The organism is Agrobacterium sp. 22-214-1 (assembly GCF_053522465.1).
Map to the genome: position 1 here is coordinate 115,344 of NZ_JBNWCK010000006.1, position 57,671 is coordinate 173,014.

The following is a 57,671-nucleotide window of genomic DNA, read 5'->3' on the forward strand; positions in this document are numbered from 1 at the left end:
CTGCTGCATCCGCAGGATTGCTTTTTTGACGAGGGGATCGTTGGCCTTGCGTGCGCTCTGCTGGCCGGGTTGAGGCTTTTCGCCACTCAGCGCGCTGTCGATCATCATGATGTTGAGGCTTTTGATGGCGGCGGACTGGCCGACATGACGCTCGACGAGGAAGGCTGCCAGATGCGCGGCGCCGTGGCCGCCGGAACAGGTCAGCCGGTCGCGGTCGATGACGAAAATCTGGTCGGAGATCATCTGGACGGTATCGAAACGGTCGAGAAAGTCCTGGCGGTGGAACCAGCTCACGCAGCAGCGATAACCGTCGAGCAGGCCGGCCTCGTGCAGGATGAAAACGCCGGTGCACAGCCCGACGATGGGAACGCCCGCCGCCGCCCGCTCTTTCAGGAAGCGCAGCGCCTCCTGCGGCAGGGCGCTGTGATCGCTGATCAAGCCGCCGACAACGACGATATAGTCGTAGTGCCCGGCGTCCATCAGCCGCGTATCCGGCTGCACCTTCACGCCGCAGCTCGACTGCACGCTGCTCATGGTTGCCGAGAGCACCGACCATTCGCACAGGATAGGCCGTGAACGGTCCGCCTCATCGGCCGCAAGACGCAGCACATCGACGAAATTCGCGAAGGCCGACAGCGTGAAGCGGTCGGCAAGCAGGAAGGCGACGCTGAGGCGTTTTCTGGCGCGGTGTGAGGTCATGACGCAAATATTCATGCAAACAGACGCGATTGTCCAGCCGGCGCGCGGTAAATGCTCCTAGCTTTTGCGACACGAGATTTTCCAACCATCGGGTCCGCTCATGACGCGTTTTAATGCCTTCAATCTTTTGCGGAATGCCCTGACCGGCCACAAGAACTGGGACGAGCAATGGCCCGACAGTCAGCCGAAAGCCGAATATGACGTGGTCATCGTCGGCGCCGGCGGCCATGGTCTGGGCGCTGCCTATTATCTGGCCAGCCAGCACGGCATCACCAATGTCGCCGTCATCGACAAGGGCTGGCTGGGCGGCGGCAATACCGGCCGCAACACCACGATCATCCGCTCGAACTATCTCTATGACGAGAGCGCCCGTCTTTACGATCACGCCGTCGATCTGTGGGAGAACTTGAGCCAGGAGCTGAATTACAACGTCATGTATTCAAGGCGCGGCGTGCTGATGCTGGCGCATAACGTCCATGACGTGCAGAGCTTCAAGCGCCATATCCATTCCAACCGTTTGAACGGCGTCGATAATCGCTGGCTCACCCCGGAAGAGTGCAAGGACTATTGCCCGCCGCTCAGCATTGCGCCGAATGCCCGCTATCCGGTCATGGGCGGCGCGCTTCAGGAACGGGCCGGCACGGCCCGCCATGATGCTGTCGCCTGGGGTTATGCGCGCGGTGCCGCCGCCCGCGGCGTCGATATCATCCAGAACTGCCCGGTCACGGCCATTCGCCGCAATGCCGACGGCTCCGTCGCGGGCGTCGAGACGGCGAGGGGCTTCATCAAGGCGAAGAAGGTCGCGGTTTCGGCCGCCGGCCACACCTCGGTCGTCATGGATACGGCCGGCGTTCGCCTGCCGCTGGAAAGCTATCCGTTGCAGGCGCTGGTGTCGGAGCCGATCAAGCCGATCTTCCCCTGCGTGGTCATGTCGAACGCGGTTCACGCCTATATCAGCCAGTCCGACAAAGGCGAACTGGTCATCGGTTCGGGTACGGACCAATATACGTCCTATTCGCAGCGCGGCGGCCTGCCGCTGATCGAGCATACGATCGCGGCCATCGTCGAAATCTTCCCGATCTTCAACCGCATGCGGATGCTGCGTAAATGGGGCGGCATCGTCGATGTGACGCCGGATCGCTCGGCCATTCTCGGCAAGACGCCGGTTGCCGGCCTTTACGTCAATTGCGGCTGGGGTACGGGCGGTTTCAAGGCAACGCCCGGCGCTGCGCATACCTTCGCCTGGACCATCGCCAAAAACGAACCGCACCCGATCAACGCGCCGTTCACGCTGGAACGTTTCCGTTCCGGCCGTCTGATCGACGAGGCCGCCGCCGCAGCCGTGGCGCACTGAGGATAGAACCATGCTGCTGATCCGCTGCCCCTATTGCAACGAAACACTGCCGGAAGCCGAATTCACCTATGCCGGGCAGGCCCATATTACCCGCGCGGCCGATCCCTCGTCGCAGACCGATGAACAATGGGAAGAATTCCTGTTCATCCGCGAAAACGTGAAAGGTCCGCATTTCGAGCGCTGGCGACACCTGCATGGTTGCGGGCGCTTCTTCAACGCCGTGCGTGATACGGTGAGCGATCGTTTCCTCACGACCTATCGGGCGGGCGAGCCGCGTCCTGAACTTTCTTCCCTGACCCGTGCACCAGCCAGTTCCGAGGTGTCGAAATGAACTCCTATCGCGTTTCCGGCCGTGGCCGTGTGGATGCCGCCCGCTCCGTGAGCTTCACCTTCGACGGCAAGACCTATCGCGGTGTGAAGGGCGATACGGTTGCCTCCGCGCTTCTCGCCAATGGCGTGCATCTGATGGGCCGCTCGTTCAAATACCACCGCCCGCGCGGCCCGGTGGCGGCGGGTTCCGAGGAGCCGAATGCGCTGATCGGCACCCGCCGCAGCGCCGGACGTTTCGAGCCGAACACCCGCGCCACGGTGCAGGAAATCTGGAACGGGCTGGAAACCACCTCGCAGAACAAATATCCGAGCCTGAAATTCGATATCGGCGCGGTCAACGACATGGCCTATATGCTGTTTTCGGCGGGCTTCTATTACAAGACCTTCATGTGGCCGAAGAGCTTCTGGAACAAGGTCTACGAGCCTTTCATCCGCGCGGCTGCGGGTCTCGGCGTTTCGCCGACGGAGGAGGACCCCGACACTTATGCCTCGCGCAACCTGCATTGCGATGTGCTGATCGTCGGCGCCGGTCCTGCCGGTCTCGCGGCAGCGCGCGCAGCGGCGGTCGATGGTCTGAAGGTCGTGCTGGTTGATGAAAATGCCGAAGCCGGTGGCACGCTGCTGTCGGAGCCGCAGGCGAAGATCGACGGCAAGCCCGCATGGAACTGGCTGGCGGATGAGCTGAAGGCGCTGAAGGAGCACGGCGTCAGGGTCATGACCCGCACGACGGCGATTGCCTATTACCACCAGAACATGATCGGCCTCTGCGAAAAGCTGACCGACCATCTGGAAACCGTGCCGAAGGATACGCCGCGCGAGCGCCTGTGGCGCGTTCGGGCGCGCCAGGTGGTGCTGGCGCAGGGCGCGCTGGAAAAGCCGCTGGTCTTCCACGGCAACGACCGGCCGGGCGTGATGCTGGCGGGCGCTGCCCAGACCTATCTCAACCGTTACGGCGTCAAGGTCGGCAACCGGCCGGTGGTGGTGACGAGCCATGACAGCGCCTGGTATGCGGCCTTCGATCTTCACGGCGCGGGCGCGCGCGTTCAGGCCATTGTCGATACCCGCGCCAAGGTGCGCGAGGAACTGGTGAACGAAGCGCGCGCGCTCGGCATTCCGGTCAAGCTGTCGCATACGGTCACGGCGACCTCGGGCCGCCTGCGGGTCAAGTCCGTCCGGGTCAATGCGGTCAATGGCGCGTCGGTCGGTGCGGGACAGGAGATTGCCTGCGACGCCGTGCTGATGTCGGGCGGCTGGACGCCGTCGCTGCATCTCTTTTCGCATACGCAGGGCAAGATCGCCTGGGACGACGAGCGGACTACGTTCCTTCCTGCCCTCACTAACGAGGATTGCGTGATTGCCGGGGCCGGGCGAGGGCTGTGGGGCATCGAGGCCGCGTTGAAGGACGGTGCGGAACGGGGTCGCGAAGTCGCCGCCGCACTCGGCAAGGCCGCCAATAGTTCCAGCCATGCGGTGGAACATGACCGTACCGGCAGCGGCGTCTCGCACACGGAACTGCCGAGCGACCGCGATGCCGGCAAGGCCAAGGCCTTCGTGGATTACCAGAACGATGTGACCGCCAAGGATCTGAGGCTCGCCGTGCGTGAGGGCATGCGCTCCATCGAGCATGTCAAGCGCTACACCACCAACGGCATGGCGACCGATCAGGGCAAGATGTCCAACATCAACGGTCTCAACATCGCGGCAGAAGCGCTGGGCAAGCGCCAGCCGCAGGTGGGGCTGACCACCTTCCGTCCGCCCTATACGCCAACGACCTTCGGAGCGTTTGCGGGTTATCACCGCGGCGCGCATTTCGAAGTGACGCGCAAGACACAGATCGACGGTTGGGCTGAGGAGCATGGCGCGGTTTATGAGCCGGTTGGGCAATGGCGTCGCGCCTGGTATTTCCCGAAACCGGGCGAAGACATGGATGCGGCGGTCGGGCGTGAATGCCGGGCGGTGCGTCAGAGCGTGGGTATTTTCGATGCCTCGACGCTCGGCAAGATCGAAGTGGTCGGTCCCGATGCGGTCGAGTTCATGAACCGCATGTATACCAATCCCTGGACGAAACTCGCTGCCAGCCGCTGCCGTTATGGCCTGCTGCTCGGCGATGACGGCTTCATTCGCGACGATGGCGTTATCGGCCGCATGACCGAGGACCGTTTCCATGTCACCACCACGACCGGCGGCGCCGCCCGCGTGCTGAACATGATGGAGGATTACCTCCAGACCGAATGGCCCGATCTCAATGTCTGGCTGACCTCGACCACCGAACAGTGGTCGACCATTGCGCTGAACGGCCCGAACGCGGCAAAGCTGCTTACGCCGCTGGTGGAAGGTGTCGAACTGACGGAAGAGGCTTTCCCGCATATGTCCTGCGTGGAATGCACCGTGGCCGGCATGCCGGCGCGGCTATTCCGGGTGTCGTTTACCGGCGAAATCGGCTTCGAGGTCAATGTGCCGGCGCCGCTCGGCCGCAAGCTCTGGGAAATCCTGTGGGAGGCCGGCCAGCAATATGGCATCACGCCTTACGGCACGGAAACCATGCATGTGTTGCGCGCCGAAAAGGGTTACATCATCGTCGGCCAGGACACGGACGGCACGGTTACGCCCTATGATGCGGCGATGGGCTGGGCCGTTGGCAAGAACAAGCCGGATTTCGTCGGCAAGCGCGGCCTTGCCCGCCCCGATCTCGTCGCCAAGGGCCGCCGTCACCTCGTCGGTCTTCTGACGGAGGACCGCTCGAAGCTGGAAGAGGGGGCGCAGATCGTCTTCGATCCGAAACAGCCGATCCCGATGAAAATGGTGGGTCACGTCACCTCCTCCTATCACTCGGATGCCGCAGGCCAGCCGATTGCGCTGGCGCTGGTTGAGGGCGGCCATGAGCGGATGGGCGAGACCGTTTATATTCCCATGCTGGACCGCACCATTGCCGCGAAAATCACCGGGATGGTCTTTGTCGATCCCGAAAATACCCGCCTGAAGATTTGACTAGCGCATATCCGGCGAACACAAGTTCGCCAGATATGCTATAACTCTTTGTTTTTGCGCATTTTCCGGACGCAAAGGCGAATTCGCCTTTACTGGAAATGCTCTAGGAGATGACAATGAACATGCGCGTTTCCTCCCCCGTTCCCGGCACGCTGGCCGAGAGCAAAGCAGCCCGGGTCAGCATTCTGGCCGCGCAGGCGCGGCTGTCGCTGCGCATGCGCGGCGATCTCGCCCCGCTCAACGCCGCCCTTGGCCTTACTCTGCCGGACCGGATCGGCCTCCGCGCCGCATCAGGCGACATCGAAGTCCTGCGCCTCGGTCCCGATGAATGGACCATTCTTACGGCGATAGGTGCGGTCGACGGGCTGATCGCGGCCTGCGCAGGTGTTTACGCCAGCCATCCGCATAGTCTCGTCGATATTTCCGGACGAGAAGTGACGCTCCTGATCGAAGGCCCGCAGGCCGCCGAATTGCTGACGCTGGGCTGCGCCCGCGACATTGACACGATTGCCGTTGGCGAGGGACGCCGGACGATTTTCGACGGCGTCAGCGTGGTGCTCTGGCGCGATGCGGAAAACCGTTTTCGCATGGATATCTGGAACAGTTTCGTATCGCATCTTGGCCATCTGCTTGAAACCGGCTGCAAGGAACTTGCGGCGGACATCGCCTGATCTCGAAGGAGGAAACAATGCTCAACCGACTGTCGCATAATACCGTTTCGGACACGGTGATCGCCGACGCCATCGCCGAGGAACTCGATCGCCAGAAGACGCAGATCGAGCTGATCGCTTCGGAAAACATCGTTTCCGCCGATGTTCTGGCGGCGCAAGGCTCGGTGCTGACCAACAAATATGCCGAGGGCTATCCCGGCAAGCGTTATTACGGCGGCTGCGAATTCGTCGATAAGGTCGAGGCGGTCGCCATCGACCGGCTGAAGCAGCTCTTCGGTGCGGAATTCGCCAATGTGCAGCCGCATTCCGGCGCGCAGGCCAATCAGGCGGTGTTTCTGGCGCTGCTTCAGCCCGGCGACCGGATCATGGGGCTTTCGCTGGCCCATGGCGGCCACCTGACGCACGGTTCGCCGGTCACCATGTCGGGCAAATGGTTCGATGTCGTCTCCTATGAGGTCGACGCCGAAACCCATCTGATCGATATGGAGAAGGTGCGGGCACGGGCGCTGGAGACGAAACCGAAGCTGATCGTGGCGGGCGCATCGGCCTATCCGCGTCAGATCGATTTCGCCGGCTTCCGCAGAATAGCCGACGAAGTCGGCGCTTATCTGATGGTCGATATGGCCCACTATGCCGGGCTGATCGCCGGTGGCAAATATCCGAACCCCGTGCCGCACGCCCATGTCGTCACCTCCACCACCCACAAGACCCTTCGCGGTCCGCGCGGCGGCGTGATCCTCACCAACGATGCCGATCTCGCCAAAAAGCTCAATTCGGCGGTCTTCCCCGGCAATCAGGGCGGTCCGCTGATGCACGTCATCGCCGCCAAGGCCGTGGCTTTCGGTGAGGCGCTGCGCCCGGACTTCGCGGATTACGCCGGTCAGGTCATCGCCAATGCGCAAGCCTTGGCCAAAGTGCTGACGAAGGGCGGTCTGGGGATCGTCTCGGGCGGAACCGACAGCCATATGGTGCTGGTCGATCTGCGCCCGAAAGGCGTGACCGGCAAGATCGCTGAAATCGCGCTGGAGCGGGCGGGGCTCACCTGCAACAAGAACGCCATTCCCAACGATCCGGAAAAGCCCTTCGTCACCTCGGGTATCCGGCTCGGCAGCTCCGCCGGCACCACACGCGGCTTTGGCGTCGCCGAATTCGAACAGATCGGTGCGCTGATCCTGCGTGTCATCGATGCGCTGGCGGCGAATGCCGAGGGTGACGCCGCAATCGAGGCCGACGTGCGGGCGCAGGTCGCAGCGCTTTGCGACGCCTTCCCAATCTACGGTTCGTAAATGTTTCTGTCGGTCTTCGATATATTCAAGATCGGCATCGGCCCATCGTCCTCTCATACGATGGGACCCATGGTCGCGGCCGCCCGGTTTCTTGACGATCTGCGCGGCGGCGACAAGTTCCCGGGGGCCGGAGACCTGTTCGGCCTGCGGGCGAGCCTGCATGGCTCACTCGCCTTCACCGGCAAGGGCCACGCGACGGATCGCGCGGTCATTCTCGGCCTGTGCGGGCTGAAGCCCGACACGCTCGATCCCGACCGGGTGGAGGAGATCGAGGCGGAAGTGCGCAGGACCGGCCTCGTCGAGCCCGAGGGGCTGCCGGCGCTGCGGTTCGATCCGGACAGGGATCTGGTCTTCGACTATGGCCCGCCGCTTCCCGGCCATGCCAACGGGCTGGTCCTCATTGCCTGCGACCGTCAGGGCAACACCTATCACCGGGAGGTCTATTATTCGATTGGCGGCGGCTTCGTCGTCACCGAAACGGAGCTTCAAAGGTCGGCCGGGGGATTGAGCGCCGGCAAGCAGCAGCCGGTGCCCTATCCTTTCAGCTCGGCGGCGGAAATGCTGCGCATGGGCCGCGCATCGGGCAAGACCATCGCTCAGATGAAGCGGGCGAATGAAGAGGTTGTTTACGGGCCGGAACTGGATGCGAGGCTGGACCGCGTCTGGGAGGTGATGGAAAGCTGCATCGAGCGGGGCCTGACGCAGGAGGGAATCCTGCCCGGCGGGCTGAAAGTGAAGCGCCGGGCGAAGGCTATCCATGCGCAATTGCAATCCGAGCGCGGGCTGAACCTCACCCAGCCGCATCAGGCCAATGACTGGATGAGCGTTTACGCCATGGCGGTGAATGAGGAAAACGCCGCCGGCGGGCGCGTCGTCACCTCTCCCACCAATGGTGCTGCGGGCGTGGTGCCGGCGGTGGCGCGCTATTATCTCGACCATTGCGTCGGTGCGCACCGCGAAGGCATCCGCGACCTTCTGTTGGTGGCGGCGGCAATCGGCGGTCTCATCAAACACAATGCCTCGATTTCGGGGGCGGAAGTCGGCTGCCAGGGCGAGGTGGGTTCGGCGGCGGCCATGGCGGCGGCCGGGCTTTGCGCGGTTCTGGGCGGCAGCAACGCGCAGGTGGAAAACGCCGCTGAAATCGCACTGGAGCATCATCTCGGCATGACCTGCGATCCGGCGGCCGGGCTCGTTCAGGTTCCCTGCATCGAACGCAATGCGCTGGGCGCCATCAAGGCCGTCTCGGCGGCCAGCCTTTCGCTGCGTGGCGACGGCACCCATTTCATGCCGCTCGACAATTGCATCACCGTGATGCGCGAGACCGGCCGCGACATGCATGTGAAATACAAAGAAACCTCGCAGGGCGGCATCGCCGTCAACCTGCCGGAGTGCTGATCCATCAAGGGGGAGCAGGATTTGACCACCTATATCATGAAAGTCGCTTGCCCGGCGCGCAGCGGCATCGTCGCCGCCGTATCCGGTTATCTCGCCCGGTCCGGCTGCAACATCAACGACAGTTCGCAATTCACCGACCAGGAGACGGGCCGTTTCTTCATGCGGTTGAGCTTCGTTTCCGAACAGGGATCGGGACGCGATGCACTGCTTGACGGCTTCGGTCCCGTCGCGGCCGATTTCGATATGGATTATGATATTCATGACCTTTCGCGAAAGACGAAGGTCGTCATCATGGTCTCGCGCTTCGGTCATTGCCTGAACGATCTGCTCTATCGTTCCCGCATCGGTGCGCTGCCGGTCGAGATCGTCGCCGTGATCTCCAATCATCTGGATTATCAGAAGCAGGTGGTGAACGAGGATATTCCCTTCCATCACATCCGCGTCACGCCGGAAACGAAGCCCGAGGCGGAAGCCGCGATCCTGCAGGTGGTGCAGGATACCGGAGCGGAGCTCGTGGTGCTGGCGCGCTACATGCAGGTCCTGTCGGACCGGCTGTGTCAGGAAATGTCAGGCCGCATCATCAACATCCACCATTCTTTCCTACCGTCTTTCAAGGGCGCCAATCCCTACAAACAGGCCTATGAGCGCGGCGTGCGGCTGATCGGCGCGACCGCCCATTACGTCACCGCCGATCTCGATGAAGGGCCGATCATCGAGCAGGATACGATCCGCGTGACCCATGCCCAGAGCGCGATGGATTATGTCAGCCTCGGGCGGGATGTGGAAAGCCAGGTTCTTGCGCGGGCCATCCACGCCCATATTCATCACCGGGTCTTCCTGAACGGAAACAGGACGGTCGTCTTTCCCGCGTCTCCCGGAGAACATGTGTCCGAACGCATGGGCTGAATGCGCGTTCTTGCGGAACCGTAATTCGCGTCCTTTCTCAGTGGCTCGTCGTCATGTCGTCCCGCCAGTAACAGGCGTTGAGATAACGTTTCTTGGACAGGACCGACAACTTGTCCCGAAAGTCCTGCCATTGGGAGAACGCATTGGCGAGCCACAGGAAATAATCGCTGGTGGAAGCGGCTGTCTCCATCGCCGCACCGCCAACATGTTCGATGAATTTCGCGGGTGATACCGTCGAGCGCGGTAACCAGTATATTTGCATGCCGGGCGGTGCGACGATGTCATATCGGCAATTCTCGGCCCGAAGGAAAATCTGGCCGTTAACATCCCCGGGCAGGTTCTCGCAGATGCGGGCAATGGCGGGTAAGGCCGTTTCATCCCCGGCCAGCAGATAGTTTTTTGCCGACTTCATTCCCAGTCCGCACGGGCCGGACATGCCGCAAAGCACGCCGGGACGCGCATTCCGGGCAAAGGAACATCCCGGCCCCGCATCCTCATGCAGAACGAAATCGATATCGATAAAGCCGCTATCGGGGTCTATCGCCCGGATCGTGTAATAACGGACAGCGAAGGCATCTGCGTGTTCCGCAGCATTTTTCGTGGCGGGCAGATTGCAGTCGAAGCTCTTGTTCTGCTTTGAGAAATAAAGCCTGACATGGAGGTTTTTCAGCGTATTGAAACGGTGAAGCCCGGTGCCGGTAAAGCGCAGGCGCTGCATGAAGGGGGCGAGGCGCTGGCTGTCGACCACTGTCAGAATCCTGAAACTGTCATCCGCGAATATGGTCATGCGCGCCTTCCGATAAGTACAAGCAAAAACGGCCCGCCAACCACCGTCGCCAGGAGGCCCGCGGGTATCTGAAACGGGAAGATGAGGTTGCGCCCCAGCCAGTCGGCGATGAGCAGGATAAGTCCGCCGATCAGCGCCGCCGCCGGCAATTGCGTGCCGGCGCGCTGGAAACCCGCAAGCCGCGCCAGATGCGGCCCCATCAGGCCGGCGAAACTCAAGGGTCCGACGAGGATCGTCGCGCTTGCGGTGAGAATGGCGGAAAGCGAGTAGAGACCGTTACGGCTCGCCACGACAGAGACGCCGGTATTTCGGGCGATATCTTCGCCAAGCGGCAGCACTTCCAGCCAGCGGCGAATGAAGGGGGTCAAAGCAAGCCCAACAGAAAGCAGGACCGCCGCCATGACGGCTTCACCGGGCGCGACCGCATAGGTGGAGCCGGAAAGCCAGGCGAGAAGCTGACCGAGCCTCGGGTCCTGTGATGTCATCAATACCGCCATGACGAAACCGGAGACGGAACTGAGCGCAATGCCGATCAGCAGCAGCCGGTCGCCGGAAAAACCCGGCTTGCGCGACAGGGTCAGCATCAGCAGCAAAACCGTCAGCGAACCCGCCGCACCCGCGAGGATTTGCGCGCCACGGGTGGGGGCGGCAAGGGTGAGAAGAACCAGAATGACGCCGAGCATCGCCCCTGACGAGACACCCAGCACCTCCGGCGATGCCATGGTATTGCCGGTGACACGTTGCAGAATGGCGCCGGCGAGTGCGAGCATGGCCCCGCCGCTGAAGGCGGCAAGCGCCCTCGGCCAGCGCCAGCCGAGACCATGCAGATCGTAAAGTCCCGATAAAAACCAGCCCTCCGTGTTTTTCCCGACGGCGAGTGCGACGCCGGCGGCGACGCAGAGAATGGCGATGAGACCGAGCAAAGCCGGAATGGGCGAGGCAAGGCGCGCTGCCGCCGGCTGCGCGCCCGGCTGCGGCGGGGCCGGCATCTTCAGCCGCTGGATCAGCGCGAACATCAGCGGCGCACCGAGAAGAGCGGTGACGGCGGCGGTCGGGAACAATCGATAGGTGACGGGAAAAAACAGGACGATCTGGTCGGTCAAGGTCAGCAGCAACGCGCCAAGTGCTGCCGAATAACCGAGCTGCGCCGCCATTCGCCTTGCGCCGCAGGCGCGCGCGAGCGCGGGGGCGGCAAGGCCGATAAAGCTGATGATGCCGACGGAGGCGGTGACCACCGCCGTCAAGGCCGCCGCTACCACCAGCGTCAGCAGGCGGTAGGCGGCAAGCGACAGGCCGAGGCTTTTTGCATTGGCGTCCTCAAGCGTCATGATCGTCAGGGGGCGAAGAAGCAGCGCAACTGCAAGGACGAGCACGGCGAGACGGGGGGCCAGAAAGGAGACAGCGCTCCAGTCCTGCTGATTGAGATATCCAGCACCCCATAAAAAGATGCTGACGAGAAAATCATGGTTGAACAGCACCAAAACGGCGCTCGCAGCACCGCAATAGAGGCTGACGATCATGCCCGCCAGCGTCACCGTCACGGGCGACAGGCCCTTGCGCCAGGAGAGTGCAAGGATCGCCAGAAGCGACAGCGCCGCGCCCGCAAAGGCGATCCATTCCTGTGCGCCCATCCATTGCGGGAACCAGAGCGTGGCAATGGCAAGCAGCAGATAGGAACCGGCCGAAATGCCGAGCGTCGCCGGCTCGGCAAGCGGATTGCGCAGAATGTTTTGCAGGATCGCCCCGACAAGGCCGAGCGTCGCGCCGGTCATCAGCGCCACCACGATCCTCGGCAGCAAGGTATTGTGCAGCAGCACCTGTGCCGTCATGTCGGGATCGGGAAAAAACAGGGCTGCAAGCGGCGTCCCATCGGGCATGCGCAGGAACAGGTTGAAGCCGGCAAGGCCCGTGCAGACGATGGCGAGCGATGTGACGACGATCGCGGATATGTTCGCCGTCCTCTTCATGGCGATGCCTCACCGGCAAGGGCTGCGGAAACGAGGCGGGCGAAACGTTTTGCCGGCGGCAATCCGCCGTAAAACAGCACGTCCCTGATACGCACCAACCGGTTTTCGCGAATGAAGGGCAGGCTTTTGATGACCGGCGCGTTGAGAAGCGTATCCAGCTTCTCGCTGCTGGTATCGCCGATGCACAGAAGCCGCGCCTGCGGATGGCGGGAAAGCTGGTCGGCCGTCACTGTCGTATGACCGTATTGCGAGGTGTAACCATCCCAGGCGTTCTCGATGCCGAATTGATCGAGAACATTCTGGAAAAGGCTGTTCCTGCCGAAAACCAGCAGTCGCCTGCCATCTATGACCGTCGCCAACAGCAGAGGCCGTCCGTCATAGGCGGAGAGCCGTGCGCGTGCCTGCTGCATCTCCGCGTCGAAACTTTCCTGAAACGCGCCAAACCGGCCGGGATCGCCGATCCGCGCGGCGAGCGCGATGAGAGCGTTCCTGCCACTGATTAAATGGTTCTCGCCCGCAGTGACGCCGGAATCGAAAAGGTGGGTGGGGGCGATGGCGGCAAGCCGGCCGGCAGCCATGGTGAAATCGTCGCTGTGCAGGATGAGGCTTGGCCGAAGATAGTCCACAAGTTCCAGATTGGGCTCGGACCGCAATCCAAGCTCGGCGACCGAGGGCGACAGCGCCGGTTCGACGACGAGACTGCCATAACGTTCCAGTTCCGGCATGGCTGCGGGCTGCACGCCAAGCGCCAGCAGGTTCTGCCCGCTCACCCAGTCCATGGCGACGATGCCGCCGGAACGGGCGGCCGATGACGGTCGGTTTGTAAGGAAAAAAGCACCTGTCCCGCAAAGCAGCGCTCTGCGGGACAGGGAACTGCGCAGCATCATCAGAATTTCGCCTGAACCGAGAAGGAGACGGTTCTCGGGGCTCCGAGATAATAGCTGTTCTGCCAGTAGTTCTCATCGGTGATGTTGCTGACATTCAGCCGGAATGTCAGCGGATTGCCGAAGTTTTCGGTGGTGTAACGCAATCCGAGATCGGCGGTGACATAGGAGGAAAGGCGGTCGTTGTTTTCGGATGTCGCCCATTGTTTGCCGGTGTAATAGAGGCCGCCGGTCAGGAAGAGACCTTCGACGGTGGGAACCTCATATTCGGCATAGACCTTGGCCAGAACATTGGCGACGTTCATGGGGCGCTTGCCGTCATAGGTTCCACCTTCAACCTTGGCGTCGAGGAATGTCACGCCGCCGAGAATGGTAAGGTCATCCGTCACCTTGCCGGTCGCCGTGAACTCGATGCCGCGATGGCGCTGGCGGCCGTCCTGCGTGTAGACATTGGCATCCGTCGTCAGTTCGTAGGCCTTGGAGATGTCGAACAGCGCCGCCGTCAGCAGCATGTCGCCGACATCGCCCTTGATGCCGATTTCCTTCTGCTTGCTGACCATGGGGGCGAGAATCTGCCCGCTATTTGCGGCCGTGTCCGGCGCGACGCCGCCCTGCTCGAGGCCTTCGATATAGCTGCCGTAGAGCGTCACCGCCTCCACCGGCTTGAACAGCAGCGAGGCTGAGGGCGAGAGCCTTGCTTCATCGTAATCCGGTGCGGAGCGGGCGCCGCTGCTGTCCAGCGACTGGCTCTGGATCATGCTGTAATTGGCGCCGACGAGGGCCGACCATTGTTCGTCGAATTCGATCTGGTCGCCGACGACGAAGTTATGATTGCGCACATAGCCGGACTTGTAGAGCGTGCCGGTGTTTGGCGGGAAAGTCGGCTCGGCAATATGCCGTGGAGAAGACAGGGGGAAAGACGGCTGCCAGCCGGTATTGGGGTTGTAAGTCGTACCCCAGTCCTTGCCCTGATACATGTAATAGCCGGCGGTCAGCTTGTGGGAGACCGCGCCGGTGTCGAAGGAGACGTCCGCGAAAATATTCGCAGCGTCGAAGACGTTTTTTGTCCTGCCGGAGCGAATTGCGATCTGGGAATATTCCTCCGCGGACTGGACAAGATTCATCGTATGATCCTGAACCGGCCGGTCGATATATTCCCGCATATATCCGCCGCGCAGGGTAATGGCGTCGTTCACATCGTAGGTGAGCTTGGCCGAGTATCGTTTTTTCTCGATTTCGTCGTGAATCCAGGGCTGGCTCCAGTTCCTGCTGGCGTCGGGCGCATCGCCATGCAGCACACCGTCTGCGAAAGCCCAGTAAGAGTTGGCGGCGTCCAGCTTGTATTTGCTGTAGGACGCATTGAGTTCGAGCTTCAGACGGTCGGTAATGTTCCAGTCGAAAGCGCCGCTTGCCAGAAAGCGGTCGACATTCTGGTCGTCGATGGCCGTGTCTCCCGCCGAACGGACGATATTGAGGCGATAACCCATGTCGCCCTCCGGATCGATGCGGCCGCCGAAATCGCCATGGACGAAGGCCTGCGCGCCGCCGTAATTGCCGACCGTCACGCTGTTCAAACGTTCCTGCGTCGGGCGCTTGTAGACATAGTTGATCATGCCGGCCGGCGAGGCCGCGCCATAGAGAAAGCCCGAAAGGCCGGAAAGAACCTCGGTGCGTTCCTTGTCTTCCAGCACCGTCGCGTGGCTGTAGGAGCGGCGGAAGCCGTCTTCGGCGGTGTCATAGGTGGTGAAGCCGCGAATATTGGCCATCGGCGCCCAGCCGGACATCTGCGGCGTCTGGCTGCGGATGGTCGGCAGGACGCGGTAGATGTCTTCCGGGGATTGCGCCTGGATATTCTGGATCAGCTCCCTCGGCGCGACGGTGACGGAAAACGGCGTATCGCGAATGGCTGTCTGTCCGAGCAGGCCGAGAGAGGACAGGGTTTCCGTGCGGTAGCCATCCTGCGCCAGCCCGTCCTGCTGCAATACGGATGCGCCACGCGTGCCCTGAACCGTAATGGGTGCGAGAAGGGTGGAGTTTCCGGCTGCCGCAGCACTTGCCGCGCTGACCGGCGCGGCGATGACGACGGAGGTGGCGTCGGTGAAGGAATAAACGAGGCCGGTGCCGCGCAGAAGCTCCACGATAGCCTGCTCGCGGGTTGTCGCGCGGCTGACGCCCTGCGAAAGTTTTCCGCGTGCAATCGAGGCATCGTAGGAAATCTGCGTTCCCGACAGTTTTCCGAAGGTTGCCAGCGATTTGTTCAGCGGGCCGGCCGGAACCGAATAAACCGCCTGCGCAAAGGCCGGCTGTGCCGCGATGCCGGCGGCGAGCGCCGTGGTCGTCGCCAGAAAGGCGAAAAACAGCGCGCCACGACCCTTACGACCCCTGTTTGTACCCTTATGAGCCGATGAGAACTCATTCCCCATGTGAAAGCCACTCCATTAAATCTGTCCCCGGAGACCGGCCGGCCTATGCTGGCGACGGGTTCTCTGAGGACAATACGAATGGCGTTCGAAAATTTTCCTCTTTTTCTCAAGTTTTCTTAGATGGAGGAAATAACGGTCAAAAACGGCGTGACGGCCCGCACCTTTCCGCCGAATGGCCGCACCACCGCATCGAGCGCGCGGATGGGGTCGGCAAGATCGAAGACGCCGCTGACGACGTTGTTTTTCAGGGCAGGGGTGGCGATGACCACCTTGCCTTTTTGCCAGCGGGCGATGCGATTGACCACCGCCGCGACCGTCTCCTTCTCGGCAATGAGCATGCCCGTGCGCCATGCCGCGATTTCCGAAGCCTCCCTGACGCCGCGATCCATACGGCGCGATGCCTGGTCGTAGGTCAGCCAGTCGCCTGCCGCCAGTTTCTCTCCCTCGGGAGAAGGCAGATCGGGCGATGTGGCCAGAACTAGCCCATGATCGACGGAGACGGAGATGGAGAGATCGTCGCCTGAAACGTCGAAAGCAGTCCCGAGCGCCGTGGCGGTCAACGGTCCGTAGGCGACGGAGAAGGGGCGCGAGGCATCGGGTATGACATCGAAATAGGCCATGCCGGCGAGGAGGTTTACCCGTCTTGCCCGCTCACCGAAATCGATGGCGATTGCGCTGTCCGGTCCAAGCGTGACCATGCTGCCGTCCTCGAGGAGAATTTCTCTGATCTCGGCCGTCGAGGTCAGGTAGTCGGCGCGGGCGCGTAACGTCACATAGGGTGCCAGCACCGAACCGCCTGCCGCCGCACCGAGACAGAGCACGCCTCCGACAAGCAGAAGACGCCGGTTGGGGTCGAAGCCCTTTTGCGAGGAACGGGCCTCCTCGGCCAGAATCTGGCCGGTCATGCCGTGGATTGCGGCGACCTTCGCCCAGGCGGCGGCATGGGCCGGTCCGCGCTCGATCCACGCGCGTGCCGTTTCAATGGCGACGGGATTGCCGGGATCGTTCTGCAGGCGAATGGCAATATCCGCAGCTTCACGAAACAGGCGCCGTTCTTCCGACACTTCGTTCATAGGGAGCCTTTCAGGATTGCCGGAGACCGGACAATGTCACAGCCTTTGATATATACGAATGAGAGGCCGCATATTTCCGAATGAAAGAAGTTTAATGCGCAGGCTGGCGATTAAACGGCGATATCTAGGGCAAGACGACGGTTCCCGTCCTCTACAGACCGTTCAGGCGATCCTCTATGTGTTCATAGGCGTCGCGGATCAAAACCCAGGTGCGGGTGGTGGACATTCCGAGCTTCTGCGCAACTTCGCTGATCGTCAGGCCGCCCATCCGGTGCAGCTGGAAGGCTTCGCGCACCCGCCGCGGCAGTTCCGAAAGCGCCTGTTCCACCAGTTGCAGCCGCTGGCGGTCATAGACGATGGTTTCGGCCGATGGCGACGGATCGATGATGGCATCGAAGGCATTTTGCGGCAGGTCGACACGGCGGAGACTGCGTTCGCGGCGATAATGATCGATGCTGAGATTGCGCGCCACCGTATAGAGATAGGATTTGGGATTGTGGGAAGCGGCACTTGCCGGCGGCGGTGAGGCAAGCACCTTCAAAAACGCATCCTGCGCCAGATCGGATGCCGTTTCAGGATCGATGCCCCTGCTGCGCAGGGACCTGACAATGCCCTTCGCATATAGCCGGAACAATTCCTGCAGATCCCAACTCAAGAGCCTTGCCTTCCGGTAATCGACCCCGTGCCTGCCCGGTGAACGGACGGTCGGCGTGTCGAACGATGCAGCCGTCGGTCGATTATGTGCAATCGGTGCCGAATTCGAGAATATGCGAAGCGACGGCTTCGATAAGCAGGATCGCCCCGCAGGCATGATATCATCGGCCGTTGATGTTGCCGGTATCATGCTTGCGGGGCGACGGTAAAGTAAAACAGTCGCTGTACTATGGATTAGTCTGTGACCTTTCCTCCGTATATATCAATTACCGCGATGAAGGAGGCGGACTACAAGCAAAGGCTGTTATTCGGCGGGTTGCGCCACGGCCTCCATATCCGACCGTCCGCGATCTCCGGAGAGGCTGCGCTGGCCGAGCGCGATGATGGCGACTGTCGAAAGGCTTGCGGCGACGGACACCCAGAAACCGTTATCCGGGCCGAAATTGTCGATCACCCAGCCGGAGACGAAGGCGCCGAGGGCCATGCCGATACCGATGCCGGTCATCACCCATGTCACGCCTTCCGTCAGCATCGATTCCGGCACGCGGCGCTCGATCAGGCCGAATGAGGTGATGAAGATCGGCGAGATTGCAACGCCGCTGAGGAAAACGGCGAAAGCGAGAAGTGCTACCGAGGTGTTGGCCACAAGCAGCGGCAGGGCGGTGAGTGCAAGCACGCTGACGGCGATCAGCAATTGCCGTTGCAGTGGCATTTTGGGGTTGAGCGCGCCGAGAATGAGGCCGACCACGAAGGAGCCGATGGCATAGACGCCGATGACGAGGCTGGCGGCTTCCGGTTGACCAAGCGCCTTGGTGATTGCGACGGCGCTTACCTCGGCCGTTGCGAAAGTGGAGCCGACGAAGATCAACGCAAGCGTGATGATCTGGACCGGGCGCAGGAAGATGGCCGAACGCTGCCGGCGGCCGCTTTCAACCGGCCGCACCTTGGGCTCGGTCGAGCGTTGCAGGAGGAAGGCAAAGGTGCCGAGCGCCAGGAAGGTGGTGCTGATCATCATGCCCGCTTCCGGAAAGAGCGAAACCGCAAGGCCAACGGAAAGCGAGGCGCCGGAGATGTAGACAAGTTCGTCGGCGGCGGATTCGAAGGCGAAGGCGGTGTTCAGCTCCGGCCGGTCGCGGAAGATTTCCGTCCAGCGGGCGCGCATCATGGCGGGAATGCTCGGCATGGCGGCGGCGAGGAAGGCGGAAAGGAACAGCGTCCAGGCGGGCCATCTCTGATTTGTCGCGGTAATCAGCGCCGCAAAGGCGATGACCGAGACGATGGTGGCGGGGATGAGGACCTTGCTCTGCCCCTTGCGGTCCACCAGCCGGGAGATTTGCGGGGAGAGGGCGGCATTGGTCAATGCGAAGGTTGCCGAGACGGCGCCGGCCAGCCAATATTCGCCATGAGTCTGGGAAAGCATGGCGACGATGCCGATCGGGGCCATGGCAATGGGAAGGCGGGCGAAGAAACCGGCGGCGGAAAAGCCTTTTGCGCCTGGAGCCCGGAAAATTTCTCTGTATGGATTAGACATCGGGATGCACCTTGTTCTAAGGGTGTCCACCACATACATACGTGGCGTATGTGAATGAGATAATTGCATACGACGCGTATGTCAACTAATATACGCGTCGTATGTGGAAAATGGAGAAGAAATGCGCAAACCTCGCAGTGAAATGATTGCCGAGACGCGGGCGAAGCTTCTGGCTGCCGGCCGCAAGGCCTTTGGCAGCATCGGTTATGCGGAAGCGTCGATGGACGACTTCACCGCCGAAGCTGGTCTCACCCGTGGCGCGCTCTATCACCATTTCGGCGACAAGAAAGGCCTGTTGCTGGCGGTTGTGGCCGAGATCGATGCGGAGATGACGAAGAGGCTCTGCGACATCTCCTCGAGGGCCGCGACCCGATGGGAGGGTTTTGTCGAGGAGAATGTCGGTTATGTGCGCATGGCTCTCGAACCGGAAATCCAGCGGATCATGTTTCGTGACGGGCCGGCTGTGCTCGGCGATCCGTCGCGCTGGCCCAATGCCAATGGCTGTATCTCGGCTGTCGCCCGAAGCCTGGATGCGCTCCGGGAAGAAGGCACCATCGGCGACATCGATCCGGAGGCATGCGCCCGCTTCATCAATGCGGCGAGCAGCAGCGCCGCCCAATGGATAGCCAATTCCGACGACCCGGAAACGACCTCGAAACGGGCTGTCGATAGTTTCCGGACCTTTCTGGAGGGATTGCGGGTCAGGAAAGACTGACCCGCAGCTGCCGATCTGTTATTCCGGGTCGGCGAGGCGATCATCACGGAAAATGTGTAGAAATATCTGGAATAGACACAGCTCATGCTATCGGTAGCACTTGTTGTGATACCCATGAGGCCAAGGTGATGGTCGGCAAGAAGTCAGACAAAGTCTCCGGAAGCGAGCCATCGGTTGCGACGCAGAAGCTTCTGTCGGGCGGCAATCCTCAGATTGCAAAAGGATATGGCGACACCCCGGTGCAGGCCTATATCGCCGCCATGCCGGGTTGGAAAAGCGCGGTCGGTGGCCGTATCGACCGGCTGATCCAAGGTGTCGTGCCCGGTGTGCGCAAGGCTGTGAAGTGGAATTCGCCCTTTTACGGCATGGAGGACGACATCTGGTTCCTCAGCCTTCACTGCTTCACGAAATATATCAAGGTGACCTTCCTTAACGGTGCATCCTTGCAGCCTTTGCCGCCCGGCACCTCCAAACATCCGAAAGTCCGTTACCTCGATATCCGCGAGGATGCGTTCGATGAAGCGCAGTTCGTGGAGTGGGTGAGGCAGGCAAGCGTGTTGCCCGGCGAAAAAATGTGAGCGAACGGGTTTACCGGTCCCAGAGGCTTTCAAGCACGCGATGATCGCGAAATGGGCGGACGAATCATGCCGGTTTTCCTGCCTCTTAAGGATCGTGTCGCGCCGCGGATGATGAGAAATCGCGGGCTGTCCGATACAGTTTTTCCGGAGTGAAGAAAAACCGGCGGATCTGGCCGATTTCTGTTTACTTTTGCCGGGGTTGCACGCCATCACGCTCACTGAATTCGCTGCCAGACGTATCGCAAACCACGGAGGATGAGATGAAGGCACTGGTGCTGGAAGAAAAAGGCAAGCTCTCGCTCAGGGATTTTGATATTCCGGGTGGAGCAGGATCCGCTGAACTCGGGCCCAGGGATGTGCGCATCCGCACCCACACGGTCGGCATCTGCGGCTCGGACGTCCATTATTACACCCATGGCAAGATCGGTCATTTCGTCGTCAACGCGCCGATGGTGCTGGGCCATGAAGCGTCTGGAACGGTGATCGAAACCGGCGACGAGGTGACGCATCTGAAGGTGGGCGACCGCGTCTGCATGGAGCCCGGCATACCCGATCCCACATCGCGCGCCTCCAAGCTCGGCATCTACAATGTCGACCCGGCTGTCCGCTTCTGGGCGACGCCGCCGATCCATGGCTGCCTGACGCCTGAGGTCATTCATCCCGCCGCCTTCACTTACAAGCTGCCCGACAATGTGTCCTTCGCCGAAGGCGCCATGGTCGAACCCTTCGCCATCGGCATGCAGGCGGCGCTCCGGGCTCGTATCCAGCCGGGCGATATCGCTGTCGTCACCGGGGCAGGTCCGATCGGCATGATGGTGGCGCTGGCAGCACTTGCCGGCGGTTGCGCCAAGGTCATCGTTGCCGACCTCGCCCAGCCGAAGCTCGATATCATCGGTGCCTATGATGGCATCGAAACCGTCAACATCCGCGAACGCAATCTTGCCGAGGCCGTCTCGGCGGCGACCGACGGCTGGGGCTGCGATATCGTCTTCGAATGCTCGGGCGCAGCACCCGCCGTGCTCGGCATGGCGAAGCTGGCGCGGCCGGGCGGCGCGATCGTGCTGGTCGGCATGCCTGTCGATCCGGTTCCGGTCGATATTGTCGGCCTGCAGGCCAAGGAACTGCGGGTTGAAACGGTTTTCCGTTATGCCAATGTTTACGACCGGGCAGTTGCGCTCATCGCCTCCGGCAAGGTCGACCTGAAGCCGCTGATTTCCGCGACAATTCCCTTTGAAGACAGCATTGCCGGTTTCGACCGTGCGGTTGAAGCACGGGAAACGGATGTGAAACTGCAGATCGTGATGCCGCAGTAACGAAAGAAGCCAGCCGCTGATGATTGAGCGGCAAAGACGTTGCGGAAAAGTATGAGTGTAGCCTGCCGGCATCCGGCAGGCTACACGTCAAAATTTCAACGAAAATCGCTTCCGGTTGCGCATTGTTTGAGCGCATCACGCCAAATTGAGCGGAAAAATCGGCCCCATCGCCGCGTTTATGGTCAGCCCTTTCGGGCGACTCTTCAATTTTCGACAAAAAAGAGTCAAAAAAGTATCGGCAATTTCTTCGGCGTGATGTGGATGTACCGCAGCCGCCCGCCATATGCTCCTCATCAACGCCGGGGACGAGCCATAAAGAGGAAATGGCTCCTGTCCGCAAATACGGCGGACGCGACTGATGGGAGGAACCATGATGCAGCCCGATCTGGAACTGGTGCACATCCGCAAGGGCGAATCCTTCGCCGCCTGGCGGCATGGCTATCCGTTCCGCACCGTGCGCTGGCATTATCATCCCGAATACGAAATCCATCTGGTCGTCGCCACGTCAGGCACGTTTTATATCGGTGATTTCGTCGGCCGTTTCGGCCCCGGTCAGCTCATCATGACCGGTCCCAATCTCCCCCAGAACTGGATCAGCGAGATCGAGCCGGACGAAATCGTGCCGACACGCTCTCTCGTGATCCAGTTTCCGGAGGCTTTCATCGAGGATGCCTGCACCTCCATGTCCGAGATGGAGGTGGTGCGTGCGCTGCTGGACCGCAGCCGCCGCGGCATTCTGTTCGACGATGAGACAAGCGATCGCGTTCGTCCGCTGATCCTTCGGCTGATCGAGGCGCAGGGGCTGACGCGTCTGGCGCTTTTCTGGGAAATTCTCGATCTGCTGGTCAACGCGCCGTCTTCCGAGGTGCTGGCGAGCCTGAGCTATGAGCTGGACCTGACCGGCATCGGCGACAGCGGCATCAACCGCGCGCTGTCGCATCTGCGCCAGCATCTGACCGAACAGGTCGAGGAAATCGACCTCGCCGACATGGTGGGCCAGAGCCCGAGCGCGTTTTCCCGCGCCTTCAAGCGCCACACGGGAACGACGCTGGTGCGGTATCGCAATCAGTTACGCATCGATCTTGCCTGCCAGATGCTGCTGGCGGATCAGGAGGTCAAGGTGGCGGAGGTCTGCTACGATGTGGGCTTCTCCAATCTTTCGAATTTCAACCGGCATTTCCTGAAATTGAAGGGAATGTCGCCGTCGAGGTTCCGCACCGTATTCGCAGCCCAGAAGGCAGCGGTCATGGCGGATTAAACCAGCGACACATCGCCGATTTTTTAGAATTCGGGCAGAGGGCTGTCCGGAAACGGGGTCTTGTTGCCCCAACTTTCCTAATGGGAGGAAGAGTGAGATGAAAATGAAATCCAAGTTTCTGATGGCGACAGCCGCAATTGCAATGATGGCCGCTCCGGCGCTGGCGCAGGAAAAGCTGAAGATCGGCATGACCTTCCAGGAGCTGAACAACCCCTATTTCGTGTCGATGCAGGAAGCGCTGAAGGAAGCCGCAGCAAGCATCGGCGCCGACGTTGTCGTGACCGATGCCGGCCACGATGTGGCCAAGCAGATTTCTGACGTCGAAGACATGCTGCAGCAGAAGATCGACATTCTGCTTCTCAACCCGACCGACAGCGCCGGCATCGAAGCCGCCGTTCACGCCGCCAAGGCTGCCGGCGTAATCGTCGTTGCTGTCGACGCCAACGCCAACGGCCCGGTCGACACCTTCGTCGGCTCGAAGAACCGTGACGCGGGTTACAAGTCGTGCAAGCATCTCGGTGACGCGCTCGGCGGCAAGGGTGAAGTCGCCATTCTCGACGGCATTCCGGTCGTGCCGATCCTGCAGCGCGTCGAAGGCTGCAAGGCGGCTCTCGCCGAATTCCCCGAGATCAAGCTGGTCGACACGCAGAACGGCCGTCAGGACCGCTCCGTTGCTCTCGGCGTCGTTGAAAACATGATCCAGTCGCGTCCGAACCTCGCCGGTATCTTCTCGGTGAATGACGGCGGTGCGATGGGCGCTCTGGCTGCGATCCAGGGTTCCGGCAAGGACATCAAGCTGACCTCGGTCGACGGTGCTCCGGAAGCTGTGAAGGCGATTGCCGAGGGTGGCCCTTTCATCGAAACCACCGCGCAGTTCCCGCGTGACCAGGTTCGCGTCGGCCTTGCCATGGCGCTCGCCCAGAAGTGGGGCGCTCGCGTCGTGCCGAAGGAAGTCCCGATCGACGTTATGGTCGTCGACAGCAAGAACGCCGGCGAGTTCAGCTGGTAAGAACTCCTCCCAGGCCCCGTCCCCATCTAGTATGGGGGCGGGGTTAAATCCCGACCATTGAGGAGGGTGAAATGCTGGAACTGAATGGAATAAGAAAAAGCTTTGGCAAGATCGAAGTCCTGCGCGGCGTCGACCTTGAGGCGCGCGCCGGTGAGGTGCATGCGCTTCTGGGCGAAAACGGCGCCGGCAAGTCGACGCTGATGAAAATCCTGTGCGGCATTTTGCAGCCATCCGAGGGAACGATCCGCATCGACGGCACGGATCGCCGCTTCGCCAATTACGATGAGGCGATTGCCGCCGGCGTCGGCATCGTGTTTCAGGAATTCAGCCTGATCCCTTATCTCAATGCCGTTGAAAACATGTTCCTTGCCCGCGAGATCCGCGGGCCGCTGCGCCTTTTGAACAAGGGTGCCATGCGCAAGCGCGCAGCGGAAATCATGGGCCGGCTCGCCGTGGATGTTCCGCTGGACGTGCCGGTGCATCGCCTGTCCGTCGCCCAGCAGCAATTTGTCGAAATCGCCAAGGCGCTGTCGCTTGATGCCCGCATTCTCGTGCTCGACGAGCCGACCGCCACGCTGACGCCTTCCGAGACCGAACATCTGTTCAAGGTCATGCGTGAGTTGCGCCGTCAGGGCGTGGCAATCATCTTCATTTCGCACCACCTCGAAGAAATATTCGAGATCTGCGACCGCATTACCGTTCTGCGCGATGGCGAGTTGATCGGCTCGTGCCTGACCTCGGAGGTCGATAATGATCGGCTGGTGGAGATGATGGTCGGCCGGCGCATCGAAGCCAGCTTCCCGCCCAAGCCGCAACTTGATCCTTCCGCCGCAAAGGTGATCGAAGTGGAAGAGCTGCAATTGAAGAAGGGCGGTCCTGTCTCGCGTTTCGCGCTGCGCAAGGGCGAAATCCTTGGTTTTGCCGGGCTTGTCGGCTCGGGCCGTACGGAAACTGTTCTCGCCATGCTCGGGGCGCATTCAGCCTCGCGTCGCAAGATCAAGCTCGATGGTGTGGAGACGCGTTTTTCCGGCCCCGATGATGCGCTGATGCGCGGCATCGGCCTTTTGCCGGAAAGCCGCAAGGAGGAGGGGCTGATCACCAGCTTCTCCATCCTGCAGAATATTTCGCTCAACAATTATCGCAAATACCGCAAGGCCCACTGGTTCCTCGATCTCAAGAAGGAACTGGAGCATACGACGAAGGCCATGGCGCAGGTGCAGGTGAAGGCGCAAGGGCCTTATGCCCGTGTCGATACCCTGTCCGGCGGCAACCAGCAAAAGATCGTCATTGCCCGCTGGCTCAATCATGACATGCGCGTGCTGATCTTCGATGAGCCGACACGCGGCATCGATGTCGGCGCAAAGGCGGAAATTTATTCGCTGATGCGCGAATTCGCCGCCAAAGGCCATTCGATCATCATGATCTCCTCGGAGCTGCCGGAAGTGATCGGCATGTCCGACAGGGTCTGCGTTTTCCGATCCGGCGGCATCGTCGCCACGGTCGAGGGCGAAGACATCAATTCAGAAACAATAATGACAAACGCCACCACCGGGAGAGTTGAACATGTCGCTTGATGCAAATACCGGCACTGCCGCGAAAACGGGCGGCTTCAGTCTCAGCGCCATGCTGCGTTCGCCGCTTGCCCTGCCTCTGGCGGGCCTGATTGTCGTGTCGATCCTGATGGGGCTTGCGAGCGACAATTTCTTCAGCCTCAACAACATCATGAACGTGCTGCGGCAGGTTTCCGTCGTCGGCATTCTGGCCGTCGGCATGACCTTCGTCATCCTCACCGGCGGCATCGATCTGTCGGTCGGTGCGGTCATGGCGCTTGTCGGCACGCTGTCGGCCGGGCTTATGGTGAATACCGGCCTGTCTCCCGCGGTTGCTTTGCCCGCTGGCCTTTTCATCGGTCTCGGCATCGGCATTTTCAACGGCGCGCTCGTTGCCTGGGGCAAGATGCCGGCGATCATTGTCACGCTCGCCACCATGGGCATGGCGCGTGGCCTCGGCCTCATCTATTCCGGCGGTTATCCGGTCAGCGGCATTCCGAGCTGGATTTCCTGGTTCGGCGTCGGCCGTATCGGTGTCGTTCCGGTACCGGTCGTCATCATGGTGGTGATTTATGCCATCGCCTGGGTGCTGTTGCAGCGCACGGCTTTCGGCCGCCATGTCTATGCGCTCGGTGGAAACGAACTGGCTGCCCGTCTTTCGGGTGTGAAGACGCAGCGCGTCAAGCTTGCCGTCTACGGCATTTCGGGTGTCACCGCAGCGCTTGCGGCCCTCATCCTTACCGGTCGCCTGATGAGCGGTCAGCCGAATGCCGGCGTCGGCTTCGAACTGGATGCCATCGCAGCGGTCGTTCTCGGCGGCACGGCGATTGCCGGCGGCAGGGGCCTCATCCTCGGCACGCTCATCGGTGCGGTGTTGCTCGGTATTCTCAATAACGGCCTCAACCTGATGGGCATCAACCCCTATCTGCAGGATGTCATCAAGGGCGGCATCATTCTGCTGGCCATCTATATCGGGCGCGAATGGCGCTGAGCCGGCCCGGAAACATCTTCATAAACGCAGGAGAATTAAATGTCTGAATCGCTGCAAGGCAAGATCGCGGTCATCACCGGCGCCGCATCCGGCATCGGGCTTGCCACCACCGAAGCGCTGCTGGAGCAGGGCGCAACCGTGGTCATGGTCGACTGGAACGAGAAAGCCTTGAATGATCTGGCCGCCAAGCTCGGCGAGCGCGCCATCCCGCAGGTGACAAACCTTCTGGATGCCGACAGCTGCAACGCCATGATCCCCGAAATCCTCGGGAAGGTCGATCATATCGACATTCTCTATTGCAATGCCGGCACCTATATCGGCGGCGATCTCACCGAGACGACGCCCGAAGCCATCGACAAGATGCTGAACCTCAACGTCAACGCCGTCATGAAGAACGTCCATGCCGTCGTGCCGCATATGTCGGAGCGCAAGACCGGCGATATCGTCGTCACCTGCTCGATTGCCGGCCACTTCCCGACCTATTGGGAGCCGGTCTATTCGGGCTCGAAATGGGCGATCACCAGCTTCGTGCAGGGCATGCGCCGCCAGATGATCCCGCACGGCGTGCGTGTCGCGCAGGTGTCTCCCGGCCCGGTTGTTTCCGCACTTCTGGCGGACTGGCCGGAGGAAAATCTCCGCAAGGCCAAGGAATCGGGCAGCCTCATCGATGCGAGCGAAGTGGCCGATGCCGTTGTCTACATGCTGACGCGCAAGCGGACGGTCACCATCCGCGACATGCTGGTCTTGCCGACCAACTTCGACCGCGTTTAAAAATCTTCGGAGCGGCGGGGCAACCGGAAAAGGTCTCGCCGCTCAACCCTGTTCAAGCACCGGATGATCCGCTCCGAGGAGTATCGCAAATGGCTTCCTATCTGATTGGCGTCGATGTCGGGACCGGTTCGGCGCGCGCCGGTGTCTTCGATGTCGCAGGAAAGCTTCTCGCCACCGCCAAACGCCCGATCGGCATGCATCGCGAGGATGGCGGCATTGCCGAACAATCGAGCGGCGAAGTATGGCAGGCCGTTTGCGACAGCGTTCGGGAAAGCGTTTCCCGCGCCGGCATCGACCCCGCCGAGGTCGCCGGTATCGGTTTCGATGCCACCTGCTCGCTGGTGGTGCGTGGACCGGAAGATGAGACCCTGCCGGTTGGCGCACCCGATCATCCCGAGCGGGATATCATCGTCTGGATGGATCACCGCGCCGTCGAACAGGCGGAGCGCATCAATGCCGGCGAACACGCCGTGCTGAAATATGTCGGCGGCCGTATTTCCCCGGAAATGCAGACGCCGAAACTGCTGTGGCTCAGCGAAAACAGGCCCGACATCTATGCCCGGGCCGAGCACTTCTTCGACCTCACGGATTTTCTGACGTGGAAGGCCTCCGGCGCGCTTGATCGCTCCGCCTGCACGGTGACCTGCAAATGGACTTATCTGGCCCATGAGAACCGTTGGGATGCGGAGTATTTCACCCGCATCGGGCTTGGCGATCTCGCCGAACAGGGTTTTCGCCGCATCGGTCAAAGTGTCGTCCATCCCGGCACGGCGCTGGGTAACGGTTTGACGAAAGACGCGGCAACAGCCATGGGTCTGGTTGCGGGCACTGCGGTTGCGGCAGGTCTGATCGACGCCCATGCCGGCGGCGTCGGCACGGTGGCTGCGGGCGGCAATGCGTCGCGGTGCCTCGGTTACGTTTTCGGCACTTCGTCCTGCACGATGACGACCACCGCTGAACCCGCCTTCGTGCCGGGGGTATGGGGTCCTTATTATTCCGCCATGGTTCCCGGGGCATGGCTCAATGAAGGCGGCCAGTCTGCCGCCGGCGCGGCCATCGATTATCTCGTGCAACTGCACCCGGCCTATGCAGAGGCGAAGGCGCTTGCCGCTAAGGAAGATAAAGCATTGCCGGTATGGCTCGCTGACCGGGCGCTCAATCTTGCCGCATCCGCTTCCGCTGCCGCAAAGATCGCCGAGGATTTTCACGTGGTGCCGGAATTTCTCGGTAACCGCGCGCCCTTTGCCGATCCCCATGCCCGCGCCGTCATCGCCGGTTACGGCATGGAGACGGGCGTGGATTCCCTCGTCGCGCTTTATGTGGCGGGGCTTCTCGGCCTCGGTTACGGGCTTCGCCAGATCCTCGAAACACAGGCCCGCAACGGCGCGCCGGTGGAAACCATCAGCGTCAGCGGCGGGGCGGGTGCGCATCCGCTTGCCCGGCAGCTGCTGGCGGACGCGACGGGGCTTCCCGTGGAGCTGACTGAATGCGAGGAGCCTGTGCTTCTCGGCTCGGCCATGCTGGGTGCGGTTGCCGCAGGAGCCTATCCGGATCTTATCGCCGCGATGCCGGCCATGTCCCGCATCGCCAGCAGTTCCGCACCCGATCCCGCTTTTCAGCGGGTGCACCAGTCCCGTTACGACGCATTTCTGGCGCTGCAAAATGCCGCGCGCGCCATTCGTGCCGCCAGCCATTCCTGAGCGCTGTCAAAAGTTTAGATCATCCGGCCGTCATGGCCGCAAAATAAAGAGGATTCCATGCAGTTTTCCGGAAAATCCGTCATCATCACCGGCGCAGGCAAAGGCATCGGCCGCGCCTGCGCCCGCCTGATGGCCGCGCGCGGTGCGGAAGTGGTGGCGATCAGCCGCACCCAGTCCGATCTCGACAGCCTGAAAAGCGAAATCGGCGGCCGTTCGATCCGCGTCGATCTTGCCGATGTCGCGGCCACCCGCGCCGCCATGAAGGAAGCCGGCCCCTGCGATTTCCTGATCAACAGCGCCGGCATCAACGTGCTCGAAAGCGTGCTGGATATGAGCGATGCGGGTTATGAAGCTGTTCTCGGCATCAATCTGCGCGCGGCTTTGGTTACATGTCAGGAATTTGCCCGCGCCCGCGTGGCGAATGGTGGCGGCGGCGCCATCGTCAACATCACTTCCATCGCTGGTCACCGCGGTTTTCAGGATCACCTCTGCTACGCGGCGTCCAAGGCCGGGCTGGAAGGGGCAACCCGCGTTCTTGCCAAGGAGCTTGGCCCGCACGGTATCCGCGTCAACGCGGTTGCACCGACCATCACCCTCACCGAACTGGCCGCAGAAGCATGGAACGACCCGGCGAAAAGCCAGCCGATGATGGTTCGCCATCCGCTCAACCGGTTCGCCGAAGCGGAAGAAGTGGCTCAGAGCATCGCGCTGCTTCTGTCGGATGACAGCCGCATGATTTCCGGAGCCGTATTGCCGGTCGATGGCGGTTTCCTCGCCGTTTGATCTGCGCGGGGGTCTGATGCGCAAGCACCTGCCCGAAAATAAAGAACGCCCGGCAAACAGCTGGGCGCTCCTCCTAGTGAATGACAATGCTATTAATGACGATGCTCGGGCATTTCTTTCAGCTGGTCCTTGGTCCATGAAGTGACCGCGTGGACATCGCCGTCCTCATCCCGCATGAAATCAAGATCGCTGAGCGGTACTGCGACCGGCTTTGCGCCGATACCAAGAAAGCCGCCGACATCGATGATGGCGGTGCTGCCTGCCCCGACGCCGTGGACATGATCGACCTTGCCGACCTTGTGATCGTCTGCACCATAAACGGTGGCGCCTTCAAGAACGGACGGCGTCAGTTCGGTTTCAACCAGGCGTACGTGATTGGTGTGATCCATTGTTCTTGCTCCTGTCTTGGTTTGCAGAAAACAAACTCCTCGACTGCAAAACCGTTCCATTGAATGTCGCCGGCCGGCGCCAGTCTGTGAGGACCGGTCATTTCTCATCGGTACATTGTTGGGGTTTGCGGCAGGCGGTTCCGAAAAGGTTGCGGAATGGTCACACCTTTTCTCCGGAAGACAAGTTTTCGCTAAATTGCAACCGCTAAAGTTGTTGCGATGACGTGTCTGGATGTTATCTCTGCGTCAGGTTGAATCATCAAGGGGATGAGGGATGAAAAAGTTGGGGGCGGTTTTGCTGGTGGCTCTTTTGAGCGCATGTGCAAAGCCATCTGACGGACCGACCGCAGGCAATATCCGATCTGCGACTTTCCCTCGAACCAACGAAAAAATCCCCGTCATTGAGCTGGCGAATGCGCCGGCGGCCACGGTTTCCGCCGGAGGCCTGCAGAATGCCTCCGGTCCCGGCCTCACAGCACTTCGCAACACCGGTTACAACGCCCAGAGGTTGCGTCGCGGCGACGTGATCGACATCACCGTGCTGGATACGGGCGAAGACGGGCTTTTCTCCCCGACGCAAAGCAAGACGCTCAATCTCGGACGCTTTACGGTGGATCAGAGCGGATCGGTGAATATCCCCTTCGTCGGCAAACAAAGGGTGGTGGATTCGACGCCTGAGGGGCTGCAATCGCAGGTCGTTGCCGGGCTCAAGGGATCGGCCGTGAACCCGCAGGCGGTCGTCACCGTCGTCGACAAGCCGACAAGCGCCGTCATGCTTAGCGGCGCGGTGAAAAACCCCGGAAAAATAACGCTCACAGCCCGTCAGGAGCGGGTGCTCGACGCGCTCAATCAGGCCGGCGGTCCGACTGTCGCTCCGGGCGCTGCCACCGTTACCGTCGTTCGTGGCTCGCACAGGGCCAGTGCGCCGCTTGACCGCGTCATGCGGGAAGACCGCCAGAATATCCGCCTGTCGCCGGACGATCAGATCATGATCGATGGCGATGTGGCGAGCTACACCGCGCTCGGCGCTTTCAAAAGCGCCGGCGAATTCCAGTTCGAAGCCGGAAAACTGACCCTCGCGCAGGCTGTTGGCCGCGCCGGCGGATTGCTGGATGACCGTGCGGACGCGCGCAATGTCTATGTCTTCCGCAACGAGATCATTCAAGTGCCGTCGGCAGCTGCATCGGGCGCGAAAGGCCCGGTCGCGACGGCCACGACCATGCGGCCGGTGATTTATCACGTCAATATGCGCGATGCTTCCAGCATTGCGCTCATGCAGCTCTTCCAGATGCAGAAGGGCGACGTGCTCTATGCCAGCAACGCGCCGCTGGTGGATTCGGCCAAGCTCCTGACCGTGTTCCAGAAGAGCGTGCCGACGGCGGCAGCACCGCTTCCCGGCAGCGGCAACTGACCAATGAGGCGCTACAGAAGCTGTAGCGCTTCCATCGCCGATGGCGGTCGCGACGCGGGTTCGTCCCGGCAACAGGCGTCCGCAAAATCCGTCAGCCTTTGCGTTGTTAGTATCTCATCCGTAGCGCTAAGCCGCCGGGCGAGCCGCCCCACGGAGAATATATCCTGATCCGGCTTTGCGGTTGCGTCCCGCATCCGTTCAGGTGCTGCAAATTCGCGCGAGGCGGCAAAGCTCATGCCTCGGTCCGCGTGTTTTTGGCCGATCTCCAGCGCAATGCCGAAATCGCCAAGCCTGCCCGTTTCGAAATCGCCGTCCTCCAGCAGAATATTGGCTGGCGTTACATCGCAATGGACGTACCCCCGTGCATGTATGGCGCTCAGCCCTTCCAGCAGGCGGCGAAGGATTGTAATCGCCTGCGGCGCGGTAACCGGCGTCTGCGATGCAAGCGACGCCAATGATTGCGAAAACCATGGCTGCAACAGGCCCGGCCGGCCATCGGCCAGTCTCAGCAGCGCCGATGTTTCCACCAGACACGGATGGCGTAGCGTCAGGCCGACCTGCGCCTCCTCGCGTAATCTTTGCAGCAGCGCCGCGTCGTTTCTCAACGCCGGTGGTGTGGTTTTCAGGGCATGAAGGGAGCCGAGATCGCGGTGCCGCACTTGCAGCAGCAGCGTGTTTTCGCTTTCGTAGGCGATCCGTTCAAGGGCAAAACTGTCGGCGATCCAGCCGGGTTTCGCATCGGAAAAATGCGAGATTTGCCGATCCAGCGCATTTCTGACCTGATCGATCAGGTCTTTCTGTTCTTCGGCAGGCCTTTCCCGCGTGCCGTCATGGCGGATGGTTTGCCACAGATCGGAAAAGCGCTCGGCAACCTGCGGGTAGGCAGGCCCATCGCCGGATTGTTTACCCTTGCTCAAGCCGGTTTCCAATCACGATGGCGCTGACATTCTCGCGTGCGTCCTCGATCAATGCTTCCTGGATCAGGGCGCTGGCGCAATCCTTGATCGGGGTGTCGCCGACAATCTCGGCAATGGCCCGCTCCTTCAGGATTTGTACCAGCGGATAGCTGCACAGGAGCAGCCTGTCCTGCGAACCCCAGTCTTCCCCGACGATGTCCGGGCGGAACTGCTGGGAAAGGCCGACACATTGCGAAAGCTGCCTTTTCATGCCGACAACGACGTGATCGCGCGAAAGCTGATGCATGGTTCCGTTTTTCAGGAGATAGGCGCGCGCGTCGCCGGACCACAGGACGCTCAACCTTCGGCCGATAATGGAGGCAATGATGACGCTTGCCATCGGCCTGCCGTCAGCGCCCATGGTTTGCCGGGAAAGAAGCAGGCTGTTGACGGTGCCGAGCTTTCCCCTGATCTGCTGCGCCATCACCTCGGGGCTTTCGGCATCGGGCGTCTCGGCAAGAATATTTGTGGCCAGACGTGCGGCTTCCACGGCGCTGTGCGTGTCGCCCTGTCCATCTGCTATGGCGAAGAGGGCAGGGGTCTGGGAAACGAAGAGCGAATCCGCGTTCAGGGAGAGCCGTGTTCCGGGGTGCGTGGCATAGCTATAGATGACCGGTGACGGCTGTTCCGTTGGCGGTGCGGGCGCGGGCGTCATCACGGGCGGAGTTTTTTGTCTCGAACTTTCCTGCGTCTGTACGGGTGTCGAGCCGTTCTCTTCGCCCTTGCCTGCCATGTCGCTGAAGAGGCGCAGGAAATCGGAAGCTTTCGGTTTGCCGTCGAATTTGAGACCGCGGGCGCGGCGGCTGACGGGATCGATGCGCCACCAGAGGCTGGTCGGTGTGTGGCTGCGCACCATTTCCGGCGCGTCATCCTCTTCCCGTGGTTTCGGCAGGCGCAGTTTTTTAACGGAGGTGTTAAACCGGGACATGTCGAAATCGCCCGTCATGGATGTTTCGGCCAGCGCCTCGGCGGCCATGAACCAGGTGTCGTCGAGATAAAGTGTTCTCGGATGTTTCCGGAAGCTATTGAGCTGGGCAATAATGGCAAGCGGATATTTGCGCCCCACCCGGTCTGCACTGGGCACCAGCACGCCGGCATAGGCGCAGTTTCCCCATATCCCGCTTTCGATGATGAAGCGTATGGGCGGCGATGAGGTGAATATTTCGGGCCATCGGCCCGAAAACAGGTCTGCGCAGGCATGCAGGCCGGATCGCATCCAGTCGTCAAATGTCCCGATCAGCTCCCGTTCAAGCCCGTCGGAGATGAAGTCGCCATGGCTGGGGACCTTGCCGAAGAAACCGATGCGATCACTTTCCGCTGCGGTCTCCGCGGGCCTCGATGCCTGATTGGCCATCAGTCGTTATTGACCGCGGTGCTTTTTGTCGTTGCTTTCATCATAGATCCCCTCCTTAAAAAAACGGTGCGCCGCCCCGCCGCTAAAATTGCGCGGGGCAGGCAAAGCCGGCGATGGCGTCCAGCCTGAACGGGTTGAGAACTGAGCCGAACTGAATATCGAATTCGGCAGCCTGTCCGCCATTCGCAAATCGCACCCGCAGCAGGTCGCCCGACTGGTTTTCGATATCGGCGCCATCGAACAGCCGGAATGGCGACCAGTCGCCGTTTTCGGTTTTCGCCTGCTGCCAGCCGCCCGGCTGGAAAGCGATGCGCGACAGGCTCGCCGTGTTTTCACGCGACGGCCAGGTGATCGATTTCGCCTGAATGGGCCCGTGATAATAAACCACCCGCTCGCCTTCGATTTCCAGCATCACCGCGCTGGAGGCATTGGTGAGCGAAACGGGTTTGACATTGATCGACACCGCCGGCGTCTCGCTGCCATTCGGAAAAAAGGCACGCGAAATCTTGTCGGCATTCTCGAACTGAGCGACGGCGCTGCTTGGAATGCCGGCGGCGCCGAAAGTGCCTTTCCAGCTCCAGGGGTTGGTGGTCTCGTCGACAAAGGCTTCCATTCGCTGTTTGAAGAAGGACTGGAAAACCCCGGTCGGCCCGAAGAGACGGGTGAAATCCGCGATGGCGACATCGCGGGAAGACGACCTGTCGAAAGGATAACGCCCGGTCACGATGGAAGAGCACAGCGATGCCGCATCGGCCGCCCAGAGTTCGGCAATGCGGCTGCGGGCGGATTTGACCGCAAGCGATCCGACATCCGCCGCCACGCCCGCCACCCACACATCGAGGGGCGCCGGCAACTCACGGGCCTGCTGCAACAGATCCTGATTGGCCTTGGTGAGTTGGCTATCTACGTCGAACACCTTGGCGACTTCGTCGGAGGTGGTTGCCGAGCGGGCAAGCTGCTCGTTCAGCATCTTGAAATGCGCGAGCAACTGTTCCGATGGCGAACCTCCGGCCTTGCCGCCATTGGCCTGCTCGCCCGTTGTGGCCGCGCCTTTCGCCGCCAGCATGTCGCGCAGTCTCGCATAGGGATCGGCCGCGTTTACCGTGGCGGCCAGAACGGCTGCGGTCGCGTCGCCTTCAGCGGCGGAGGCGAGGGCGGCGGGGTTTGCTCCGGGGCGCAGATCGGTCGCCTCCGCGATCGATCTCGCAGCCTCCACCACGATATTGCGTTCATTGGCAAGCGCGCGGGTTGTTTCCACGGCGTCGCCAAGGGTCTGGGACGGCTTGACCCGAAGGTCGGCCAGCGTATCGGCCCATTTTTTCTCGAAACGGTCGAAATAGATTTGCAGCGCGGCCTGCGCCACCTGTTCGACCGTTGCGCCACGGAGTGCATCATCGGAACCGCGCACCCATCCTTCGGAAAGTGCGATACGGGCCGCATGGGCGACCTGCGGAATAACGACGCTGCGATATCCCTCCGCCGTGAAAAGACCTTCGATGCCTTCCGCCATCGGCGCTTTGCTGCGCCGCTCGAAGGCGCGCTCTCCCAGCGGGCCGAAGGCCGCGGCGGGTGTCCATTCCATCAGTTCCCGCGCCTGCGGAAGACCGGCGAGAATATCATAGGCGCGCGTGCCGACAGCCTGGTTGCGGATGGTTTCACGGGCAGTTGCGATGAGCCGTGCGTCTAGCTCAATCGGGGCGAGCACGCCGTCTGCCAGCGCTTTCGCATGCTGGTCGAGCGCTTCTCTCGCCGCCGCCCGTCCATCGCCGGGATAGAGGGATGCGAACATCTGCTGTGTCTGCACGGTCAGGAAATCGGGGTCCAGCGCACCCATGCCGCCGAGCATTCCATAGAGCTTCAGCGAATTGAAGGTGCGCGTGACGTCCTTTTCGTCCTTGAGCTGTTTCTGGAGCTGCACGATCATGCGCGGCAGGAACAGGGCGTTGAGCGCGCGCTGATAGGCGTCACGCTGCCGTCCGGCGATCTTGTCTTCCTGATCGAGCCCGAAGCTGACATTCCACACTCTCTCGCGGGCAAAGCCGGAATTGACATCGCGCAGATTGTCGAGCGCCGGAAGGATGCGGAGAAAATCGGCGTCGGAAACATCGCGCACGGGAATGCCCTGAACGAGCTGTTCATAAGCGCCAAGTTTACGATCCGCTTCGGCAAGCGCCTGCGTATTGGCGAAATAGGTGAAAATCCAGCCGGTGAAGACGATGGCGACCGCGGCGGCCGAAACACCATAGGCGATGCGCCGCACCAGCAATTGCCGGCCGGAAAGGCGCTTGTCGCGCATCACCAGCGCGGCTTCGGGGAAGATGACATCCTTGAACAGCCGCGACAGGAAGTAGCTTCGGCGGGTTCTGGCCGCTGCGGGAGCCCTTTCCGTTTCCGGCTGCGTTCCCGAAGCGAGATAAACGCCACGCAAAAGCGGCGCTTCGATGAGCGGAGACCGGGCGCAAAGTTCGGTCAGGGCCTCATGGAGCCGGTCTTTCAACCGCGCAAGTTCGGCGGGGAAACGGAAGATGCGGCCGCGCGTCTCGGCATTCTGCTCCTGCTGCAGGCGCTCGATCAGCATCGCATCGACCCGCTGTTGCAGCAGTTCGAACTCTTCCGTCAGGCGTTGCGGCAGGTTCTCGGCGGTATGGCTCTCATCCAGCTTGAAGGTGGTGCCCCATACCTGCTGGCGGTCGGTCTTGTTGAAACCGTCGAAGAATTCGACGAAACCATGCAGCAGATCGGCCTTGGTCAGCACGATATAGACCGGGACGCGGGCATGCAGATATTCGTCCAGTTCCGAAAGCCTCTGGCGGATGGAGCGCAGTTCCTGCCGTTGTTCCTCGGGATCGCGGGTGAGAAGATCGGGGATGGACAATGTCACCAGCGCGCCGTTGATCGGCTGCAACCGGCGATAGCGTCTCAGAAGGCCGAGGAATCCTTCCCAGCCGGCTTTGGATGAGCCATCGAGGTCGTCCTGTGTGGTGTAGCGGCCGGCGGTGTCGATCAATATCGCCTCATCGGCGAACCACCAGTTGCAGTTGCGTGTGCCGCCAATGCCCTTTACCGCGTTTTCGCCGAGCGCATCGCCAAGCGGAAATTGCAGGCCGGAATTGGTGAGCGCCGTCGTCTTGCCGGAGCCGGGTGCGCCGAAAATCACGTACCAGGGAAGGTCGTAAATATAACCGAAACGCTTTTTCGTGACCCGTCGCAGCAGCGCCAGCGCTTCCTTGAGACGCATCTGGATCTCGCCGACTTCGGCCTGACGGTTGGCCAGGGCTTCGCGCTCGATACTGTCGACGAGTTCCTTGTCCTGCTTGCGGCCGCGATAGATGGTGACGGCGATATAGATCAGCCATACGGCGAGAACGATGCCGATGGCGATGAGCCGGGCTTGCGTCGTTCCCAATGGCTTGAAATCGCCCAGCGCGACCAGATAGCCGTAAAACCAGATGACGATGCAGAGCGCGACCACCCACAATAGCGACAGGAAACGGCGGCCGATGAGAGCGGCATAGCTCTCGACATAGGATCGGATCGTATAAAAATAGCTCAATGGATTCATGGCTGTGCCTCTTGCGGCTGCTGTCCCGAACTGTTCTGGATGGTCGGCGAGAGAATGCCGGCGTCGCTCAGTTTTTCATCGGGATTGGTCAGGACCATGATTTCCGTTCTGCGGTTGATCTGGCGGCCTTCCTCCGTTTTGTTGTCGGCGATCGGGTCGCTGTCGGCACGGCCTTCCGTCAGGATCGCTTCCGGGCCGGTGAATTGTGAAAGAATGTCCCCGACCGCCTTGGCGCGGGCTTCGGAAAGGTGCCAGTTCGATGGAAATTCCACCGTCTTGATCGGCACGGTATCGGTATAGCCGATGACGACGGCGCGGAATTTTTCAGCCGCAAGCGCGCCGCCGATACGCTGGATGAGATCGCGGAACTGCGGGCTGACATCGGCGCTGCCGGTGGAGAACAGGCCCGAATTGTTGATGCGAATGCGCAGCCGCCCGTTTACATCCGCCAGTGTGACTAGCTTCTTTTCGACTTCCGGCTGAAGGAAGGCCATCAGCTTTTCAAGCCGGGAGGGTTGCCGTGGCTCCACCGGCTTCGGCTGTTCCACGACCTTGGGCGTTTCGACCTGCGTCGGTGGCTGGGGCGGGCTTGCGATCAAGACGCTCGGCGTCTCGTTCGGCGGCAAATGGGCGAGCCTCTCGAAAGTGACATCGGATGCGTTGTTGAGCGACAGCGTGAAGAAGAGATAACCAAGCGCGAAGGCAAGCGCCATCAGGGACAGCAGGGTCCACAGCGCGGCCATCGTGCGCAATGGCGTATGACGGGCTTCCACGCCTTTCCAGTGCGGCGAAAGCTCCCGTTCGAAGGTGCCGTATTGGCCGATCAGCGTCTTGTAGAGGCTGTCGCGGATGCGCGAAAGCTCCAGCGCACCCTTTGGCGAAACGCGGGTGCGCCCTTCGAAAGCCAGCGACAGGCACAGATAGATCAGCAGCAGCAAATCCTTGCTGGCGCCGGGCGACTGATGGAAATGGTCGAGAATGTCGAAAACCCGGTCGCCGCCGGTAACATCGTTGTGGAAGGTGGAGACAAGGCCGGAGCGCGCCCAGCCTGCCCGCACGCCCCAGGGTTTGCTCAGAACCACATCATCGACCGTGGCGCAGACGACATAATGCGCCGCCCTTGCCCGCTCGGGGCTGATGCGGGCGGAAGCGAGATCGCGTTCGTAGCGGGTGATCGCCTCAATGCAGGCGCGGCGAAGCTGATCGGGATCCGGCTCCGCATCGCTGAAGCGCAGGAGATGCGCGAGGTTGAGAAGGGGAGCGGCCGATTGCACGAGCGTCGGCACATCGCCGCCGCCGAAATGGAAACCGGAGAGCAGCTGATCGACCGGCATGGCGGCCGCGCTTGCCTTCGCTCGCCCGGCCGGCCCGTCGGTCTCGACAATGTCTTCGAGGATCGCCGCCATGTTGCGGGCGTTCTGGTTGCGTCGGCGGCTTTCCTCGGTGATTTCGACCACCGTCGGCAAATCCTGCCAGGAGGAGGGGTTTTCCTTGCTCATTCGCGTAACGCCCACATTTCCATCTCAAGCCCGGGGAACTCGCCCGCCAGATGCAGGGCAATCGCGCCGGAGGTCTCAAGCTGCTTCCAGAGGGGTGATTGCGTGTCGATCTCGAAATAGACGGTGCCGGACCGATAGGGCAATTGCCGCGGCAGGACCGGCAGGGAGCGCACGGGAATGCCGGGCAGCGCCACATTGACCAGTTCGGAAATCCGCTCCACCGGCCCCACCTTGATCTGTGCCGGCAGGCGGCGGCGAATGTCTTCGGCGGCCATGTCCGCGCGCACGGCAAGCACGAAGCCGGCATCGCGCAGCAGCGTGCGGTCGTGGATGGTGCCGACGCGGACGCCGTGGCGGCGCTCCACCAGTTCGATCGCAACGGCCGCCTGTTCCAGGACCGCTGACAGCGATGTGCGCAGATCGTCGAAAACCGCCCCGAAGGTGGCTTTCAAGTCCTCGTGCCGATAGGGCGGGAAATCCGTCGCGCGTTTTTTGTCCGTGGTGAAGGTTGCAAGCTCGCCGGCAAGCTGGATGCAGTCTTCGTAAAAGCGGATGGGGTGAAAACGCGTGGCGTTGGCGCAGCGATGCGCCAGCAGCGGATCGGCCCGGTTGAGGATTTGCAGCAGGAAATAATCGCCCACTTCCGCCGTTCCCCTGATCGTCGGATCGCCGATGCGTTCGGCAATCGCCTGGGCGCGGTGGCGCACGATCCCCAGAAGCTCCGTCAGCAATTCGTTGAGGCGGGACGCCGCCGCGCAGCTGAGGCTCGGAGGAATGAAATCCGGGTCCAGAATGACCGCACGGTCGGAGCGGACCTCGATGACCCTTGCAAGACCGATGAGATCGTAACCGGAAAGATCGTCGCCGGTTTTCAGGAATTTCAGGCTGAGACGGCCGACATCGATGGGGGCCACGAAATCCGTCTCGATATTGGTGTCGGAGACCTCATAGCTGGAGGCGGTGAAGCGCACATTGTTCGCATCGTTGCGGCCGCTGGCGGACATGTCGGCCTTGCCCGGCTGCCGGGCCGGCAGGGCGAGATAGATAACGGCGTTCTTGACGCTCTCGTCGAGATCGAGCGGCGGCGGCAGGTCGGAATCCTCCGGCGCCTCGAAAGGCGTTCCATCGGGAAGAACGCCGCGCAGGTTCGACAGGGCGAATTGCCCTATCGACAGCGCGCTGCGGTCCACGCCGATTTCGGCGATGCCCCACGGGTAAGGCGAGAGGTTGCGCGTGGTGTTGCGCACCAGCCGTTCGGTCCAGCGGTCGGATTGCTGAAAATGCTGAACGCGAAGAAACATGCCCTCGCTCCAGGCAACACGGTTCTCATGTCTCATCGTGGTTGTTTACCCCCTTTGCATCGGCCGTTATCGCGTCAGGTTCCTGCGTGGGCGCGGCCTCACCGCGCGCTGCCCGCTGCAGGAACTGCCTGACCGGCAATGGACGGCCGTTTTCCTCAAATTGCTTTTTGTAAGTGGACCAGTAGTCGGTCTTCATGATCAGCCCCTGCCAGTCGCGGCGCTCGATTTTGGCACGAAGATCGTTACCGGCATCGACGGAGGCTTCGAGAAGCCTCGGCTCGAGTTTTTGCGTGCAGCCGTGGATAAGGGTTTCAAGAGAGGCGGCGAGCCGCCGCTGCTGGCGGATGAGCGTTTCCACCCGCTCGCTCAGGGAGGCTGACGAACCGTGGCCGGCGCGCTCGCCTTCAATGTCGAGAATGGCCAGACAATCTGCGCTTTCCTGCTCCAGCGCGGTCAGAAGATCGCCGATCTCCTGCGCGGTCGAAGCGTCAGTAGCCGATGCGTTCTCCAGGGTCAGGTCTTCGCCCGTTTCCGGGAAAACGCTGTCGAAATCCTCGTTACCTGAGGCCGAAACCGGACGAGAGATCATCACCGGCGTGTTCAGTGCGTCGGTATGTTCGTGCTCGCTGCTTGCAACCGGCTCCTCGTCCCAGTTATCAGGCAGAACGGCGCCTATTCCGCGCGCCGCGGGCGGTTCGCTCCAGCCGATCTCGACATTTCGGGAAATGGATTTCGCCTTCCGCTTCGCGCCCTCGCGCCATGTTTCGGACCAGTCGTCGGCGGAGGCGGTATTGCCCATCACGCCGCCGGCCGAACGGCCGTTCGGGGCGATGTCGGCAAGGATCGCCGAAATGGTCAGCGGCTCGTCACTCATTCGCAGGGATGCGTCGGGATCGGAAAAATCCAGCTCGGCATCGCCGCTGATGGCGACCTGAAAAACCTGCCCGCCAATGTTGATTTGCGAACCGTCGCGGAGACGCGCGCTTTCGCCTTCCAGCAGCAGGCGGCCATCGACCAGCGTGCCGTTCGCGCTCTGGTCAAGGATCGTAAAACCTTCGCCATCGCGGCTGAGCGTGCAGTGTAGCTTGGAAACGCGCCGCTCATTGTCATCGATCTGCCAGTCGCAATCGCGAGACCGGCCGATGACGCGGCGGCCGCGCTCGAAGCTCCACTGACTGGCTCTTGCGGCTCCGATATTTCGTGTGTCCTTGAGTGCAAGCTTCATATCCATGCCCTCACGCGGAAACCGCCGAGCCTTCGCGCTCGGTCACTACAGCATCGGCGCTGTCTTTTTCTGCGGGCGCCACGCGAACCCAGCTATTCCAGCCGAGGCGGGCGGGGGCATCGGACTGGCCGAGGCGGCAAAAGGGAATGTCCTCCTTTTTCAGGATCACCTGCACATCGAAATGCAATGCGCTTCCAACGAACAGGCGTGTCAGCGAAAATATCTCCGCAAGCCGCTTCGATCCGGGCGTCAGGGCGAGATAATCCGCATAGGCGACGGGACCGATCACGATCCGGAAACCGCCGCTCATATCTTCGACAGCGCTTCCCGCCGTCGTGTTCTGTCCGAGCCTCAGCCCGGATGCCTGTCCGAGCTGGCTTTGTTCGTGAAGCGGCAAAGCCACCCATCGCCGGCGAAACTGTTCGACATTGACCGGAAGTCCCGTGAATTCGCAAAGCATGGAGGTCAGGGCCGAAACATTGCGGTTGCGGCCAGCCAGAAGGCCGCTGAACCGCAGAAGCGCATCTTCGCTCACGCCTGCCTTTTCCACCAGACCGGCTGTGCGGAACCCGGTGAGTGCAAGCAGGGTTTTGCGAAAACCGTTCTCCCTCTGCTCGGCCGACCAGCGTAATCCCCTTGCGAGGCGGTATTTTTCCGTCGCGGATACGAACAGTTCGCTGAACCTTGCCGCGAACAGATTGAAGAAGCTTGCCAACGCACCGGAGCGATTGCGCTCTTCCCGCTGCAGCAATTCGCCATAGGCCGGCGGCAGCGAACCGAGCGGCCCGACAATGGGCGCGAAGGCGGATTTCAGTTCGGCCTGGCCGCGTTTGCGGTTGAAACCGCTGATCGCCAGCGGGGTCGGCTGTGTTCCGCCATGCGCGCCGACGACAATCCCGTCATCCGCCGAAACGAGTTGGGCGACGCGAAACGCGGTGGCGGGCTCAAAGCGGCCGGGATCGTCGCTGAGAAGCGCCGCCTGCCGGTCTTTCATGGTTGGCGTCTGCTGTTCCATCCCGGTCTCCTAGAGCAGCGGCCGGTCTGCCGCGCGGGCTGGCCAGCGGGCGATCGGTTTGGAGTGGCCGCGCATCGTCGCCGTCAGCCGTGTGAAGCTGTTGATCGAGGTGTAGAGCCCGAAGAAATGATTGAGGACATTGGCGAAAACAAATGCGGCAGGCCGCGCGATCAGCGCGGGATCGAACTCCACGGTGATGTCCGTTCCCGGCACCATCGCCGAGCCGATCCGGGCATGGGAATTCTGCGCCTCGACATTGCTGATCGCCTCCACGAGCTGCCGGGTTTCCGGGCTGTCCCTGAAGGAATAGAGCGAGAGAATGTCCTTCAGCGGCGCGCCGCCGCTGTCGGTGAGGGAGAGATGGTTGAGGAGGAGATGCGAGATCAGCCGCCATTCACGCGCGGAGCGTTCGTTGACGCGGATCGCCGCCGTCGGCGGCATCAACGCATGGATGGATTTCACCGCCTCGTTGCCGGTCGAAAGCTGCAGGAAGGGGTGGCCGCCGCCAAAGGGGAGCTGGCTTGGCAACTCGCGATTGATGCACAGCGTATCGATGCTCGCCACCATGTCGAGCGGTCCCAGCGGTCCGCGCTTCTGATCCACGAAGGCGATGTCCGTATCGGAAGAACCGTCGTCATCGAAACGGCGCTGTATCTGCCAGAAAACGTTTGCACCGTTGTTGCGCTGGGTGCGGCCGAAGAACGGGGAGGTCTTTTCCGTCTGTCCGGAACGGCTGGTCAGTTGAACATTCTCGACGGCATAGATTTCGCGGGTCCGCTGCCGCCGTGCATCCGGCAGCAGCCGGTATTCCGTGCACGTGCCATCGAGGCTGAGCGGTTCGCAGCTTTGTTTGAACAGGTTGATGACCGGCGAGGCGTTCAGCACGAAATCCCGGACCGACACCATGCGCTCAAGCTGCGTGTCCGCTGCATCCAGATAGATGTAAAGTTCGCAATCGCCGCCGCTCCATTTTTGTAGCCCGTCGATATCGAGAAAGAGAAATTTCTGCGGCAGCGCGAAGAATTCGGTGAGAAGCCGGTATCCGTCAAAACTGTTGGCCGGATAGGGCAACATGGCCTGATCGCGCGTATAACCCGATGGCGTGAGATTGCCGGCGGGCAGGAAGACGGCTTCCTTGTCCTCGGCGTGCCGCGCAAGCGCCATGCCCACGCAATGGTTGGTCAAAAGCTCGTAAAGCGCCGTGGCCTGCTGCCATGCGGCGGACAGAAAAATCTGAAGCTTCGTCAGGCCCATTTCCGGGAAGGTGCCGCCGCGCGGCGCCGTGCTGCGCAGCGAAAGCCGTAGGCAGCTGGCGGCGCCGGTAAACGAGGCCGAAAAAGGCGCGTCGATCGGCTGGCCGGAAAGCGTTGCAGCTGCGATTTGCAGCGGCGCGATTTCCACCGCCTGCGTGGTGCGAAAACGGCAGCTTTCACCACCCACCGGCTCGGCAAGGATTTCACTGTGCCGGGGAAGTGTCTGCACGGTTGCGAGCGCCGTGCTTGGGGTGAACTGAACCACGCTCATGGACGGGATCGGCGCAAGATAATGCGGGTAGAGCGTTTCCAAGAGGCTGTCGGACAGTTCGGGAAATTCGTCGTCCAGCTTCTGGCGCACACGGGCGGCGGAATAGGCGAAGCTCTGGATCAGCCGTTCGACATGCGGATCGTCGGCGACATCGCCCGTCATGCGCAGCCTGCCGGCGATCTTCGGAAACGCCGCCGCAAAACGCGATGCGCGTTTTCGGAGCGCGAAGAGTTCGTCATTGTATTTTTCGAGAAAGCCGTCAGCCATTCGTCGCCTCCACCAGGAAACGCTGCGTTGACGGATCGATCCGGGATTCGAAGCTGATCGGCGGCATGCCTTCCTGAAGGCGGAAGCTTGCCTGTATGCGCATGCGAAGCGCCCGGTCGCCATCCGTGCGGTTTTTCAGGATCGTCACATGCACATCGCCAAGGCGGGTTTCGAACAGGGAAATCCGCCGCTCGATGCTGCGTGCGAGCCGCGCCTTGGAGGCATCCGTTACCAGATTGGCCGAAAGAATGCCGTCCACGCCATAGCTCACCAACGCGTCGGTAAGCTCTTTCAGAGCTGCCGGCGGGCCGGCGGGGTTACGGCGGGTATTGAGCAATGCCTCGAGATCGCGGCGGATCACCTCGCGCATCTCGCGCGCCTGATCCTTCAGGCTGACGAGCATATCCGTTTCCGCATCCGGCGCGTCATCGAGCAGCCGGTCCAGAACGGAGCGCGACAGCGTTCTCTGCCGCGTGCGATATTGCTCGAGCGGATCAACCACGGGCGATCTGCCTTTCATCGTCGGAGGCGGCGGAAAGGGAACCGATCTCGTGGAACGGCACCACATCGTCGCCAATCAGCAGGCAGCGCTGGCCTTGCCCGGTTGCCAGAGGCTGGTCATCCTCGTTCCATCGGGTTTCCCGGCCGAGGAGGAGGCTGACATCGTCCTTGGCGCCGTGATAGATCGCCGGAAGCAGCACGGATGCGACCGCGCCGTCGCGTAACGTCAGCTCAGCCCCGCGGAAAGCGAGGTCGCGCGGGCGGCTCATGGGGTCGATGGCGAGGCTTTCTATGCGACCGTAATCGATCCAGAGGTAGCGGCCGCCATTGGTCAGCACCTCCAGCGCATGCGGAATCCGGTCGTCCAGATCGCGAATATCGCCGGCGCTCTTGCCGTTGCGGCCGATTGGTACATTGCCGCGTTTTTCATCGAGTTCAGCCAGTGCGGTTCTGGCGGCATCCGCGTCGCCGCTGCGTGCAGCGATATTCGCCCGGATGGCCAGCTGATCGAGTTCGGACGGACCGCCGGGGAAATCCGGCACCGCGCCGGTTTCGAACCACGCATTGCGTGCGGCCATGGCGCGCAGCTGATGGCGAAAGAGAGAAAAGCCGACGCTTTCCTGCGGCGAGAATGTTGCGGCCAGATTGCATTGCGCATCGGCCTTCTCATAGTCGCCGGCAAGGACCAGCAGGTCGATGTAGAAATGGCGGCCATCCTTGTCGGTTGGCTTCGTTTTGACGTGTTCGCGCGCAAGCCCGATCGCGTCCTGCAGCCGGTCATCGTCGAGAAGGCGGGAAATATCGTCGCGCAGCGTCATGCGGGTATCCTTTGCGGCTCGGCCTGAGACCGGGATGCGGCGGCGGGCGGCATCATGGTTTCGGCAATGAGGTGGAAGCTCGTGGAGACGTCATCGAGCTGGAAATGCGGCTGAAGGCGCACGGTGCAGGAGAATGTTCCGGGCTTGCCGGGAACCTCGAAGACGTTGATCCCGGCGGAGCGCAGCGGGTAGCGCGTGCGCAGCGCCGCTTCGGCATCGTCATTGCCGAGCGTGTAGGAGGAAAGCCAGCCTTCCAGCTTGCGCTCTATCGTCGAGGCATCGCTCAGCTGGCCAATATCGTCGCGCATGATGACCTTGAGGTAATGCGAGAACCGGGAGGCGCACAGCACATATTGCAGCATGGCCGCGAGGCGGGCGTTCTGTCTTGCCGCTTCGCTGGAATAATGGCCGGGTGCATGCAGGGACTGGTTGGCGTTGAAGATCGCCATGCCGGACAGATAGGTGGTGGAGACGGGCACGATGCCGAGATCGGAAAATTGCTGTTCCTGTCCGGTCGTCAGATGCGCCTCGACGGGCGGCTGTGCGGAAAGGCCGTTGCTTTCGATGCCGAGATCGAGCGGCGGCAATTGCCGGGAAGAGAGCATGCCGCCATCCACCGCGTCCTGCGTCACACCGCGCAGATCCGCAAACCAGCCGGAATCGACGAAATTGCGCACCACCACCGTTGCAAAGGCGAAGGCGGCATTGCCCCACAGCAGGGTCTCGCCGCTTTCCGCCACATGCTCGCGGAATGGAAAGCCGTCATCGCGCGCCCGCACATAGGGCCTGTAGGGCGAGCGCAGCAAAACGCGCGGCGCGACAAGGCCGACAAAGCGGGAATCATCGCGTGCGCGAAGCGCATTCCACCGCAGCCGCGATTTATCCTGCTTCAGCGAGGAAAAATCGTGAACCCGGCTGAGTTCGGCGAAGTCCTGCAGGCCGACGGCGGAAGGTGCCGCCGCCGCGACGAAGGGGCAGAAGGCGGCCGCAGCCACCATGCCGATCTGCGACAGCGTCGTGATGGAATCGGCGCCCTGAAGATCATCGGGGGAAAAGGCGTAGTCGCCGATCAACAGGCCGACCGGCTCGCCGCCCGGCATGCCGAATTCGCGATTATAGACGACTTCGAAAAGATGGCTCTGGTCGAAGTCGGTGGCGCGTTCCGTGTTGCGGGCAAGATCGCGCCAGCTGGCATTCAGCAGCTTCACCTTGACGTCGGCGCCGCGACCAGCCTCGCGAACGACCATGGCAAGCCCGCGCCATCTCGCTTCCATCGCTTGAAAATCAGGGTGATGGAGAATGGCGTTCACCTGGCCGGTCAGCGCATCGTCGATGAGGGCGATGAGCTGGTCGGCGAAAATGCGGGCGTCCGGAAAGGACTGATGCGCCATGAGCGGGCTCCGGGTGACGAACGGGGCCGGGGTGGCGGACCACCCCGGTCCGGGTTCAGTTCTTGGACGGAATACGGGCGACCATGCGCAGCGAGGTCGTCAGTTCTTCCATCTGCAACCAGGGCCGCATCCATGCGACCGCATTATAGGCGCCGGGTTTGCCCGGCACTTCCTGGACGGTCACCTTGGCGTCGCGCAGCGGATATTTCGCCCGGCTTTCCTCGCCCGCCTCGTCATTGGCGTTGACGTAGTTGGCGATCCAGCGGTTGAGCCAGACTTCGCAATCGGACGCCTCCATGAAGGAGCCGATCTTGTCGCGGCCCATCACCTTGAGGTAATGCGCGAAGCGCGACGTGGCCATGATATAGGGCAGGCGGGCCGAAACGGCGGCGTTGGCCGTTGCTTCCGGCTTGTCGTAAAGCTTCGGCTTGTGCGCGGTCTGGGCACCGAAGAACACCGCATAATCCGTGTTCTTGTAGTGGCAGAGCGGCAGGAAGCCGAGCTTGCCCAGTTCGGCGTCGCGGCGGTCGGTAATGCCCACTTCCGTCGGGCATTTCAGATCGAGATCGCCGTCATCGCTGGAGAAGACGTGCATGGGCAGATTTTCCACCCGGCCGCCATTTTCCGCACCGCGGATCGCCGTGCACCAGCCGCTCTTTGCAAAAGCGTCGGTCAGCTTCGTTCCCATGACATAGGCGGCGTTCATCCAGCAATATTCGTCATGCTGCAGGTCGCCATTCACCGCACCCCTGGTTTCGTCATAGGCGAAATCGTCAATCGGGTTGGTTTTCGGGCCATAGGGCATGCGCGCCAGAACGCGCGGCAAAGCGAGCGTGACGAAACGGGAATCGTCGCTTTCGCGGAAGCTGCGCCACTTGGCGTATTCGACCGTATCGAAGATCTTCTCGAGATCGCGCGGACGGGCGAGATCGCGATAGTCCTCGAAGCCGAACATCTGCGGGCTTGCCGCCGAGATGAACGGCGCGAAAGCCGCCGCCGCAATCGATGAGACGCCCTGCAGCAGCTGCACGTCATCGAAGGAATTGTCGAATTCGTAATCGCCGATGATCGCGCCGAGCGGTTCGCCGCCGGGTGTGCCGAATTCGTCTTCGTAGATCGCCTTGAAGAGGCGCGACTGATCGAATTCCACGGCCTTTTCCAGATCGCGCGCCAGTTCCCGCTTGCCGGCATTCATGACGCGGATCTTCAGGTTGACGCTCGTTTCGGAATTCTTGACGAGATAGTTGAGCCCGCGCCAGGTGCCTTCGAGCTTGGCGAATTCCGGCGCCTGCATGATGGCGGCGAGCTGTTCGGAAATCGTCCGGTCCAGTTCGGCAATGGCGTGGTTGAGGGTGACGGTGAGGTTGCGGTCGTATTTGACCGTTCCCTTCAGCGCCTGGTCTGTCAGCGTGCGCAGAAGATTTTGCGCGCGGTCCGGTTCGGTCTGACGGGTTGCGGCAACCACCTTGGACAGCAGTCCCTGATCTTCGGCGGTCGTTGCCTGTGCTTCGTTTTTCAGCAGGCTTTCAGCGCTCATGTTTCAGTCCTTCCACATGCGGCTTTGAAAAAATGCCGCTTGAACAGTTGAAGCCCCGCAATCGGGGCCGTTCGGGGAGGTTTTCCTCCGCACAGGCGATTATTTGCTCGCGCCGTTCTTTTCCTTGAGTTCGGAAACCAGCGTTGCGAGATCGGTCTTGTTCTGCAGAATATCTTCCAGCATCCGTTCCAGATCTTCCGAACGGTCGGCCTTGGAAAGCAGGTCGCGCAGCTCGTTGCGGGCGTCCAGAAGCGCCTTGAGGGCAGGAACCTGCTGCACGACGGCGCCGGGTTCGAAATCGTCCATGCTTTCGAACTTCAGGTTGACCTGCATGTCCGTGCCGTCTTTCTGCAGCGTGTTGGCAACGGCAATGTTGAGGCCAGGCGTCATGCGACGCATCACCTCATCGAAATTGTCGCGGTCGATCTGAACGAACTTGCGCTCGCCGAACGGCTTCAGCGGCTGGGTCGGATTGCCCGAGAAATCGCCGAGAACGCCGACGACGAAGGGCAGCTCCTTGACCACCATCGCGCCTTCGGTTTCGACTTCGTATTTGATGTGGACGCGGGGCTTGCGAACCCGTTCCAGCTTTTCGTGTACACTTGCCATTTCAACCTCCTTGATGCCCCTTGGCATGGCTGACTGTGAGGGGACGGGGTTTCCGTCCCTTGCCTCGTTATTTTCCGTTGTTGTCTCCGTCGGGTTTGATCCCGGCGGCCGTCAGAACTGCATTGCGGGCCTGTGCTTCGGGCAAAAGCTCCGCCAGCAGTTCGGAAAAATCCATGCGCCCCCTGCGAACCAGCGTTTCGATGGAGAGCGAGATCGGCGAATGCGGTTCGGTTCGGCGAAAGTAACGCGCAACCGAAAGAAGAGTTTCAAACGCTTCATCGCGTGAAGATATGCCCTCCGGTGACGTCGCGGCTGTTCGTGCCGCCGGTTGTCCGTTGTCGTTGGTTCCAGGAATCGCGGCTGCCGCCTGCTCGACCGGGGCTGGCTCCTGCTCGCGCCCGCCCAGCGTGCGAATGGCCGCAGCAGCTTCGATGAGCGTGTTGCGGATGTTGGAGCTGGGGGGTGCGGACTGGCCGCAGCGTTCGGAAAGAACCGCCATGATGGCGTCGAAGCTGGAGAGGCAGGCGTTGACCTCGGCCAGATGGGAAGACATGGCGGCAACGCCTGCTTCCGACGCCAGCCGATACAGTTCTTCGCGCCGTTTGCTCTCGTTGGGCCGCTGCGCCAGCTGGAAATCCCAGAGGCTGTGCTCTCCAAATTTCCCTCCGGGGATCAGCGGCGCAAGCCGGAGCGGCTGCACAAGCGTTCCCTCGGTGCCGATGCCGTTCAATCCCGCAAAAGGTGCAAATTTTTCCTCATCATTATCGTCGCTGATAGAGCGCAATGAGTCCCAGTGGTTGTAAAAAAGATCGCCGCAAAGCTCATAGATTTCTCGCAGTCCAGGAAAGCCGCGCAGCCGCAGGCTTGCTTCGGCAAGCCACGCCAATATTTCTATGTCCTTGCTTTCGGAATATATAATCTGCAATCCAAGATTGCTGACACTGTCCCAGCTACTGGAGATCTTTAAGTTATCCTGTGGGGACGCGGCACGCTCTTCTGTGCGTGCCTGGTTTCTTTCATCCTTAATTCTATAGTATATTTCACGCGTTCTTGAATCGTTGCGGATGTTTTCTCCGCAATCTCCAAAAAATTCTATATCTCTTTTAACATGCGGCGCGTTCAAGAGCAGTCTATCCCCAGAAAATAGTAATGGATTTTTTGCAGTTACTTCCCTTACGTAAGGCTATTCCTCAGACAGACTTATTCAAAATATGTCTAAATTGTGGCGTCTACTGCCTAATCTAACCCGATAAAAAATAAACTTCGGGGTGGACAACCCGGTTTCATCATCATAGTTATTCCACGTCACGTTGTGGAATGAACCCGGGCAGGAGGCTCATTGCATGTCGCATATCGATCTCAATCGCCTCGTTGAAGCGCTTGAGCCTGACCTGCGCGTCACGCTTGAAGCAGCGGCTTCCGTTGCGGTGCGTATGGGGCACAGGTACGTGGATATCCCGCATTGGCTGCTGGCGGTTGTAGATGCCGGTATCTATGCGAAAACATTCGAGGAATTAAAAATTCCACTTCCGGTATTGCAGGCGGAAATCGGCCGCAGCCTGGAAGAGGCCGTTATCGGCGATGGAGAGGCTTTGTCGCTCTCCCAGAACATTCTGACGGCGGGTCGCGAGGCATGGGTTCTCGCGTCGCTGGAGGCCGGGCGCGACCGCGTGACGCTTTGCGATCTGCTTCTGGCGATGGACGAGGAAACCTCGCTCCGCTCTTTCGTCCGCTCGGCATTTCCGTCGCTGAAGGCGATGGATCGCGCGGCTCTCGAACGCCTTCGCAGTTCGGTTGAAGACAGCAGCGGAAGAGAGGTTCCTTCCGCGACGGCGGGTACCGCGCCGGCCGCCGGCCAGAACGATTTTCTGCGCCTTTACACCCAGGACATGACCGCCGACGCCCGGAACGGCAAGGTCGATCCGGTGATCGGGCGCGATGATGAACTGCGCCAACTCGTTGATATTCTTACGCGCCGTCGTCAGAACAATCCCATTCTGGTGGGTGAGGCCGGTGTCGGCAAAACGGCGGTCGCCGAAGCGCTGGCGCTGGAAATCGCTTCCGGAAATGTGCCGGAAAAATTGCGCAACGTCCGCTTGCTGAACCTCGATATTTCGCTGCTGCAGGCCGGTGCCGGCGTGAAGGGCGAATTTGAGCGTCGTCTTCATGGCGTGATCGATGCGGTAAAACGCTCGGCCGAGCCGGTCATCCTGTTCATCGACGAGGCGCATGGCCTTGTCGGCGCCGGCGGTGCAGCCGGACAGGGCGATGCGGCCAATATTCTCAAGCCCGCTTTGGCGCGCGGCGAAGTGCGCACCGTCGCGGCCACGACCTGGAGCGAATACAAGAAATATTTCGAAAAGGATGCGGCGCTGACGCGTCGTTTCCAGCCCGTGCATGTGCGCGAGCCGGACGAGACGACAGCGATCCGCATGTTGCGCGGTGTCGCCGACAGCTTCGTCAACCATCATAACGTTATCGTCCGTGACGAGGCGATTGTGGCGGCGGTGCAATTATCGGCGCGTTACATGCCGGCGCGGCAATTGCCGGACAAGGCCGTCAGCCTTCTCGATACGGCCGCGGCCGCCGTTTCGCTGGCGCGGCAGACCCTGCCGGAACGGCTGCGCGCCATGGAAAGTGAGCGGCGTCTTCTGACCGATGAGTTGAACTGGCTTCTGCGTGAACCGCAGGATGACGAGATGCAAAGCCGTATCCAATCGATACGCGACGAAGCCGAGAAGCTGGAGAGCGGGATCGACGATCTGCGCGGCCGTTACGATGCGGAAATGGCTGAACTCAGCGAAGAGCAGCCCGTTGAAACCGGCGCGTCGAATGTGTCGCGCCTGCGGCCTGCGGCTGAGACCAAACCGGCAAATGCCGAAAGACTCGTGCCGACGGTGGTCGATCGTGAAGCGATTGCATCCGTCGTATCGCGCTGGACCGGTATTCCGCTCGGTAAACTTCTGACCGACCAGATCGAGAGCGCGCGCACATTGGATGCGCGCATGCGCCAGCGGGTCGTGGGGCAGGATGCTGCAATTACCCGCATTGCCGATGCCATGCGCACCGCCCGTGCCGGATTGTCCGATCCGCGTCGCCCGCCCGCCGTGTTCTTCCTCGTCGGCATGTCCGGAACGGGCAAGACCGAGACGGCGCTGTCGCTGGCCGATCTGCTCTATGGCGGTAACAGCCATCTGACGACGATCAACATGTCGGAGTTCAAGGAGGAGCACAAGGTTTCGCTGCTTCTCGGTTCGCCGCCCGGTTATGTCGGTTTCGGCGAAGGCGGCGTGTTGACGGAAGCGGTGCGCCGCCGGCCGTTCGGCGTTCTCCTTCTCGATGAGATCGACAAGGCCCATCCTGGCGTCCAGGATATTTTCTATCAGGTGTTCGACAAGGGCGTCCTTCGCGATGGCGAAGGCCGCGACGTCGATTTCAAGAACACCACGATCTTCATGACGGCCAATACCGGTTCGGAACTGCTGGCCGCGCTCTCCGCCGATCCGGATACGATGCCGGAAGGCGAGGCGCTGGAAGCGCTGCTGATGCCGGAGCTGACCAGACAGTTCAAGCCCGCATTCCTCGGGCGCACGATCATTCTGCCCTTCATGCCGCTCGGTGCGGAAGAACTTGCAAGGATCGTGGATATGCAGATCGGCAAGATCAGGGAACGCGTGCTCGCAACATACGGCGCCGACCTGACCCTTTCCGATGCCGCGCGTGACGCGTTGGTGGCGCGCGCCGGTGCAAGTGAAATTGGCGCACGCGCCATCGAAATCATGATCGGCAAGGATCTCCTGCCGCCTCTTTCCAGCTTTTTCCTCGAAAAAGTCATCGCGGGAGAACGCGTGGGCAAGATCGTTGTCGATTTTGGTGAAAACAGGTTCGGCATTCGTGCCGAAGCGGCTGGGGAAACAGATGAATTCGCCGCGCCCGAAGAGGGTGGGGTGGATGAAGTTGCCGCGTCGGATGGGGCTACCCGACGCATGCGGCATTAAACGAAGGGTAACGCGGCCTCGAAGCAAGAGGTCATTTCAGCTACAGGAGCTTACAGCATGCCAATTTATCTGCAGATTGACGGTATCCAGGGCGACGCCACGCATGAGGAACACCGCAAGTGGATGGACATCGAAGCCATTCACTGGAACGTAGCGCGCAACATGAACACGTCTGCCGGTTCTGCTGCAAACCGCGAAGCATCCGAACCGACCATTTCGGAAGTCATTCTGACCAAGGTTAGCGATTCTTCTTCCACCAAGCTTTTCCAGGAAGCCTGCGCTGGCCGCACTGGCAAGCTCGCAACCATCCATCTGGTGACCACGGGCAATCCGGGCAACACCTATATCGAGTATCTGCTGACGAACACACTCATCGCCAGCTACTCGGTGGATTCCAGCGGTGACCGTCCGGTGGAAACCATCAAGCTCAACTTCACCAAGATGGAAGTGAAGTACACGCCGTTCGACGACAACAACTCGCCGCAGTCTCCGATGATCGCCTCTTACGATCTGGCGACGACGAAGGCCGCTTGATAGCGACGCGACCCGGTGCCGGTATTTGCCGGCACCGGAACGTTTTCATTGCAGTTTTGCAGCTCACGTCGTGATGTTTCTCATCCACGTTGGACGAGGCGGGTTTTTCATGCGCTCCCTATATGCGTTTTTTGTTTCCGTGCCGGTTGTTCTGGCTCTGTCCGGTCTTTCGCCGGCGGGTGCCGAGGAACGGACATGGATATTCTCCGGTGCCGAACTCAAGCAGGCCATCGAGGGCAAACTTGCCCCGGAAGTGTCTGATCCGGAAATGCGGCGGCTGGTTTCCGTCGCAAAATCGAGCGCCTATATCGCCGGTGTGGCCGATCTGACAAGCGGATCGGACTGGTGCGGTGCGGGTGCCGTGGCGCCCCATGAACTCACCGACCGGATCTACACCTATCTCGGCGATCTTCCTGCGGAAAAACTGGATGAACAGGCAGCCACTCTCGTGCGGGAGGCGCTCAAGGTCTCCTTTCCCTGTGAGCAGAAAAGTAACTAGTGGGACGAACCATGCGTGTTAACTTTGACACTCTCTATAAGAATTATCCGAGCAGCGACCCGTCGCATCCGAACTATCTCAGCCAGCGTGATCTGTTCACGGAAATCGGCTGGGACGATTTCATCGGCAATCCGAACTATCACAATACGTGCGCCATCCGCGTCAGCATCGCTTTCGTGAAGTCGGGCATCAACATCGTGCCCGCCTCGCACCGCATCCAGAAGGGCCCCTATGCCGGTAAGGGCATAGAGGTGAACATGCGCCGCCTTGCCAGCCTGATGAAGCGGACGAGCTATCTTGGCGAACCCGAACCTTTCACCCCCGCGACGGCGCGCAACGGCATCGGCGCCCGCAACGGTGTCGTGGCGTTCAACAATATCCCCGGCTACACCGGCGGCGGTCATATCGATCTTGTGCGGGGCGGCTCCGAAGCCACCCAATGCGCTTCGGCCTGCTACTACAATTCGGAAACGATCTGGTTCTGGCCCCTGCAGTCCAGCCGCGGGTCCTGATTAGGAGTATCCCATGAACGACCAGCCGTCTTTTTCCGATTTCGTTCAGGCGAGCCGCGTTCTGAAGGTGTCTTCGCCACTCGGCGAAGACCAGCTTCTGCCGGAGCGCCTGACGGTCGAGGAGGGCGTATCGCAGCTCTTCGACATTCGCCTGACCGTGCGGGCCAAGAAGGAAGCGGTCAAGCCCGAAGAACTGATCGGACGGCTGGTCGATATCTCCATCGAGATAAGCCAGGGCGACGGCCATGGCGGCGGTGTTCGCCGCCCCTTCAACGGCCTGGTGACGGAGCTGCATGAGGGCCCGCCGATCACACGCGGCATGCGCTCCTATGCGCTGACGATCCGCCCGCAAATGTGGCTGCTGTCGCGCCGGTCGGATTGCCGTATCTGGATGGACAAGACGGCGGTGGAGGTCGTCGAGACGCTGTTTTCCGAACACGGCATTCCCGCTCCCGACACGTCAGGCATCATTTCGCCGCCGCCTGCACAGCACTATAGTGTACAGTTTAACGAGACCGATCTCGATTATCTCACCCGCCGTTTCGAAGAGGACGGCCTGTTTTACTGGTTCAGCCATGAGGATGGTTCCCACAAGCTGCATGTGGCCGATAGCGCCAGCGGTTGGCTTGGGCCGTCGCCGGCCGCCCAGGGGGAGGGGACGGTGCGTCTGGCGCAGGGGTCTTCGGATCGCAACCACATTAACGACTGGGCGCGCCGCTTTTCCTATGTCTCGGGCCAGCGTGCGGGCGCCGACTGGAATTTCGAGACGCCGGGCATGGTGCCGGGCACGATGACGCCGTCGCTGGTGCAAATGCCGGATGCGACGAAGCGCGAGCTTTACGAATATCCGGCCCGCATCAAGACGGTGGAAGAGGCGGAGCGGGCGCAAAAACTGCGCACCCAGTCCATCGAAGCCGATCACGACCGGGTTTTCGGTTCGTCGACCTCGCGCATTCTGGAGGCCGGGCGCCGCTTCACGCCTTACGAGGTCGCCCATCCCGAACACGCCTATGAAGAGCATGTGATCATCAGGGCAAGCCACAGCATCGTCGACCTCTCCTACGAGACTAATGGCAACGAGCCGGAATATCGCAATCACTTCGAGGCAATCCCCGCCCGCGTGCCGCTGACGCCGCACCGGTCGACAAAACGCCCGCGCATCGAAGGCACGCAGGTGGCGATCGTCGCCGGCCCCGAGGGCGAGGAAATCCATCCTGACCAATATGGCCGCATCAAGCTGTGGTTCCCGTGGGACCGCAAGGCGAAGAAGGATGGCACGGATACGTGCTGGGTGCGGGTCAGCCAGGCATGGGGCGGCGGCACATGGGGTGCGCAGGTCATTCCGCGCATCGGCATGGAAGTCATGGTCGCGTTTGTCGATGGCGACCCGGATAAGCCGCTGGTCATCGGCGTGGTCAACAATCCGGCCAATTCCGTGCCTTATGACCTGCCGGCCAACAAGACACGCATGGTGCTGCGTTCCAACAGCCACAAGGGCGACGGTTTCAACGAAATCACCTTCGAGGATGAGGCCGGCAAGGAGAACCAGTTCTTCCACGCCCAGAAGGACCAGACGACGCGGGTTCTGAATGACCGGACCAAGCGCATCGACCGGCATGAGGTCGCCTCGGTCGGCGGCAACCGCGCGGTGGAAGTTTCCGGCAACCAGAAACACGAGATCGGCGGCTCGGTAAACACCGTCGTCGGCGGCACGGGACCGATGGCGATGATGGCCATGGCCGGCGTGCAGGCGCTCTCCGGTCAGACGGCGGGGCTGCTTTCGCAGGCCGCCCAGATCGCCGGCGGCGGTGGCCCGGGCGTTGCGGCCTTCGCCACCACGCTCGCCTCATCCGCACTCGGCTTCCTCGGCGCAGGCGGTCTTTCCTCGCGTGAGGGCGTCGTTTCCGGCCCGAGCCCGCGTGCAGATGCGGGTACGGCGCTTGCCGGCTCCGGCTCGGGCGTGGGTTCCGATGCTTCGGGATTGTTTCCGCTGCCGGGCATCATGAACACGATCGTCAGCACGTTCAAATCCGACAGCGTCGGGGTGGCGCGGGCTGAGCAGATCGGGGTCAGCAAGGTTACGAATGTCGGCCAGACGTCGCTGGAAAGCGTCGGAAAGTTCAAGAAGATTGCAGTCGGTGAAGAGTTCGTCATCGAATGCGGCGATTCCAAATTCATCATGAAGGCGAATGGCGAGGTCATCATTCTTGGCAAGACCTTCAACTTCGTGGCGACGGATCATTTTCAGCTTCGCGGCAAGCCGATCGATCTGAACTGACGGAGGCCGGGCCTTGGAACTTCAGAACCGCCTGCCGTTTCCCGCCATGGCTTTCCGTCAGTTCGATGCCGAAGGAGGGCTCGATTGTATCGTCTCCGTGCGTGCAACATTCATGCATGCCCAGGGCGGTTCTCTGGATATCGCAGCCGAGCAGGAAAGTTTTCAGTGGGAGGACGCCTATGAGGGCGATCCGCACCAGACCGTCCTCCTGCGCCAAAGCGATCTTACCCCGGACAAGCCCGGGACGGATATAACCTTTCTCGGGAATGCGTGGTCTGCGAGCGGCGAGCCGGAGAAATCCTGGCGTGCCTCCATCCGCGTTGGCGGAATTTTCAAGCAAATCGAGGTTTTCGGCAGACGCTTCTGGCAGCCTGTCGTTAAGGAGAAATGGGCAGGTTTTTCCGCCAGGGAAGCCAAACGTGTCATAGCGGATTGGAAACTGAGCGATCCTGAACCGGCTAGAAGCGTGGCCATATGCTGGCGCAACGCTTATGGCGGCGCGATCCCTGGCACAGGTGACGCCGGGACGGAAACACCGATTGACGTGGAGCGCCGAAACCCGCTTGGGTGCGGCATCGTCAATCTTGAGATGCCTGCCGACGCCGGGCCTGTTCCAGCTCCGCAGATCGCTACCGTCGGTGAGCATCCCGATTGGCGCAGCCCGCCGGAACCGCAAGGATTTGGGCTCGTTTCGCCATGGTGGCAGTTCCGTCAGCAATATTCCGGAACTTATGACGATGGTTGGCGGGAGGAGAGGCATCCCCTCTTGCCGCGTGATTTTGATCCACGCTTCTGGCAGGCCGCTCATCCTGATCTCATTGCGACGCCTCACCTCAAGGGTGACGAGAACTACGAGCTTGTTAACCTCAGTTCTG

General features: G+C 61.3%; 47 protein-coding genes (2 of these 47 cut by a window edge). 24 read left to right on the forward strand and 23 right to left on the reverse strand.

Annotated features, from left to right (window positions below):
* Positions 1-714, reverse strand: partial view of a GlxA family transcriptional regulator gene (locus tag ACQZ5G_RS20035; RefSeq protein ID WP_448738694.1) — the 5' portion only. Its footprint begins 333 nt before the window's first position; 714 of the gene's 1,047 nt are visible here — the first part of the coding sequence; it begins with the start codon at positions 712-714; its stop codon lies off the left edge, out of view.
* An 85-nt stretch (positions 715-799) separates the two neighbouring features.
* On the opposite strand from ACQZ5G_RS20035, the gene ACQZ5G_RS20040 reads away from it, so the two are divergent.
* The 7 genes from ACQZ5G_RS20040 (at position 800) to purU (ending at position 9,629) form a co-directional block, all read left to right on the forward strand.
* A complete protein-coding gene (locus ACQZ5G_RS20040; protein ID WP_003521992.1) occupies positions 800-2,053 on the forward strand; it encodes a sarcosine oxidase subunit beta family protein in 1,254 nt (417 codons plus the stop codon).
* A 10-nt stretch (positions 2,054-2,063) separates the two neighbouring features.
* On the forward strand, positions 2,064-2,384 hold the full coding sequence (locus ACQZ5G_RS20045) for a sarcosine oxidase subunit delta (RefSeq protein WP_003504489.1): 321 nt from the start codon (positions 2,064-2,066) through the stop codon (positions 2,382-2,384).
* Positions 2,381-5,371, forward strand: a complete 2,991-nt coding sequence (locus ACQZ5G_RS20050; RefSeq protein WP_448738693.1) for a sarcosine oxidase subunit alpha — start codon at positions 2,381-2,383, stop codon at positions 5,369-5,371. Before ACQZ5G_RS20045 ends, ACQZ5G_RS20050 begins: the two co-directional genes overlap by 4 nt.
* 116 nt (positions 5,372-5,487) lie before the next feature.
* Positions 5,488-6,042, forward strand: coding sequence for a sarcosine oxidase subunit gamma (locus tag ACQZ5G_RS20055; RefSeq protein WP_448738692.1), 555 nt, complete (start codon positions 5,488-5,490; stop codon positions 6,040-6,042).
* A 17-nt stretch (positions 6,043-6,059) separates the two neighbouring features.
* Positions 6,060-7,328: a serine hydroxymethyltransferase gene (gene glyA, locus ACQZ5G_RS20060; RefSeq protein WP_448738691.1), complete on the forward strand. Its 1,269-nt coding sequence runs from the start codon at positions 6,060-6,062 to the stop codon at positions 7,326-7,328.
* Positions 7,329-8,723 carry an L-serine ammonia-lyase gene (locus ACQZ5G_RS20065; protein WP_448738690.1) on the forward strand — a complete coding sequence of 465 codons (1,395 nt, stop codon included), beginning with the start codon at positions 7,329-7,331 and terminating at the stop codon, positions 8,721-8,723.
* 21 nt (positions 8,724-8,744) lie between these two features.
* Positions 8,745-9,629, forward strand: a complete 885-nt coding sequence (gene purU / locus ACQZ5G_RS20070; RefSeq protein WP_448733257.1) for a formyltetrahydrofolate deformylase — start codon at positions 8,745-8,747, stop codon at positions 9,627-9,629.
* A 37-nt stretch (positions 9,630-9,666) separates the two neighbouring features.
* Here the strand turns inward: purU and ACQZ5G_RS20075 are convergent, their stop codons facing one another.
* The 7 genes from ACQZ5G_RS20075 to ACQZ5G_RS20105 all read right to left on the reverse strand — a co-directional run bounded on the left by ACQZ5G_RS20075 (position 9,667) and on the right by ACQZ5G_RS20105 (position 18,948).
* The gene (locus ACQZ5G_RS20075; RefSeq protein WP_448738689.1) at positions 9,667-10,416 is read right to left on the reverse strand and encodes a siderophore-interacting protein; all 750 of its coding nucleotides are present in this window, start codon (positions 10,414-10,416) and stop codon (positions 9,667-9,669) included.
* Positions 10,413-12,383, reverse strand: a complete 1,971-nt coding sequence (gene fhuB, locus ACQZ5G_RS20080) for a Fe(3+)-hydroxamate ABC transporter permease FhuB (RefSeq protein ID WP_448738688.1) — start codon at positions 12,381-12,383, stop codon at positions 10,413-10,415. Before fhuB ends, ACQZ5G_RS20075 begins: the two co-directional genes overlap by 4 nt.
* Positions 12,380-13,270 carry an ABC transporter substrate-binding protein gene (locus ACQZ5G_RS20085; protein WP_448738687.1) on the reverse strand — a complete coding sequence of 297 codons (891 nt, stop codon included), beginning with the start codon at positions 13,268-13,270 and terminating at the stop codon, positions 12,380-12,382. The genes fhuB and ACQZ5G_RS20085 overlap by 4 nt, the downstream gene beginning before the upstream one ends.
* Positions 13,270-15,690, reverse strand: coding sequence for a TonB-dependent receptor (locus tag ACQZ5G_RS20090; RefSeq protein WP_003522000.1), 2,421 nt, complete (start codon positions 15,688-15,690; stop codon positions 13,270-13,272). Before ACQZ5G_RS20090 ends, ACQZ5G_RS20085 begins: the two co-directional genes overlap by 1 nt.
* A gap of 116 nt (positions 15,691-15,806) precedes the next feature.
* Positions 15,807-16,763 (reverse strand): FecR family protein, encoded by a 957-nt coding sequence (locus ACQZ5G_RS20095; RefSeq protein ID WP_448738686.1) that lies wholly within the window; start codon positions 16,761-16,763, stop codon positions 15,807-15,809.
* Between the two features lie 151 nt (positions 16,764-16,914).
* Positions 16,915-17,418: an RNA polymerase sigma factor gene (locus ACQZ5G_RS20100; RefSeq protein WP_135398312.1), complete on the reverse strand. Its 504-nt coding sequence runs from the start codon at positions 17,416-17,418 to the stop codon at positions 16,915-16,917.
* A gap of 303 nt (positions 17,419-17,721) precedes the next feature.
* The gene (locus ACQZ5G_RS20105; protein WP_448738685.1) at positions 17,722-18,948 is read right to left on the reverse strand and encodes an MFS transporter; all 1,227 of its coding nucleotides are present in this window, start codon (positions 18,946-18,948) and stop codon (positions 17,722-17,724) included.
* 121 nt (positions 18,949-19,069) lie between these two features.
* Between ACQZ5G_RS20105 and ACQZ5G_RS20110 the strand changes: the two genes are divergently transcribed.
* The 10 genes from ACQZ5G_RS20110 (at position 19,070) to ACQZ5G_RS20155 (ending at position 29,616) form a co-directional block, all read left to right on the forward strand.
* Positions 19,070-19,663 carry a TetR/AcrR family transcriptional regulator gene (locus tag ACQZ5G_RS20110; RefSeq protein WP_003522004.1) on the forward strand — a complete coding sequence of 198 codons (594 nt, stop codon included), beginning with the start codon at positions 19,070-19,072 and terminating at the stop codon, positions 19,661-19,663.
* A 128-nt stretch (positions 19,664-19,791) separates the two neighbouring features.
* Entirely contained in the window at positions 19,792-20,241 is a 450-nt protein-coding gene (locus ACQZ5G_RS20115; protein WP_003522005.1) for a DUF1801 domain-containing protein, read from the forward strand.
* 260 nt (positions 20,242-20,501) lie between these two features.
* The gene (locus ACQZ5G_RS20120; RefSeq protein ID WP_003522006.1) at positions 20,502-21,554 is read left to right on the forward strand and encodes an NAD(P)-dependent alcohol dehydrogenase; all 1,053 of its coding nucleotides are present in this window, start codon (positions 20,502-20,504) and stop codon (positions 21,552-21,554) included.
* 373 nt (positions 21,555-21,927) lie between these two features.
* A complete protein-coding gene (locus ACQZ5G_RS20125) occupies positions 21,928-22,812 on the forward strand; it encodes an AraC family transcriptional regulator (RefSeq protein WP_448738774.1) in 885 nt (294 codons plus the stop codon).
* A 97-nt stretch (positions 22,813-22,909) separates the two neighbouring features.
* Entirely contained in the window at positions 22,910-23,821 is a 912-nt protein-coding gene (locus ACQZ5G_RS20130) for an ABC transporter substrate-binding protein (protein WP_003522008.1), read from the forward strand.
* A gap of 71 nt (positions 23,822-23,892) precedes the next feature.
* On the forward strand, positions 23,893-25,395 hold the full coding sequence (locus ACQZ5G_RS20135) for a sugar ABC transporter ATP-binding protein (RefSeq protein ID WP_448738684.1): 1,503 nt from the start codon (positions 23,893-23,895) through the stop codon (positions 25,393-25,395).
* Positions 25,385-26,362 carry an ABC transporter permease gene (locus ACQZ5G_RS20140; RefSeq protein ID WP_448738683.1) on the forward strand — a complete coding sequence of 326 codons (978 nt, stop codon included), beginning with the start codon at positions 25,385-25,387 and terminating at the stop codon, positions 26,360-26,362. The genes ACQZ5G_RS20135 and ACQZ5G_RS20140 overlap by 11 nt, the downstream gene beginning before the upstream one ends.
* A gap of 39 nt (positions 26,363-26,401) precedes the next feature.
* Positions 26,402-27,133, forward strand: a complete 732-nt coding sequence (locus tag ACQZ5G_RS20145; protein WP_448738682.1) for an SDR family oxidoreductase — start codon at positions 26,402-26,404, stop codon at positions 27,131-27,133.
* Between the two features lie 89 nt (positions 27,134-27,222).
* Positions 27,223-28,833 (forward strand): FGGY-family carbohydrate kinase, encoded by a 1,611-nt coding sequence (locus ACQZ5G_RS20150; protein WP_448738681.1) that lies wholly within the window; start codon positions 27,223-27,225, stop codon positions 28,831-28,833.
* Between the two features lie 57 nt (positions 28,834-28,890).
* Entirely contained in the window at positions 28,891-29,616 is a 726-nt protein-coding gene (locus ACQZ5G_RS20155; RefSeq protein WP_135398325.1) for an SDR family oxidoreductase, read from the forward strand.
* 92 nt (positions 29,617-29,708) lie between these two features.
* Here the strand turns inward: ACQZ5G_RS20155 and ACQZ5G_RS20160 are convergent, their stop codons facing one another.
* Positions 29,709-30,005, reverse strand: coding sequence for a PRC-barrel domain-containing protein (locus ACQZ5G_RS20160; RefSeq protein WP_078052845.1), 297 nt, complete (start codon positions 30,003-30,005; stop codon positions 29,709-29,711).
* Between the two features lie 274 nt (positions 30,006-30,279).
* Between ACQZ5G_RS20160 and ACQZ5G_RS20165 the strand changes: the two genes are divergently transcribed.
* Complete coding sequence (locus tag ACQZ5G_RS20165; RefSeq protein ID WP_448738680.1) at positions 30,280-31,416, forward strand: polysaccharide biosynthesis/export family protein; 1,137 nt, start codon at positions 30,280-30,282, stop codon at positions 31,414-31,416.
* A gap of 11 nt (positions 31,417-31,427) precedes the next feature.
* Here ACQZ5G_RS20165 and ACQZ5G_RS20170 read toward each other — a convergent pair whose 3' ends face one another.
* From ACQZ5G_RS20170 to tssA, 14 genes are all read right to left on the reverse strand, one after another.
* Positions 31,428-32,333, reverse strand: a complete 906-nt coding sequence (locus ACQZ5G_RS20170) for a protein kinase domain-containing protein (protein WP_448738679.1) — start codon at positions 32,331-32,333, stop codon at positions 31,428-31,430.
* Positions 32,320-33,726 (reverse strand): type VI secretion system-associated protein TagF, encoded by a 1,407-nt coding sequence (gene tagF / locus ACQZ5G_RS20175; protein ID WP_448738678.1) that lies wholly within the window; start codon positions 33,724-33,726, stop codon positions 32,320-32,322. Before tagF ends, ACQZ5G_RS20170 begins: the two co-directional genes overlap by 14 nt.
* An 82-nt stretch (positions 33,727-33,808) precedes the next feature.
* Complete coding sequence (gene tssM, locus ACQZ5G_RS20180; RefSeq protein ID WP_448738677.1) at positions 33,809-37,288, reverse strand: type VI secretion system membrane subunit TssM; 3,480 nt, start codon at positions 37,286-37,288, stop codon at positions 33,809-33,811.
* Positions 37,285-38,787 (reverse strand): type VI secretion system protein TssL, long form, encoded by a 1,503-nt coding sequence (gene tssL, locus ACQZ5G_RS20185; protein ID WP_448738676.1) that lies wholly within the window; start codon positions 38,785-38,787, stop codon positions 37,285-37,287. Before tssL ends, tssM begins: the two co-directional genes overlap by 4 nt.
* Complete coding sequence (gene tssK, locus ACQZ5G_RS20190) at positions 38,784-40,124, reverse strand: type VI secretion system baseplate subunit TssK (RefSeq protein WP_448738675.1); 1,341 nt, start codon at positions 40,122-40,124, stop codon at positions 38,784-38,786. Before tssK ends, tssL begins: the two co-directional genes overlap by 4 nt.
* Positions 40,114-41,319 (reverse strand): type VI secretion system-associated FHA domain protein, encoded by a 1,206-nt coding sequence (locus ACQZ5G_RS20195; protein WP_448738674.1) that lies wholly within the window; start codon positions 41,317-41,319, stop codon positions 40,114-40,116. The genes tssK and ACQZ5G_RS20195 overlap by 11 nt, the downstream gene beginning before the upstream one ends.
* A gap of 4 nt (positions 41,320-41,323) precedes the next feature.
* Positions 41,324-42,328, reverse strand: coding sequence for a type VI secretion system baseplate subunit TssG (gene tssG, locus ACQZ5G_RS20200; protein WP_448738673.1), 1,005 nt, complete (start codon positions 42,326-42,328; stop codon positions 41,324-41,326).
* Positions 42,329-42,337: 9 nt separating this feature from the next.
* Positions 42,338-44,119 (reverse strand): type VI secretion system baseplate subunit TssF, encoded by a 1,782-nt coding sequence (gene tssF, locus ACQZ5G_RS20205; protein WP_448738672.1) that lies wholly within the window; start codon positions 44,117-44,119, stop codon positions 42,338-42,340.
* On the reverse strand, positions 44,112-44,621 hold the full coding sequence (gene tssE / locus ACQZ5G_RS20210) for a type VI secretion system baseplate subunit TssE (protein WP_448738671.1): 510 nt from the start codon (positions 44,619-44,621) through the stop codon (positions 44,112-44,114). Before tssE ends, tssF begins: the two co-directional genes overlap by 8 nt.
* Positions 44,614-45,438 (reverse strand): type VI secretion system accessory protein TagJ, encoded by an 825-nt coding sequence (locus tag ACQZ5G_RS20215; protein WP_448738670.1) that lies wholly within the window; start codon positions 45,436-45,438, stop codon positions 44,614-44,616. The genes tssE and ACQZ5G_RS20215 overlap by 8 nt, the downstream gene beginning before the upstream one ends.
* Complete coding sequence (tssC, locus tag ACQZ5G_RS20220) at positions 45,435-46,829, reverse strand: type VI secretion system contractile sheath large subunit (protein WP_448738669.1); 1,395 nt, start codon at positions 46,827-46,829, stop codon at positions 45,435-45,437. The genes ACQZ5G_RS20215 and tssC (ACQZ5G_RS20220) overlap by 4 nt, the downstream gene beginning before the upstream one ends.
* A 55-nt stretch (positions 46,830-46,884) precedes the next feature.
* Positions 46,885-48,366: a type VI secretion system contractile sheath large subunit gene (gene tssC, locus ACQZ5G_RS20225; RefSeq protein WP_059761077.1), complete on the reverse strand. Its 1,482-nt coding sequence runs from the start codon at positions 48,364-48,366 to the stop codon at positions 46,885-46,887.
* 99 nt (positions 48,367-48,465) lie between these two features.
* Complete coding sequence (gene tssB, locus ACQZ5G_RS20230) at positions 48,466-48,975, reverse strand: type VI secretion system contractile sheath small subunit (RefSeq protein ID WP_035263819.1); 510 nt, start codon at positions 48,973-48,975, stop codon at positions 48,466-48,468.
* A gap of 67 nt (positions 48,976-49,042) precedes the next feature.
* The gene (gene tssA, locus ACQZ5G_RS20235) at positions 49,043-50,098 is read right to left on the reverse strand and encodes a type VI secretion system protein TssA (RefSeq protein WP_448738668.1); all 1,056 of its coding nucleotides are present in this window, start codon (positions 50,096-50,098) and stop codon (positions 49,043-49,045) included.
* A 220-nt stretch (positions 50,099-50,318) separates the two neighbouring features.
* Between tssA and tssH the strand changes: the two genes are divergently transcribed.
* The 6 genes from tssH to ACQZ5G_RS20265 all read left to right on the forward strand — a co-directional run.
* Entirely contained in the window at positions 50,319-52,973 is a 2,655-nt protein-coding gene (gene tssH, locus ACQZ5G_RS20240) for a type VI secretion system ATPase TssH (protein WP_448738667.1), read from the forward strand.
* A gap of 57 nt (positions 52,974-53,030) precedes the next feature.
* A complete protein-coding gene (locus tag ACQZ5G_RS20245) occupies positions 53,031-53,507 on the forward strand; it encodes an Hcp family type VI secretion system effector (protein ID WP_003504561.1) in 477 nt (158 codons plus the stop codon).
* Between the two features lie 109 nt (positions 53,508-53,616).
* Positions 53,617-54,006, forward strand: coding sequence for a Rap1a/Tai family immunity protein (locus tag ACQZ5G_RS20250; protein ID WP_059761069.1), 390 nt, complete (start codon positions 53,617-53,619; stop codon positions 54,004-54,006).
* 11 nt (positions 54,007-54,017) lie between these two features.
* Positions 54,018-54,518, forward strand: a complete 501-nt coding sequence (locus ACQZ5G_RS20255) for a type VI secretion system amidase effector protein Tae4 (RefSeq protein WP_059761067.1) — start codon at positions 54,018-54,020, stop codon at positions 54,516-54,518.
* A gap of 13 nt (positions 54,519-54,531) precedes the next feature.
* Positions 54,532-56,796, forward strand: coding sequence for a type VI secretion system tip protein TssI/VgrG (tssI, locus tag ACQZ5G_RS20260; RefSeq protein ID WP_448738666.1), 2,265 nt, complete (start codon positions 54,532-54,534; stop codon positions 56,794-56,796).
* A 13-nt stretch (positions 56,797-56,809) separates the two neighbouring features.
* Positions 56,810-57,671 carry the 5' portion of a DUF2169 family type VI secretion system accessory protein gene (locus ACQZ5G_RS20265; RefSeq protein WP_448742677.1) on the forward strand. 254 nt of this gene lie beyond the right edge of the window, so the window shows 862 of its 1,116 coding nt (coding positions 1-862); it begins with the start codon at positions 56,810-56,812; its stop codon lies off the right edge, out of view.

Bases quoted from the DNA above. Each gene is read 5' to 3' on its own strand.
- ACQZ5G_RS20040 (WP_003521992.1), top strand. From the start codon at position 800: ATGACGCGTTTTAATGCCTTCAATCTTTTGCGGAATGCCCTGACCGGC.
- ACQZ5G_RS20045 (WP_003504489.1), top strand. From the start codon at position 2,064: ATGCTGCTGATCCGCTGCCCCTATTGCAACGAAACACTGCCGGAAGCC.
- ACQZ5G_RS20050 (WP_448738693.1), top strand. From the start codon at position 2,381: ATGAACTCCTATCGCGTTTCCGGCCGTGGCCGTGTGGATGCCGCCCGC.
- ACQZ5G_RS20055 (WP_448738692.1), top strand. From the start codon at position 5,488: ATGAACATGCGCGTTTCCTCCCCCGTTCCCGGCACGCTGGCCGAGAGC.
- glyA (WP_448738691.1), top strand. From the start codon at position 6,060: ATGCTCAACCGACTGTCGCATAATACCGTTTCGGACACGGTGATCGCC.
- ACQZ5G_RS20065 (WP_448738690.1), top strand. From the start codon at position 7,329: ATGTTTCTGTCGGTCTTCGATATATTCAAGATCGGCATCGGCCCATCG.
- ACQZ5G_RS20075 (WP_448738689.1), bottom strand. From the start codon at position 10,416: ATGACCATATTCGCGGATGACAGTTTCAGGATTCTGACAGTGGTCGAC.
- fhuB (WP_448738688.1), bottom strand. From the start codon at position 12,383: ATGAAGAGGACGGCGAACATATCCGCGATCGTCGTCACATCGCTCGCC.
- ACQZ5G_RS20085 (WP_448738687.1), bottom strand. From the start codon at position 13,270: ATGATGCTGCGCAGTTCCCTGTCCCGCAGAGCGCTGCTTTGCGGGACA.
- ACQZ5G_RS20090 (WP_003522000.1), bottom strand. From the start codon at position 15,690: ATGGGGAATGAGTTCTCATCGGCTCATAAGGGTACAAACAGGGGTCGT.
- ACQZ5G_RS20095 (WP_448738686.1), bottom strand. From the start codon at position 16,763: ATGAACGAAGTGTCGGAAGAACGGCGCCTGTTTCGTGAAGCTGCGGAT.
- ACQZ5G_RS20105 (WP_448738685.1), bottom strand. From the start codon at position 18,948: ATGTCTAATCCATACAGAGAAATTTTCCGGGCTCCAGGCGCAAAAGGC.
- ACQZ5G_RS20110 (WP_003522004.1), top strand. From the start codon at position 19,070: ATGCGCAAACCTCGCAGTGAAATGATTGCCGAGACGCGGGCGAAGCTT.
- ACQZ5G_RS20115 (WP_003522005.1), top strand. From the start codon at position 19,792: ATGGTCGGCAAGAAGTCAGACAAAGTCTCCGGAAGCGAGCCATCGGTT.
- ACQZ5G_RS20120 (WP_003522006.1), top strand. From the start codon at position 20,502: ATGAAGGCACTGGTGCTGGAAGAAAAAGGCAAGCTCTCGCTCAGGGAT.
- ACQZ5G_RS20125 (WP_448738774.1), top strand. From the start codon at position 21,928: ATGCAGCCCGATCTGGAACTGGTGCACATCCGCAAGGGCGAATCCTTC.
- ACQZ5G_RS20130 (WP_003522008.1), top strand. From the start codon at position 22,910: ATGAAAATGAAATCCAAGTTTCTGATGGCGACAGCCGCAATTGCAATG.
- ACQZ5G_RS20135 (WP_448738684.1), top strand. From the start codon at position 23,893: ATGCTGGAACTGAATGGAATAAGAAAAAGCTTTGGCAAGATCGAAGTC.
- ACQZ5G_RS20140 (WP_448738683.1), top strand. From the start codon at position 25,385: ATGTCGCTTGATGCAAATACCGGCACTGCCGCGAAAACGGGCGGCTTC.
- ACQZ5G_RS20145 (WP_448738682.1), top strand. From the start codon at position 26,402: ATGTCTGAATCGCTGCAAGGCAAGATCGCGGTCATCACCGGCGCCGCA.
- ACQZ5G_RS20150 (WP_448738681.1), top strand. From the start codon at position 27,223: ATGGCTTCCTATCTGATTGGCGTCGATGTCGGGACCGGTTCGGCGCGC.
- ACQZ5G_RS20155 (WP_135398325.1), top strand. From the start codon at position 28,891: ATGCAGTTTTCCGGAAAATCCGTCATCATCACCGGCGCAGGCAAAGGC.
- ACQZ5G_RS20160 (WP_078052845.1), bottom strand. From the start codon at position 30,005: ATGGATCACACCAATCACGTACGCCTGGTTGAAACCGAACTGACGCCG.
- ACQZ5G_RS20165 (WP_448738680.1), top strand. From the start codon at position 30,280: ATGAAAAAGTTGGGGGCGGTTTTGCTGGTGGCTCTTTTGAGCGCATGT.
- tagF (WP_448738678.1), bottom strand. From the start codon at position 33,726: ATGGCCAATCAGGCATCGAGGCCCGCGGAGACCGCAGCGGAAAGTGAT.
- tssM (WP_448738677.1), bottom strand. From the start codon at position 37,288: ATGAATCCATTGAGCTATTTTTATACGATCCGATCCTATGTCGAGAGC.
- tssL (WP_448738676.1), bottom strand. From the start codon at position 38,787: ATGAGCAAGGAAAACCCCTCCTCCTGGCAGGATTTGCCGACGGTGGTC.
- tssK (WP_448738675.1), bottom strand. From the start codon at position 40,124: ATGAGACATGAGAACCGTGTTGCCTGGAGCGAGGGCATGTTTCTTCGC.
- ACQZ5G_RS20195 (WP_448738674.1), bottom strand. From the start codon at position 41,319: ATGGATATGAAGCTTGCACTCAAGGACACACGAAATATCGGAGCCGCA.
- tssG (WP_448738673.1), bottom strand. From the start codon at position 42,328: ATGGAACAGCAGACGCCAACCATGAAAGACCGGCAGGCGGCGCTTCTC.
- tssF (WP_448738672.1), bottom strand. From the start codon at position 44,119: ATGGCTGACGGCTTTCTCGAAAAATACAATGACGAACTCTTCGCGCTC.
- ACQZ5G_RS20215 (WP_448738670.1), bottom strand. From the start codon at position 45,438: ATGACGCTGCGCGACGATATTTCCCGCCTTCTCGACGATGACCGGCTG.
- tssC (WP_448738669.1), bottom strand. From the start codon at position 46,829: ATGGCGCATCAGTCCTTTCCGGACGCCCGCATTTTCGCCGACCAGCTC.
- tssC (WP_059761077.1), bottom strand. From the start codon at position 48,366: ATGAGCGCTGAAAGCCTGCTGAAAAACGAAGCACAGGCAACGACCGCC.
- tssB (WP_035263819.1), bottom strand. From the start codon at position 48,975: ATGGCAAGTGTACACGAAAAGCTGGAACGGGTTCGCAAGCCCCGCGTC.
- tssH (WP_448738667.1), top strand. From the start codon at position 50,319: ATGTCGCATATCGATCTCAATCGCCTCGTTGAAGCGCTTGAGCCTGAC.
- ACQZ5G_RS20245 (WP_003504561.1), top strand. From the start codon at position 53,031: ATGCCAATTTATCTGCAGATTGACGGTATCCAGGGCGACGCCACGCAT.
- ACQZ5G_RS20250 (WP_059761069.1), top strand. From the start codon at position 53,617: ATGCGCTCCCTATATGCGTTTTTTGTTTCCGTGCCGGTTGTTCTGGCT.
- ACQZ5G_RS20255 (WP_059761067.1), top strand. From the start codon at position 54,018: ATGCGTGTTAACTTTGACACTCTCTATAAGAATTATCCGAGCAGCGAC.
- tssI (WP_448738666.1), top strand. From the start codon at position 54,532: ATGAACGACCAGCCGTCTTTTTCCGATTTCGTTCAGGCGAGCCGCGTT.